We start from the raw sequence: 55,444 nt of genomic DNA on the forward strand, positions 1-55,444 counted from the left end.
CCCCCCCCCCCCCCCCCCCCCCCCCCCCCCCCCCCCCCCCCCCCCCCCCCCCCCCCCCCCCCCCCCCCCCCCCCCACAGGGGCCTGTGTTTCTTCAGTAAAGCCCGGGGATCAACCGCCAGGAGCGGGCGCAATAGGCGTCGTATTCGCTGCCGAACTGCGCCCTCAGCAAGGCCTCTTCCGAGTGAATGCGCGCAATCAGCGGGATCAGCGTCAGCGCCACCAATATCAGCCCGACACCAGAACGAAAGGCCAGTGCCCAACCGATGCCGATGACCATCATCCCCAGATAACTGGGGTTGCGCAGGTTGCGGTAGATTCCCTCGGTGACCAGTCGATGGCCCGGCTGAATGGCCACCAGCCCACTGAAGCGCTTGCCCAGCACAAACACCGGCCACAACCGCAGCGCGCCGCCGACGATGAACAACAGCGCCCCAAGCCAGCGCACGCCTTCACCGCCAAAGGTCCAGAAATCGATGCGGTCGGTATAGGCCGGCAGAAAGCCGCTCAGCAACCCGATCACCCCGAAGGCCGGAATGACCCAGCGGTTGGCCCGGTCTTCGCGTTCCCCCGAACTCAGGTTGACCTCGGTGAACAGAGACGCGACAGCCATGATCAGGGTGGCCAGGGCAATGACGAGCAGTGAACCGTGGCTAAAATAAGCCGCGAATCCACCGATTCCCCAGATCGCCAGGCCAAGGTAGGCGAGGGTGCTGACCACGGCGAAAAACGCCAGTCTGGCCGAGATTTTCATAAGTGCCTCACACGCGAAAGTGCCTCCCTTCATTGTAGGAGCTGGCTTGCCAGCGAAGGCGTTTGAAGACTCGACACCGGCTTCAGAGGATATGACCGGCGAGCCGGCGCCTACACAAACTCCTCCGCTCTCGCATTGCGCCGAATCACCTGTGGCGGTTGACCGAACACCCGCAGGAACGTTTCGCGCATGCGACGGCGGTCTGTGAACCCGGTTTCCTGGGCGATCTGGTCGAGGGTCAGGCGTCCGCGTTCAAGCATCTGTCGCGCCGCTTCCAGACGCAGGTTCTCGATGGCCTTGGCCGGGGACTGCCCGGTTTCGGCGCGAAATGCCCGGCTGAATTGCCGGGGGCTGAGGTTGGCCACTTGCGCCAGTTGCTCCACCGAAAGAGGCTGGGCGAGGTGTTCCCGGGCGTAGCCGAGCACGGTTTGAATACGATCGGATTTCGGCGCCAGCTCCAGCAGCGCCGAGTGCTGCGACTGGCCGCCAGCGCGGCGGTGGTACATCACCAGTTTCTGCGCCACGGCCCGGGCCAGCTCGGCGCCGTGGTCCTTTTCCACCATGGCCAGGGCGAGGTCGATGCCCGCCGTCATGCCGGCGGAGGTCCAGATCGAACCGTCGATCACATAGATGCGATCAGGCTCGACCTTGATCGCCGGAAACCGTGCCTGCAGTTCCCGGGCGTAGGCCCAGTGGGTGGTGGCCCGCCGTCCGTCGAGCAAGCCGGCCTGGGCCATGACGAACGCCCCGGAGCAGATCGACGCCGTGCGGCGTGCCGAATTGATACTGGCCCGCAGGTAATCCAGCACGGCTTCGGGCGCCTGTTCGATGATCGAGTCGCCGCCGACCACGATCACCGTGTCGAACACGCGCTCGTCGAATGCCTCGGTGCCGACGCTCAAACCGCCGGAGGCACGCAGGGTGTGACCGTTTTCGGACAGCACGCGCACGTCATACAGCGTCTCTGCGGCACTGAAATTGGCGTACTCGAACACCGGCATGGCGGCCAGCGCCATGGACTGGAAACCCTCGAAAACCACGAACGCCACGTTGATCATGGGGCTGCCCTCAAATGCTCATGTCCGAAAAACGTACTTTAAACGTCATTTGAGACAGTCGTAAGTCCCTTTATAACGGTCTGCACCCGGCGAATCTCTCGCCTCACCGTAGAGGAATTGCACCATGGCGCTCTCATCCAAAGGTACTGCACTGATCACCGGCGCTTCTTCGGGCATTGGCGCGGTGTATGCCGATCGTCTCGCCCGGCAGGGTTACGACCTGATTCTGGTGGCCCGCAGCCGGACCAGGCTCAATGCCCTGGCCAATCATTTGAGCGACCAGACCGGGCGCACCGTGGAAGTGGTTGTCGCCGAACTGAAGAACAAGGCGGATTCGCTGCGGGTCGAACAGATCCTGCGCGGCGATGCCAGCATCACCCTGTTGGTCAACAACGCCGGAGTCGGTGGCGTCATGTCGCTGCTTGGAAGTCCCGTGGACGACATGGAAGCGATGATCAACCTCAACGTGACAGCATTGATGCGCCTAGCGTATGCCGTGGTGCCGGGCTTCGTCGCCCGGGGCACTGGCACTGTGATCAATATCGCCTCCATCGTCGCCATCGCCCCGGAAATCCTCAACGGCGTGTACGGCGGTACCAAGGCGTTCGTCTTGAGCCTGAGCCAGTCGATGCAGCATGAACTGGCGGACAAAGGCGTGCGCATCCAGGCTGTGTTGCCGGGGGCAACCGCCACTGATTTCTGGAGCGAGGCCGGCAACCCGGTGGAAAACCTGCCGCAGGAAATCGTGATGTCGGCCGAAGACATGGTCGATGCCGCGCTCGTTGGCCTGGCGGCCGGTGAAGTGGTGACCATTCCCGGCCTGCACGATGCCAGTCAGTGGGACCGTTACGAAGCCCAGCGGCAGACGCTGTCCGGGTTGTTTGGCAACTCCGTGGCGGCGCCGCGCTATCGCTGAGGCGGTCGCCCCGAGGCCGGGTGAACTAAGCTTGGGAGAGAGGACCGTTCACCACCGGCTCGTGCAAGCTCGACGAGCCGGTGGCGTGTAACAGGAGCCCATATGCTTCACATCCGCACGCCTTTGATCCTGCACCCTGGCCTGTCGACCCCGACCCGCCGCATCTGGCTGAAACTGGAAAACCTGCAACCTGGCGGCTCGTTCAAAATACGCGGCATCGGGTTGCTGTGCAGCCGGGCGGCGCAGCAGGGCAAGCGCAAGGTGGTCTGTCCCTCCGGCGGTAACGCGGGACTGGCCACGGCCATGGCCGCTGCATGCCTGGGGCTCAAGGCATGCATCGTGGTGCCGCACACTACCCCGCAAAGCACCCGCGCGCGGATCAGCAATACCGGCGCCGAGGTGATCGTGCACGGCAAGGTCTGGGACGAAGCCAATCAACGGGCGCGGGAACTCGCCCAGGACCCGCGCACTGAATTCGTGCCGGCCTTCGACCACCCGGTGTTGTGGGAAGGGCACAGCACCATGGTCGATGAAATCCTCGAAGACTGCCCGCCAGTGGATGTGCTGGTGACATCGGTGGGCGGCGGTGGCTTGCTGGCGGGGCTGCTCACCGGCCTGATTCGTCATCGGCGCACCGATTGCCGCATCGTTGCCTGCGAAACCGAAGGCGCGGCATCATTCGCCGCGGCGGTGGCGGCCGGGCATCCGGTCAGACTGCCGAAAATCGACACTGTCGCCACGTCCCTGGGCGCCGCACAAGTGGCCACCTGGCCGGTCAAGCACATCGGCGAATTCCCCCATGAGTGCGTGGTGCTCAGTGATGATGAGGCGATCATGGGCGTGGTGCGTTACGCCAATGATTTGCGTCAGCTGGTCGAACCTGCGTGCGGGGTTTCATTGGCGATTGCCTACCTGGATCACCCGGCGATTGCCGACGCCAATGACGTGGTGATCGTGGTGTGCGGCGGGGTGAGTATCAACGCCCAAATCGTGGCCGGGTGGGCACGTTTGTCCACTGGCACGCAAGCCAGGTAGGGCTGGAAACGCTATCCCGGTGTCACAAGCCCCACCGCTGGCGATGACTATCTTCAGTGATCGGTGGCAACGCCGTCCTGGACGAGAATGGCGCGGGCCAGGTCTTCGTCGCTTGCATTGTTGAGGGCGGGATTGTCCTGGCGGACCTTTTTCAACAGTGCCTCCAGGTAAGCACCACGAATCGCACCGCCGCTGGCGACGAAGCTGGAAGCGTCATCCCGGGCGGGAATCATGAGTTTGTCGTCTTTGAACGTCGAGTACAGCGAGGCGGAAACCCCGGCGGAAGTGGCGACGTCACCCGCATCCACATCGGCCAGAGCCGAGCCGAAGGGTAAACAAAGTACCAGGGAAGAAATGATAAATATGCGGCGCATGACGGTGTCCTCCGACAGCATGAAGCATAAGGTAAGTACCACATAGTTTAGGATGCGTGACGGTCGCCGAGAGTTCCCTGGCATTAGCGAGGAACGGGGTGAGAGGGAGGCAAGGTCGTTGAACGTCGATATTCAAAGCGTGGTGATCGGGGCCGGCGTGGTCGGCCTGGCGGTGGCCAGGGCCCTGGCCAGGAGCGGGCGGGAAGTGCTGGTGGTCGAGGCGAGTGAGGGGATCGGCACGGGCATCAGTTCGCGTAATTCAGAAGTGATTCACGCCGGCATCTATTATCCGGACGGCAGCCTCAAGGCGCGGCTGTGCGTGGAGGGTAAGCAGCGTCTCTACGCCTATTGCGATGAGCACGGTGTCGATTACCGGCGCGTGGGCAAGCTGATAGTGGCCACCGACGAGCAGCAGCACGCGGCTTTGCAGCGCCTGTTGCAGCAGGGGCGTGCCAATGGTGTCGATGACCTGCAATGGCTGGATGGCCCGCAGGCCCGGGAGCTTGAACCGGCGTTGTCCTGCGTCGCGGCGCTGTGGTCGCCGTCTACCGGCATTGTCGACTCCCACGGGCTGATGCTGGCGCTCCAGGGCGATGCCCAGAGGTTCGGCGCCACGCTGGCCTTGCACACGCCGCTGCTGTCTGCCCGTTGCATCGAACAGGGTTTCGAGCTGCACATGGGCGGCAGTCAACCCATGACGCTGTGCTGCCGCGAACTGATCAACTGCGCGGGGCTGTCCGCTCCCGAGGTGGCGAGCAGCATCGTCGGACTGCCTGGGGCATTCATTCCCCGGGCGCATATGTGCAAGGGCAGTTATTTCAGTTTCAGCGGCCGGGCGCCGTTTCGCCACCTGGTGTATCCGGCCCCAGAGAGCGCCGGACTGGGTGTGCACATGACCCTGGACCTGGGCGGGCAGGCGCGCTTCGGGCCGGATGTTGAATGGGTCGAGCACATTGATTACCGCGTCGAGCCCAATCGGGCCGAGGGGTTCTATCAGGCGATCCGCCGCTATTGGCCGGGGTTGCCGGACAACAGCCTGCAACCGGCCTACAGCGGCATTCGCCCGAAAATCAGCGGGCCGACAGAGCCGAGCGCCGACTTTCTCATCAGTGCTCGCGCCGAACATCGCGTGCCGGGGCTGGTGAATCTGTTCGGCATCGAGTCACCGGGGCTGACCAGTTGCCTGGCGCTCGCCGAGTTGGTGGTGAAACACCTGGACGACCGATGATCAGGGCTGGCGCTGCTTTGTGGCCATCGGGTCTATGCTAGGGGATGCGCTTACTGCCATCGGAGAACTCTGATGATCACCGTACGCACTGCCTGCCTGCTGGCCGATTACAAGCGCTGGGCCAATCAGCGCCTCTTTGACAGCCTCGCGGCGCTCCCTCCGGGCGAAGTCAAAAAAGAACGGGTGTCGGTGTTCAAAAACATGATTGGCACCCTCAATCACGTGTACGTGGTCGATTGCATCTGGCAGGCGCACCTCGAAGGCCGGGGGCATGGCTTCAAGACTTCACACGACCTGCTGCATGCCGATCTGTCCGAACTGCGCATGGCGCAAAAAAACATCGATCGCTGGTACTGCGACTGGAGTGCCCGGCAAACCGATGCCTCCCTGGACAAGCCCCTGGAATTCACCTTTGTCTCAGGCGAAAGCGGCACCATGAGTGCCGGCGCGATGCTGATGCACGTGGTCAACCACGCCAGCTATCACCGTGGCTGGGTGGTGCAGATGTACTTCGAGATTCCGGCCATGCCACCGGTGACCGACATGCCGGTGTACCTGCGCGAGTCCGAGCCGGTGCTCCTGCAGTCGATCAATGCCCCGATAGTGGCGCCGCCATGTGCTGTGCAATTTTCGAGCGCAACCAGCGTTCTGCCGGATCGTTATCGTTGACCCCGTTCCAGACCATCGACAGTTCGGACAGGTTGATATCAAACGGTGCATCGTCCGCCCGTAACTGACTGCTGCCTTCGATCAACGCATTGGCCGCGTAATCCGGCACGGTGGCGAGCATGTCGGTGCCCGCCAGCAAGGCCCGCAACCCCGCGAACTGTGGCACCGCCAGCACCACCCGGCGCGAACGGCCGATCCGCGCCAGGTCATTGTCGATGGCACCGCTCAGGTCCCCGGAAAACGACACCAGCGCGTGAGGGCGTTCGCAGAACTCGTCCAGGGTCAACGGGCCGGGGCGGTCATCGCCACGCAGGATCTTCACGCTCAAGTCGCGCAATTTCTTGCGCTTGGCATTGGCCGGCAATTCCGTGGTGTAGCTGATGCCGACGGAAATCTCGCCGCTGGCCAGCATCGATGGCATCAGCAGAAAATTCACTCGGCGCACCACCACGACCACGTTCTGCGCTTCTTCACGAATCTGCTTGAGCAGTGGCGGAAACAGTCCGAATTCGGCGTCGTCGGACAGTCCGATACGAAACACATCGCGGCTGGTGGAGGGTTCGAAATCCTTGGCCCGGCTGACCGCCCCGGAAATGGTGTCCATCGCCGGCTGCAATTCCTTGAGAATCTGCAATGCCCGCAGCGTCGGCTCCAGGGCGCGTCCATTGCGCACCAGCAACGGATCGTCGAACAGATCGCGCAATTTTGCCAGCGATGCGCTGACGGCAGGCTGGCCGAGGAACAGCTTTTCCCCGGCCCGGGTCAGGTTCTTCTCGAACATCAGGGTTTCGAAAATCACCAGCAGGTTCATGTCCACGCGGCGCAGGTCGTTGCGGTTCATGGTGATGGCTCGGTGGGGGCTGGGATCTTTTCAGTAAAGCACCAAACCCTGTAGGAGCGAGCCTGCTCGCGATAGCGGTGTGTCAGTCACTTAAATGTTGGATGTGCTGCCGCCATCGCGAGCAAGCTCGCTCCTACAGGTACAGCGTTGTATCTCCAGTTTCTGCAGAGCATCGAACCCGTCGTTGTCCCAATTCCGGAAAAATGGCCCGTCCAGCGTGGCGCGTTAATAAATCAACCAATTGGTGAGTGGTGCATTTGTCATTCAGGTGGCTGCAAGGGTTAGTTTAAAAAGTGCGCTTCTCTAATGGACTGTATGCGAGCTGTTAATTCGTCATGGCGAGGGTTTTTTATATTATGAATTTCATGCCAGTATGCATTTGCGGATTCAGGAGTTGGTAGTTTGGAGCGCGGTATTGATGGGCTGAAGTTTCCTTTGCGAGCTTCAAGTAGGTTTTTCCAGTGGATGGGGCCGGGCTGGTCGATGGTTGCTCCGTACTTATTTATATCTATGTACTCAAGTAATTTGTGTCGTTCGCTTGTGGCGTCGATGTTCTTTAGGGAAGATTTTAAGCTGGGCGGAAGGGGGAGTTTGTCTATGGGGTATGATTTTGATTGAAGATGTTCAGTTGTGATTTTTTGTAGATTTAGTCTGTTGTTTCTAAGGGTTTTCAGTTCTTTTAGGTATTCCATGTTTTGGTAGACCGCATGCGAACGGGCAAACAATAATTCATCCATGTCATTGATGGCTTTAATTGCTTGTGCTGTCGAGATTCCCGGTTTTAATTTATATATGAGTTGAAAGTTGTCTGCTGTTTGAGTAGTTATGGCGCTGGCTGTCGAAAATAAGATTTTTATTGGCGTGAAATGGCCGGTAGGGTCGCTTCGATTTATCGGATTCCCCCCACAATACGCATATGCATTAAACCCACCTTTCCCAAAAGGACTCCAACTGTCCGGACTATTAAATCGCATCAACACCGGATTAAAAGCCCGATACCCGTTCCCCAATAAATAATGCCCGGTCACCGGGTCGGGTCGTTCACCATTGAACCCCAAAAGACTAAGCCATCCATTTTCAGGGTGGCGATGGCCGTAGGGCGAATAGGTGATGGGTTTTGAGTGAAGGTTCGCATCGAGTGTGTGTATAACTGAACGCTGTTGGTCAGTAGCCAGCAAGTGGGCTTTGCGTTCATTACCTTCGCGCTGTTGCTGTGCAAGCAGCAAGTCGCCGTGCTGAATGATGGAATGCTGTATCGCGCCCTGTATTTCGGTCGCAAGGCGGCTTTTACAGTAGAAGCGCTGAAGTTGTGGTGCTAGCTGTGGACTACATTCGATCAACCGGTCGAGGGCATCGTAGCGATACTGGCAGAGTACGGTTTTGTGTGGCGATAGCATGGGTGGGTGCTCCGAGGGACCGAAGTGCAGGCGTTCAGTATTGGCGGTTATGCAACCTGTTGGAACTATCAGAACTGATAGGTAGGCGTTGGTGGGGAGGGGACTAGTTGGCGGTAGTCTGCTTCAGTTCCGCGGCGCAGCAGCCGCAAGTCTGGCCCGAGAGATGACCAGGACAGTCAGGAAGTGCGCGCAACCTGTGGGAGCGAGCCTGCTCGCGATAGCGGTGTGTCAGTCACTTAAATGTTGGATGTGCTGCCGCCATCGCGAGCAAGCTCGCTCCCACACGTACGGAGCTTTACTCAGGCGGATCAAGTCGATCCAGCGCCCGGTTCACCGCCAATTCACCCAGCATGATGACCTGTGCAATACCCAGCAGCGTGTTGCGGTGCGAGCCCTCAAGAAAACCCGCCAGATCGTTGGTCATCACATTGGCTGAGGCCAGCGACTCGCAGGCGTGGGCCAGCAGGGTTTCGGTGTCGATGTCGGGGTTGATGGTGAACATTGTGCAAGGTTTGTGGGGCGTGGCCATGATGTTGGCGGCGGGGTTGAGGTAGTGATTGAGGGCGCGTTCGGCGGTTTCGTGGAATTGCTTTGAGTCGGGGCTTTCGTAGGGGGAGGCGGGATCTGTTACCGGGGGGTTGGGTGTTGGTTTGATCATCGATAGAACTCCAGTACTGTAAAAATTGGAGCCATCACTTTCGCTACCAAACGAAGGGCGGTGGCCATGCACAGGTTGGTAGACCGGAGTACTGGAACCGGCGCCCCCGAAGAGGCCCTGCGCATGACAACCATAAAAGCAGCAACTGCTTGAAGTGGCGCTACGCGCAGTACTCCGGGCTACCAAACCCGATCGCTGTTTTTCAGCGACCGGCTAACGATAATGCCCGGACTCAAGACGCGTAAGCCGGCGGATTCTGGCGTAACCGTAGGCAATGGCGCAAGGCGTTGTAGCTTTCATCAAGTTACGCTGACAGCCGTTAAACATGTGCTTTAAACAGGTACCGCCATCGCGAGCAGGCTCGCTCCCACACTGGATTCCAGTGAGCAAAAATGCTGCGTACGACATCAATCAACTGTGGGAGCGAGCTTGTTCGCGATAGCGTAGTGTCAGGCGAATCATCATTGCCTGACGGATCGCCATCGCGAGCAAGCTCGCTCCCACAGGTTTTGTGTCAGTTCAGGCAGATTTTTATCAGGCCGGGGGAATCAGACTCTCCTGACAATCAAGCACCAGCCGTGCGCCACCCAGTTCGCTGCTGCCCACTTCCAGGGTAAACCCGTGCAGACTGACAATCGCCGCGACGATGGACAGCCCCAGCCCGAAGCCGCTTTTATGATTGCCCGCCTCGGCGCGATAGAAGCGCTGGAACACCGCTTCACGTTCCGCTTCGGGAATGCCCGGGCCGGAGTCGAGTACTTCGATTCGCGTGTGCCCGCCATCATTGATCCCGCGCAGGATCACTGCGCCGCCGGGCGGGGTGAATTTGATCGAGTTGCTGAGCAGGTTCGCCACCGCCTCGAACATCAGCGCGCGGTCGCCATTAAGGGGCGGCAATGACGCGGGCAGGTGAAGTTGGAACACCAGGTCGTCGTCTTCCGCCAGGGGCAGGTAGAACTCATGCAGTTCTTGCAGCAACGCCACCGGGTCCACCTGGACGAAACCGGAGCGACGCTGGCGATCTTCCAGCTCGGAGATCCGCAGCAAGCCTCGGAAACGTGCCATCAGCGTATCGGCCTCGGCCAGCACCAGGTCCAGTTGCATGGCCTGCGGCGAGCCTTCGCCGGCTTGTTGCTGCATGCGGTAAAGCTGCGCGCGCAGACGGGTCAGGGGCGTGCGCAGGTCATGGGCGATGTTGTCGCACACGCCCTTGACCTCGTTCATCAAGCGCTCGATGCGTTCGAGCATGGCGTTGACGATGGCGGCGAGCATGTCCAGTTCGTCACGCCGATTGGACAGTGGCAAGCGTCGGCTCAGGTCGCCGGCGACGATGGCCTCGGCACTGGCCTGAATCCCGCGAATGCGCCGCAACGGGCGGCGGCGCAGCAAATACCAGCCGACGATGCCCGGCACGATAGTCAGGGTCACACCCCAGAACAAGGCGTGAAGGATGATCCGGGTCACGGCAAACAACGAACCGTTGTCGCGCACCAGCACCAGCCAGCGGCCGTCGAGGGTGCGGGTCGCCACGGCGTCACAACTGTCGGCGGGCAGCGTCTGTTCGTCGCTGTCGTCGGAGGCATCGCAATCGCGCAGCATGTGGATCTTGCCATCGAGTGGCAAGCCGTTCGGAATGTAGCGCAGGGCGCCGCTGAGGTAATGGTGCCGGGCGTCGAACAGGCCGTAGGCGTCGATGCCGCGGATGTCGAAGGTCATGCTGACGGCGAGGGCGTCGACCAGTTGCTCGCCAGAGAAGCGTGAAAACAGGTGCTGGCGTTGCATCAGCGAATGCTTGGCCAGATTGTCCAGGTAAGCGGAAACCTCGTAGTACATGACCCCCATGAGAATCCCGCTCCAGATCACGAACAGCGAGCTGTAGAGCGCCAGCAGACGGCTGCTGGAAGAGCGCCAGCCTTTAGACGGGTTCGGCAATGACATAACCCGAGCCTCGCACGGTCCGAATCAGTGGGGCATTGCCAGGCGGGTCGATCTTCTTGCGCAGACGGCCGATGTGTACGTCGATCAGGTTGGTGCCGGGATCGAAGTGGTAACCCCAGACCTCTTCGAAAATCATCATCCGCGAGAGGATTTGCCCGGTGTTGCGCATCAGGAATTCCAGCAGTTTGTACTCGGTGGGCAACAGCGTCAGCAGTTGACCGTCGCGACTGGCTTCGTGGCTGATCAGGTTCAGTTCCAGATCCGCCACCCGCAAAGTGGTGGCCTGGGCGGTCACGGTGTTCTGCCGGCGCAGCAGGACTTCAACCCGGGCGGCCATTTCATCGGTGGCGAAGGGTTTGGTCAGGTAGTCGTCGCCGCCGGCGCGCAGGCCGCGCACGCGCTCATCGACGTCGGACAGCGCGCTGATCATCAGGATCGGCGTGGCCACACCCATGGTCCGCAGCGTGGTGACGATCGCCAGGCCATCGAGCTCGGGCAACATGCGGTCGAGGGTGATCAGGTCGTAGTTGCCGCTGACCGCACGCTCCAGCCCTTCGCGGCCATTGTCGACCCAGTCGACGTCCAGGCCGTGGTTACTCAGTTCGGCGACAATCTCCCGGGCGGTCACGGCGTCGTCTTCGATGGTCAAGATGCGGGTCATAGGGCTGGCCTGATAAGCAGTTCAATACGAAGTTGCGAGCATTTTGCCAAGAATTGCCCGCGACTTAATAAATTAACTTTCATCTAGCTCGCGATAGCGGGCTGACAGGCAATTCATGTGTCGACTGACACGACGCCATCGCGAGCAAGCTCGCTCCCACAACGGATTGATGTCGAACACAAAGCCCGCGTACGACGAAAATTACTGTGGGAGCGAGCTTGCTCGCGATGACGGCAGATCAGGCAAAACGAATCTGTCAGTCAATCGGCGTACTGACAAACACCTCTAGTTCCTCGGCATACTTCGTGAACGCTGCGATCCGCGGAAACTGCGCCGCACTCACCTGGTCCGGCACCACCAGATTGGTGAAGCTCCAGGCCACCGCCAGCGTGATGCCGTCCTGCTCAATCGGACCGTCAGTCTTCAGCGGCTGCTTTTCCAGCTCCCGCTCCAGCGCCGAATAGGCTGCCGTCAGCTGTCCTTCGACCCGTTGCACCCAGGGTTCGAATTGAATCTCTGCCGGTCGCAGGTTGCGCTCGTAGTAAAGCTGCACGGACTTTTCGCTGGCGGCCAACGCCAGGCCGATCAGGCGCAGCGCGCGCAGGCGTTGACCCGGTTCGGCGGGCATCAGGCTTTTTTGGGCCAGGGTTTCCAGGTAGTCGATGATGAGTGTCGAGTCCATCAACACCTCACCGTCATCCAGTACCAGGGTGGGCGCCTTGACCACCGGGTTGATCTGCTGGAATTGTTCGAAGTGGCGGAACACCGAGACCGATTGATGTTCCAGCGTGATTCCCAGGCATTTGGCAGAAATGGCGGCGCGCCGTACGTAGGGCGAATCCAGCATACCGATCAGCTTCATGGTCCTTTCCTTTATATGGCCATTTCGGGAGGGACAACCTTAGCTGAGGTTCGCAGCCCTGCAAATGACAGTGAAAAATGCCCGGTCCAGGCCGTTTGTCATCTATATACAGCCGCTCGATTGAATTTCTTGCTATAAACGCACTCCGATTACCGCCTCAAAGCCTGCCGTAGAGCATTTTCAGGGCTTTGTCGGACAAATTCGCTGTCTTTTCAGTTGCTGAGGCCTCAAGTCGGCCTTAGACTGCCGCCCCTCGTAAATTGAGTGCCGGGTGGCGCTTGGAACAAACGGCGCCTTTCCGATGGCCTGCCCAGGCCTGCCGGAACGCTCCCTTATTCGCCTTAATGCACGTTTTTTTATAGAGATATCAATGACAAAGGACAAGTTGCTGGCCATGCCGGCGGATGACTACATGAATGCCGAGCAACATGCTTTTTTCTCCGAGCTGTTGCAGAACATGAAAGTCGAAACCCATGAGCGCATCGAACAGAACCGCATCGCCATCGAAAGCCTGGACACCCCGGCCGATCCGGCAGACGCGGCTTCGGTCGAAGAAGAGCGCACCTGGCTGGTGAATGCGATCGATCGCGATCAGCGCATGCTGCCTCAGTTGGAACAAGCCCTTGAGCGTATCAAGGAAGACAGCTTCGGCTGGTGCGACGACAGCGGCGAGCCGATTGGCCTCAAGCGCCTGCTGATCAGCCCGACCACCAAGTACTGCATCGAAGCTCAGGAACGTCACGAGCAAATCGACAAGCACCAGCGTCAGGCCTGATTCTGTGGGGCAGCCCCGTTAATCCGGGCTGCCTTGAAAAGATCGCAGCCTGCGGCAGCTCCTACGCAATTGAAGTAGGGCGCTGTTGCAGGCTGCGATCTTTGTTTTCTGCCGTCTTCGATTTCCCGGTTCTTCTATTGATCTGCTGCAACGTTCGCGACTAAAGGCTCATGGATAATGGCTTTATGGTGGCGTTTAATGCGAAGACAACAATTAGAAGCTTTACGGGGTGACGATGATGACGCAAGACGGGTCTCTGGTTGCGGCAGTGCCCGCACCGGTGCTGTTGCCGAAAAACCGCTGGCTGACGCCAACGCTGCAAAGCATCGCCCTGATGCTGTTGCTAAGTGGCATGACACTGGGCGATGGGTCGCTCTACCTTGGCCTGCCCCTGGCCATATTGATTATCTGGCTGCCTCGTTTGCGTTCGCGCGCGACCCCGCAGGCGGCTTGCCCCGACAACCCCGATGCCATCGGCGCGTTGACTCGCGATCTTTCCTGCACCACCAGCCATAACGCACTGTCGGCCGCCGGTGTGGCGTTTTCGGTTCGGCAACTGGCGGACAAACTGCAATCGCAGCTCACGTCGGCGGCACAGATCGTCAGCAATGCCGAGGTCATGATCACCACCGAACAGGCCACCTCGACCCTCAGTCGCCAGGCGCTCAGTGCCGCCAGCGAGGCTCATCAAAGCGGAGTGGTCGGGCGTACGGAATTGATCGAGTCCATTTCGCGTATGCATCAGCTCAGCCAGCGCGCCAGCAACAGCCGTGAACTGATCGAAGCCTTGAGCCTGCGCAGCGATGATATCCAGCGGGTGACCCTGGTGATTCAATCCATCGCCAGCCAGACCAATCTGCTGGCATTGAACGCTGCGATAGAAGCGGCGCGGGCAGGGGAGCACGGTCGCGGGTTTGCAGTGGTGGCCGACGAGGTTCGCGGGCTCGCCGCACGCACGGCAACCGCCACGGGGGAGGTGGGCGAGATGGTGGCCGACATCCAGCATCGCACGGCGCAGGTGGTGGAGCAGATCCGCCAGCTGTCCAGCGACCTTGACTCCGGTGTGGAGCAGGTAGAGCGGACGGGGCAACATCTGGAGAACATTGCCCGTCTCGCGGCCAGTGTCGAGTCCCAGGTCGGGGAGATCGCCCAAGGGGCAGACACCAACCGCGAACAACTCGACAGCCTGTTTCACGCCATCGAACAGATGCGCAGCGATCTGGTGGTCAGCGACCAGCAGACTCAGCGCCTGGCCCATGCGGCGGTGCAAATGGAAGGGCAAGCCGAAACCATCAGTGAGCGTCTTGCCGAAGTGGGGTTGGATGACTATCACCAGCGGATCTATGACCTGGCCCGAGACGCCGCGAGCCAGATTGCAGCGCGTTTCGAAGCGGATATCGATGCCGGTCGAATCAGTCTCGACGATCTGTTCGACCGTAATTACCAGGTCATCCCCGACACCAGCCCGGCCAAGTACCAGACGCGTTTCGACCGTTACACCGATCAGGTTTTGCCAGCGATTCAAGAACCGTTGTTACCGCGTCACGAAGGATTGGTGTTCGCCATCGCCTGCACCCAACAGGGTTATGTGCCGACCCATAACAAGGTGTTCAGCCAGCCGCTGACGGGGGACGCGCAGGTCGATGCCTTGCAGAACCGGACCAAACGAAAATTCGCTGACCGCACCGGGATCCGCTGCGGCAGCCATCAGAAGGCCGTGCTGCTGCAAACCTATACCCGTGATACCGGAGAGTTGATGCACGATCTTTCGGTGCCGATCATGCTCAAGGGCCGGCATTGGGGTGGTTTGCGCCTGGGTTACAAACCGGAAAAGGCGCGCTAGAAACGCCGTGCTGCCGGGTGATTGTTGCAAGTTCTGCAATTAACCTGTGCAGGGTTTTGCTGTTTCCTCGCTGAAAAACTAATTAACATACCTACTAATTAGGTTGCTAATTAAGTTCGGGGGCAGCATGCAAGGCAAAGTTGATGTCGCGGTCATGATCGGCAGCGGAGTACCTGCCAGTCTTCGTTCCATGGGACGCAAGGTTTGCTGGGTAGTGTTGCTCAATGGCGAGCGCCGGGGCACGGCGTTCTCCAGTCGCGACGAAGCGGAGGAGTGCAAGGCTGCCTGGCTGGCGCAATTGAGCGCCGAAAGTCCTGGCAGCCTGCATTGAAGTTGTCAGTGGGTCTGGTGCATGCGCAGGTTCAGGTCGTCGACCACCCGCGCCCAGTCAGCGTCTTCGCGCAATTGTTCCTTGAGGAAGCCGGCCTGTTGCGGTGACCAGAACTCGGCGTCGATGAGTTTCTTGTCGTCAGGCAGGGAATGGCCGGCAATGAAGTCGTCGATCGCTTTCTGGCTGGAGTCCAGGCCGAGTTGGTCGAACAGGCCTTTCAAGTCATGGGTCGGTGATTCCATCTTCATCTCCTTGCAGGTCATCGGTCGGGTCGAGGGACGAGGCGCACCCTGGATTCGAGGGCGCCGCACCGGTGGAGTTCGATCGCAATGTTCAAGTGCAACAATGAGCATAGACCGCCAACCCGACCATCAGGCTTTCAATGCGCCCGCATCGACCGCGGCCTTGAGTTCCCTGGCCGATTCCTGGGCCGCGATGGCGGCGACATCCGGGGTTTTGAACCAGCGATCCTTTTCGACCTGGTGATACGTCACGGTCTTGAGCGGTGGTTTGGCCCGCATGACAATCACGGCCTGGAATTCACCTTCGACTTCTCTGGCTTCACCCCGGATAAAAAACTCGCCGATATCAAATTCCGTCACGTTGCCGACTTCCCTTGGAAATACATTGTTGTTGTCAACGCATCCGATTTTTTGCGGATCCGTTTTATTGGGCGGGCAGTATGGCAGTAGTTGCCCGTCGACGGCTGAGATAAGTCGACGGGCAGACGAAACGTCGATGGAAGCGAGTGCGGTGGGCAAGTCAACCGTGTGATTCAAGAAACCGGGCGAGGGCACAGGCTTCGTTATGATTGGCTCGGAAACCTCTTACGCAGCCTGTAGAAATATCCTTGATGTGGAAGAAGGCAATGCCCGCCATTACCACCTGAAATCGCGGGCGGGTCGAGGCATCGGGAGCTGGTTCATGGAGGCAGAACCGTGTCGGGTGCGGGGTTGGTGCTGTTTTCGAGTCAGGCACCAAGGGATAGGCAAAGTGGGTCAGCGTGCACATATGAAGTCCTTTTCATTGTTTACCGACGTATGTACGTCGTTTTGGCTAGTCTCCAAGAGCATCGCTGCTCTAGAATCACCCTCACTGGTGGGTGAATGACGTTTATCTAAAGCAATTTTTTGCGGACGATATGTAGGAAAAGTTTTTTTCTTGATGAGATTTTTCCCCGAAGTTGATAGTCCATAATTTTCTGGCAGCAGGAAGGGTGTTTTCCTTCAACCTGTGACGAACGCCAGTCAGGACGACGTGAGTGACGTTCCAGTAGTCTTCTCAAGCTTCGTGATGAATGAGTGCACTGCTCATTCAGGACCTCAACCCGGGTTCTTTGGCTACACCTTCGGCATTGCCGCTTTTTTGGCTGTGCGTTCATTTTTCGCGCACGGCACCATTATTCAGATGTGGGGATGTTTCCTTGGCAGTAAGTAATCTCGATATGCATGCTTTGTTCGTGCTGGGTGATTTGCGTGCAAAGCTGGTCAAGCAGTTTCAGTCACGTTTCGTTTACATCACCGAACAGAACGCAGAAGGCATTTACATTGCCGAAATCGACACCGAGTCAGCCCTGGTTGTGGACGACAAGCCCGGACTCAAGCTCAAGGTCGGCGATCATTTCAGCGCGTCCGTGCTGCCCAGTCGCGAAGGCGGCAAGCTGGACATCAGGTTCCGCGACATCAAGCTGACGGTCTACGGAATAGGCGATTACGCCTTCGTGACCACGGCCGACGGTCAGGGGATCGTGTTCAAGGAAGGTCACAGCGTGGTGATGGTGTTCGCTGCCCATCAACAGTTGCAGGAAGGCCTGACCAAGACCCTCAAGGCCGTGACCGCCAAAGCGGCCAAGTGGCGCAAGGGCGAGCTGGTGACCTTCAAGGCCAGCGAGTGATGATCCTGACCCGCGCCGATTTCCACGAACAGAACCTGGCCAGTGCTCAAGACGAAGCACGGCGGCTGTTCGGGCAGAAGACCATTCTGCAGGGAGCCTGGCTGAATTGGGTGGCGTCACAGCTTTACCAACTGCAACCGGCGGAATACGCCAGCATGGTCAGGCGAGAGCTGATGCGTTTGCAGGAAATTTCCGAAAACTGATCCACGCACCTCGAAAACGGGAACCTCTACTACAGTCAATGAACTGAGTATTCAGAGGCTTCGCGGTCTGCTGCCAGGCCACCCTGCTATTGCTGTGAACAGCACGAGGTGCAAAAGCATGAACGGATTTCGACGGTTGCTGGCTGCGGTCCTGGCCACTTTCGGTTTGCTGGCGACGCCCGCCCCGGTGTCTGCCGCCCAGGCGCCAATCCACTTTGCCGACCTGAACTGGGAAAGCGGCAGCCTGATTACCGATGTCCTGCGCATCATTGTCGAGAAGGGCTACGGGCTGCCGACCGATACGTTGCCGGGCACCACCATCACTCTGGAAACCGCGCTGGCCAACAATGACATCCAGGTCATTGGCGAAGAGTGGGCCGGTCGCAGCCCGGTGTGGGTCAAGGCGGAAGCCGAAGGCAAGGTCGTCAGCCTCGGCGATACGGTCAAGGGGGCTACCGAAGGTTGGTGGGTGCCGGAATATGTGATCAAGGGCGACCCGGCCAAGGGCATCAAGCCGCTGGCGCCGGACCTGCGCAGTGTCAGCGACCTGCCGCGTTACAAAGACGTGTTCAAGGATCCGGAAGCCCCGACCAAGGGACGTTTCCTCAACAGCCCTATCGGCTGGACCTCGGAAGTGGTCAACAAGCAGAAACTCAAGGCGTATGGGCTGGACGACAGCTACGTGAATTTCCGCAGCGGTTCGGGCGCGGCACTGGATGCGGAGATCAGTTCGTCCATTCATCGTGGCAAGCCGGTGCTGTTTTACTACTGGTCGCCCACGCCGTTGCTCGGCCGCTTCAAGCTGATTCAACTCGAAGAGCCACCGTTCGACGCCGAAGCCTGGAAGACCCTGACCGACGCCGACAACCCCAATCCCAAGCCGACCCGTTCCCTGGCCTCCAAGCTGTCGATCGGTGTGTCCACCCCCTTCCAGAAGCAATATCCGCAGATTGCCGAGTTCTTTGCCAAGGTCGACTTTCCGATCGACCCGCTGAACAAGGCCCTGGCCGAGATGAGCGAGAAACATACACCGCCGCGCCAGGCGGCAGAGGCGTTCATGAAGGCCCATCCGGACGTCTGGCGGGCCTGGCTGCCCAAGGACGTGGCGGATAAAGTCTCCGCCGCCCTGTAGGCGCTGCCGCAGGTCGGGATCTTTTGATCTTTGTCATGGAAATGCAAAATCAAAACATCGCAGCCTGCGGTAGCTCCTACAATGTTCAGTTCATTTCCCTTTCAAGGATCTCTGAACCATGACCCTGGTGTTGGCTCAATCGCTGGTGACGATCTTCGCCGCGATCAGTCTGGTGCATGTGTATTGGGCGTTGGGTGGCGAGTGGGCGGCGGTGGCGGCGGTCCCGCAAGTACCGCAGGCGGGCAGCGCGCAACTGCGACCGGCATTTAAACCGCGAGGCTGGATCACGCTGGTGGTGGCCGGGCTGTTGCTGTTGATTGCCGTGTTGGTGTGCTTGCGGGTGGGTTGGTGCCTGCCACCCTTGCATCACTGGTCGTTGCAGTGGGTGCTCAGTGCGATTGCGATCTTGCTGTTTGCCCGGGCCATTGGCGATTCGGATCTGGTGGGTTTTTTCAAAGAGGTCAAAGGCTCGAAATTTGCCCGGCTCGACACCTGGGTTTACTCGCCGTTGTGTGTGGTGCTGGGGGCGGGGTTGTTGGCGGTGGCCTGGGTCTGATCAAGCGACGTTTCTGTAGTGAAAATACTGGCCTCATCGCGAGCAAGCTCGCTCCCACAGGGATTGCGCTGAACCCTGTGGGAGCGAGCTTGCTCGCGATGAGGCAACACAAATCTTTGCTCTAACTACCGCTCTCCGTCCGCCGGCTGCTCACCTCAGCCGGCACATCATCCCCGGCCATGCGTTTACGAAACAGCGCCGCCCGGGCCAACAGCAAGGTGGTCACCGGCACGGTAATCGCCAGCAGGATCGGAATCAGCCAGGCGTGCAATACCGGCGCGGACTTGAGCGCCGAAAAATAGATGATCGAAGCCAGCGCCACGCACCAGGTCCCGAGCGTCGAGGCCAGGGCCGGTGGGTGCATGCGCTGGAAGTAGTCCTTCATGCGCAGCAGGCCCGTGGCGCCGATCAAGGCAAACAGACTGCCGAGCACCAGCAGGATCGCCACCGGGATCTCCACCCACAACGACAATGGCGTATTCATTCGATCACCTCACCACGCAGCAGGAATTTCGCCAGGGCGAACGAGCCGACGAAACCGAACAGGGCGATCAGCAGCGCCGCCTCGAAGTAGGTGTCACTGGCATAACGTATACCCAGCGCCAGCATCATCAGCATCGCGACGATGTACAGGTAGTCCAGCGCCAGAACCCGATCCTGGGCCGACGGCCCCTTGAACAGGCGGATCAGGGTCAGGATCATCGCCAGGGAAAAGAAGAACAGGCTCAGCAGGATCGCGTTCGACAGCAAGGGGCTCATTCGAAGATCTCCATCAGCGGACGTTCGTAGGTCGCCTTGAAGTGCTGGATGAACAGCGCCTCATCGTCCAGGTCGAAGACGTGCAACAGCAGAATGCTGCGGTCCAGCGCCAGCTCCGACCAGACTGTACCGGGCACCACCGTGGTGATCATCGACAGCGCGGCCAGGCCGTTGGCGTCACGCAAATCCAGCGGCACCTTGATGAATTGCGAGCGAGGCGGGCGGCGACCGGCATTGAGCACGCTCCAGGCCACGGCGAGGTTGGACACCAGCACATCGCGCCCGACCACCAGGATCAGGCGCAGGATTACCCAGGGACGACGGATGCGCACCGGCAGCGGACGCAGCCTGCGCATCATCAATGGCGCACAGAATCCCAGCGCGGCACCCAGCAGCAGGTTGCCGGGGCTGATCGACAGGTTCAGCAACAGCCACAGCAGCCACAGGGCCAGCGATAGCAGCGGTGCCGGAAACAGGCGCTTCATGGCTGCACCTCCTGCGGGGCCGCTACGGCCGACGGGTTCGGTACGACACGTGTGTCGAGCACCGCCATCACGTATTGCTGGGGGTTGTACAGGGCATCGGCGGCGGCCTGGGTGTAGCGCAGCAGCGGATCGGCCTTGAAGGTCAGCGCAATGCTCAGGCCCAGCAGGGCGAAGATCGGTACGCATTCAAGGCGTCGCAACAGGGGCGATGGTCGTTCCGCAGGCGTCCAGAAACGCTGGATGCCCAGGCGCGAGAACGCGATCAGCGATGCCAGCCCAGACACGATCAACAACACCAACAGGCCCCACGCGGCGTTGGAAACCGGTGTGTCGCCGCTGTTGCCCAGGCCTAGCGGATTGAGCAGGGCGCCGATCAACCCGAGTTTGCCGATAAAGCCGGAGAGCGGCGGCATGCCGATGATCAGCAAGGCGCAGGCGATGAAGCTCAGGCCGAGAAACGCCATGGTCCAGGGAATCACCTGGCCGACCACGGCTTTCTGGTCGTCGTCGAGGTTGGTGCCTTTGGGCGGATACAGGGATTCCAGTGGCCGCGGCAGCAGTTCGGCTTCATCTTCGAGCAGGACTTCGTTGGCCGAGCGCGAGCGCTCGATCAGCTCGGCCAGCAGGAACAGGGCGCTCAACGCCAGGGTCGAGCTGAACAGATAGAACAGCGCAGCGCCGACCAGGTTCGGCTGGGCGAAGCCGATGGTCGACAACAGAATGCCCGCCGACACCAGGATGCTCAGGCTGGCCATGCGCTCCAGGCGTTGCGCGGCGAGGATCGCAATGGCAGCGCAGACGATGGTCGCCATCCCGCCGTAGATCAGCCAGTCGCCGCCAAAGAACGCCGATGCCCCGGCCTGGGCGGAGAACAGCAGCGTCCACAGGCGCAGCAAGGTGTACACGCCGACCTTGGTCATGATCGCGAACATCGCCGCCACCGGCGCGCTGGCCGAGGAGTAGGCCGGCACCAGCCAGAAGTTCAGCGGCCACATGCCGGCCTTGGCCAGGAACGCGATGGCCAGGATCCCCGCGCCAGCGTGTAGCAAACCGCGATCAGCTTCGGACACCAGCGGGATTTTCACCGCCAGGTCGGCCATGTTCAGCGTGCCGGTGACCCCATAGATCAGCGCCGCGCCAATCAGGAACAGCGACGAGGCCAGCAGGTTGATCGAGATGTAGTGCAGCCCCGACGACACCCGCGCCCGGCCCGAACCGTGGAGCATCAAGCCATAGGACGCGGCCAGCAGCACCTCGAAGAACACGAACAGGTTGAACAGGTCCGCGGTGAGGAACGCGCCGTAAAGGCCCATCAACTGGATCTGGAACAGCGCGTGAAAACTCGAACCGGCGCTGTCCCAGCGGGCCATGGCGAACAGCAGGGCACTGACGCCGATGATGCCGGTCAGCACCAGCATCAGCGCTGACAGGCGGTCGACCACCAATACCAGGCCGAACGGCACTTGCCAGTTGCTCGGCAGGTACACACCGATGGAGCCGGGCACGCCGGTGGTCTGTGTCCATTGCAACAACGCCACGGCAATGCCCAGCCCGAGCAGGCTGGAGAACAGATTGATCCTGGCCTTGAGCGGCCGGTGCTTCTCGCCGAGCATCAGCATGATCGCGGCGGTCAGCAGCGGCAGCAGAATGGGTGCGACGATCAGGTGAGTCATCGCCATCATTCTTTGGGCTCCCGGCCATCCACATGGTCGGTGCCGGTCAGGCCCCGGGAAGCCAGCAGCACCACCAGGAACAGCGCGGTCATGGCAAAGCTGATGACGATCGCCGTCAACACCAGTGCCTGCGGCAGCGGGTCGGTGTAGTGCAGCAGGTCCTGCGGCACGCCGTCCTTGATGATCGGTTCCTTGCCGATGAACAGGCTGCCCATGCTGAAGATGAACAGATTGACCCCGTAGGACAGCAGGCACAGGCCCATGACCACCTGGAACGTCCGTGGGCGCAGGATCAGCCAGACGCCGGACGCGGCCAGTACGCCGATGGCGATTGCGATGACTTCTTCCATCAGACGGCTCCTTTGGCGGCAACGGATCTGGGCTGGGCGGCGGTTTTGTGGCCGCGCACCGATTGGTGGGCGAGGGCGGTGAGGATCAACAGGGTCGAGCCGACCACCACGCCGTACACACCGATGTCGAAGAACAGCGCGCTGGCCAGGTGAATGTCACCCAGCAGCGGCAACGAGAAATGCCAGGTGTGGGTGGTCAGGAACGGATAGCCGACGACCATCGCGCCCAGGCCCGTGGTCGTGGCAATCATCAGTCCCGTGCCCATCCAGCGCAGTGGTCGCAGGCTCATTTGCGCCTCGACCCACTGCGTGCCGGCGACCATGTATTGCAGGATGAACGCCACCGACATCACCAGCCCGGCGACAAAACCGCCGCCCGGTTGATTGTGCCCGCGCATGAACAGGTAGAACGAGACCACCAGCGCCACCGGCAACAGCAGGCGCACCAGCACCGCCGGCACCATCATGAAACCGAGCGCGGTGTCGCTGGCGTGACGCGGGTTGACCAGGTCGGTCACCACATCCGGCGCGAGCAGGCGTTGCTGGGCCGGCAGTTGCAGGCTTTCTTTCGGCGGACGGAAGCGACGCAGCAGGGCGTACACGGTCAGCGCCACGGCCACCAGCACGGTGATTTCACCGAGGGTGTCGAAACCACGGAAGTCCACCAGCATCACGTTGACCACGTTGCTGCCGCCGCCTTCGGGCAAGGCGCGACTGAGATAGAACGAGGAAATATCGTTGGGGGTCTGGCGCGTCAGCATGGCGTAGGCCAGCAACGCCATGCCGACACCGACCGAGGTCGACAGCAGCAAGTCGCGGATACGCCGCACTCGCGCCCGGCGCAGGCTGCCCGGCAACGGCGAGACCTCCTCGATCCGTCGTGGCAGCCAGCGCAGGCCCAGCAGGATCAGCACCGTGGTCACCACTTCGACCGCCAGTTGGGTCAGGGCCAGGTCCGGCGCGGAAAACCAGACAAAGGTGACGCAGGTCATCAGGCCGCAGACGCTGACCATGGTCAGGGCCGCGAGACGGTGGTACTTGGCCTGATAGGCCGCGCCAAGGGCGCAGGCGATGGCCAGCAACCACAAGGTGACGAAGACGATCGACCCCGGGATTTTCGGCCGGTCACCCCAGTGAAGGCTGCTGTGGAGCATGGGAATCAACCCGGCCAGTACGGCGGCGAGCACCACCAGGAACAACTGCATTTGCAGGCGCCTGGTGCCAATCCGGGGCTCCAGGCGACGGGCCAGGCGCATGATGGCGACCAGCGTGTATTCGAACAGGTGCTTGCCGTCCAGGCGACCGATGACGGGCGGACGATCGAAACGTCCGCGCTTGAATTGATTGCGCAGCAGCAGATAGAGCAGGGTGCCGCAGGACAATGCGATCAGGCTCATGATCATCGGTGCGTTCAGGCCGTGCCAGATGGCCAGGCTGTACTCGGGCAGCGTGCCGCCGACCACCGGTTGCGCCGCCGCCGCGAGCAGCGGGCCGACTATCTGGGCCGGGAAAATTCCCACCAGCAGGCAGGCGAACACCAGCAACTCGACCGGCGCGCGCATCCAGCGTGGTGGCTCGTGGGGTGTGTGTGGCAGGTCGGTCGCGGGCGGGCCGAAAAACACGTCCACGGTGAAACGCAGGGAGTAAGCCACGCTGAAGGTACCGGCAATGGTTGCCACGATCGGCAAGCTCAGTTCGATCCAGCGCGTGGCATTGATGAACACGGTTTCGGCGAAGAACATTTCCTTGGACAGGAAGCCATTGAGCAACGGCACGCCGGCCATCGAGGCGCTGGCGACCATGGCCAGGGTGGCGGTAAACGGCATCAGCTTGTAGAGGCCGCTGAGTTTGCGGATATCGCGGGTACCGCTTTCGTGGTCGATGATGCCGGCGGCCATGAACAACGAGGCCTTGAAAGTCGCATGGTTGAGGATGTGGAACACCGCGGCGACGGCGGCCAGCGGGCTGTTCAAGCCAAGCAACAGAGTGATCAGGCCCAGGTGGCTGATGGTCGAGTAGGCCAGCAATCCCTTGAGGTCGTTCTGGAACATCGCGCAATACGCCCCGAGCAGCAGGGTGCAGGCGCCGGCGCCACTGACGATGTAGAACCATTCTTCACTGCCCGATAGCGAGGGCCATAGCCGCGCGAGCAGGAAAACCCCGGCCTTGACCATGGTCGCCGAGTGCAGGTACGCCGACACGGGCGTCGGCGCTGCCATGGCGTGGGGCAGCCAGAAATGGAAGGGGAACTGGGCGCTTTTGCTCAAGGCGCCGATCAGGATCAGGGGTAATAGAATCGGGTAGAGGGCATGGGCGCGAATCAGGTCGCCGGCGGCCAGGACCTTGTTCAGGTCATAGCTGCCAACCACATGGCCGAGCAGCATGACCCCCGCCAGCAGGCACAAACCGCCCGCACCGGTCACCATCAGTGCCATGTAGGCGCCGCGCCGGGCATCGGCGCGATGGTGCCAGTAGCCAATCAACAGGAACGAGAAGAGGCTGGTCAGCTCCCAGAAAAACACGATCTGGATCAGGTTGCCGGAGATCACCAGCCCGAGCATGGCGCCCATGAAGGCCAGGAAAAACGCGAAGAATCGCGGCACCGGATCGTTCGGCGACATGTAGTAGCGCGCGTACAGCGAAACCAGGGTGCCGATGCCCAGCACCAGCATGGAGAACAGCCAGGCGAAACCGTCCATGCGCAGGACGAAGTTCAGGCCCAGGCTGGGCAGCCATGAAAACTCTTCGCGAATGACGCCGCCATCGGCGATCTGCGGGTACAGGAAGGCGACCTGAACGGTGCCGATCAGGGCGATCAGGCCAGCCAGCAGGGATTCGGCGTTACGGGCATTGTGCGGCAACACGGCCGCCAAACAGCTGCCTATGAAAGGCAGAAGCAGTAGAACTATCAGGGACATAGGCTTCTAATCTGCGGAAGTTTGTGAAGCATCATACGTGCCAGCTCCCGGATCACCAAACGCCAAGCTGTCGCAGAATCCTACACGGTAGACGGAAACGCCCTGATTCACATTGTTTCAGAGAGAGGTCGGGGAGCCAGTTCCGGCCTCTCGCGAGCAAGCTCGCTCCCACAGGGTATGAAGGTGTACACACAATCTTGTGTTCAACCCAAGACACTGTGGGAGCGAGCTTGCTCGCGATGGCGGCCTATCTGGCAATGCAAAGTTTGCGACTTATCACTGTGTTTCCCGCTCCAGCTCTTCCTCAGCCGGCGCAGCCTTAGCCTTGGTCTTCAACTCACTGACAATCACCGCCACCACAATCAACCCGGCCCCGACCAGGGCAATCGCCGGCAAGCGCTCCCCGGCAATGCGCCCGACAATCCCGGCCCATACCGGCTCACCGGCATAGATCAGCGTGGCGCGGGTCGGTGACACGCTTTTCTGTGCCCAGTTCATGGCCACCTGAATCGCCGCGCTCGCCGCCCCGAGCCCCAGCGCGCTGCACAACAGCAACCAGGAGAAGTCCGGAATCGTCTCGTTGGTCGGCACCACCATCAGGAACGACAGCACCGAAGTGACCGCCAGTTGCACCACCGTCACCCGGCGCACATCGACCTGGCCGGCATAGGTGCTGATCAGGATGATCTCGGCCGCAATGGCCACGGCGCTGATCAAGGTGGCGATTTCACCGGGGCTGAAATTGAACGACGCACCTGACGGCCCGGACAGCAGCATCAACCCGGTAAAGGCCAGCATGATGCCGATGCTCGGCATCAAACCCGGGCGCCGCCCCAGCACCAGCCATTGCAGCAACGGCACAAACGGGACGTACAGCGCGGTAATGAATGCCGATTGGCTGCTGGGAATGCTCTGCAACCCGACCGTCTGCAAGCAGTAGCCGAGCATGATCGCCACGCCGATAAACGACCCGGCCTTGAGTTCGAACAGGGTCAGGTCGCGCAGGTGACGCCAGGAAAACAGGGCGACGATGCTCGCGGCGGCGGCAAAGCGCAGGCCGACGAAAAACATCGGGCCGCTGACGGTCATCGCATGCTGTACCAGCAGGAAGGTACCGCCCCAGACCATCGTGATCAGTACCAGCACGCATTCGGCCTTGCTGAACCTTGTAAAACGGGAGGAAGCCTTTGGGGAATTCACCGACGTCATGACCTTGCACGCTACTGGAGGGGGACGCACAATGCGTCGAATGTTGCGCAGTATACTGCCCAACCCCACTCAGTGAGCAATATAGTGCACAAAGATTCTACCCAGCGGGCTTCGGTCCTCCAGCACGTCAGTCAAAACGTCCGTCGTTTACGTCATGCCGCCGACCTGAGCCAGACCGCGCTGGCCGAAAAGTCCGGTGTCAGCCGTCGAATGCTGGTGGCGATCGAGGCAGGGGAAAAGAACGTCAGCCTGACCACCCTCGACCGGGTGGCCGAAGCCCTGGACGTTGCCTTCAGTGATTTGATCCAGGCCCCCGACGCCCGCGATCCCAGCCGTATCAATGAGCTGGCCTGGACCGGCACGATCCCCGGCAGCAGGGCGGTGTTGCTTTCCAAGGCCCAGGCCAGCCGCGAAGTCGAGCAGTGGGAATGGTGCCTGCAACCGGGCGAGGTGTATCCGTCGGAGCCGGACGCCGATGGCTGGAGCGAGCAGATTTATGTCTTCGAAGGGTGCCTGACCGTTATGCTCGGCGACCAGCCACAGCATATCGCGGCGGGTGAATTCTTTATGTTTGCCAGCAACCAGCCACACTGTTATCGCAACGACGGGGTGGTAGCGGCGAAGTTTGTACGTAATGTGGTGATCTGAACAGGGAGTGCATGGATGGGCCAGACCTTGAACAATGACGCCGACATCCTGATTGTCGGTGGCGGCCTCAGTGGCGCGATGTTGGCGGCGCAGTTGATGCGTTTGCCGGGCCGGCGCCGGGTGCTGGTGATCGAGCCCCGGGCCGGGTTGGGGCGGGGTGAAGCCTATAGCGCGGTGGAACTGGGTCATACGCTCAACGGCAATGCGGCGCGGATGAGTGTTGACCCGGACAACGCCGACGACCTGACCCAATGGCTGACCGAGTACATCAAGGCGGGCGGCTGGCCGGAATCGGATCAGCAGCATGTGCCGATCAGCGAGTTGTTTCCGCCTCGGGGCGTTTTCGGCCTGTACGCCCGGCAGCGCCTGGCAGAAGCGCAGGCGGAGGGCGCCTTGGTCGGTTCGACGGTCGAGCATGTGCAGGCCGAAGTGGTCGATTTGCAAATCGATGCAGACGCCGTGCGCTTGACCTTGAGCGACGGCCGATGCTTGCAGGGCGCTTTTGCGGTGCTGGCCACCGGGATGTTTCCCGCCGCGCGCACCCCGCAAACCCGGTCCAGCGGCTTGAACGCAGCAGCCCTCGATCCGTGGGATGTGGCGGCCATGCGGCAACTCGATCCGCAAGCGACGGTCATGATCATCGGCTCGGGCCTGACCATGGTCGATGCTGTGGTGTCGCTGGAACAGGCCGGGCATCGTGGGCCGATCGAAGTGTTTTCCCGCCATGGGCTGCTGCCCCATGTGCGTCGCCAGCCACCGGCCTGGGTGGATTTTCTCGCGCAGGATCAGAGCATCCGCACACCTCGCCAGTTGATGCGCGAACTGCGTCGGCACTGCCGGGACGCCATCGCCCAAGGTATCGACTGGCAGGCGCCGCTGGACACGGTGCGGGCACACATCGGCCGCTTGTGGCATCAGGCGACCGACGTGCAGCGTCGGCAGTTCGTGCGGCATGTGCGGCCGTGGTGGGAAAGCCATCATCACCGCTCGCCACCCTTGAGTGCCGAGCTGGTTGAGCGCTTGTATAAAGAAGGGCGGTTACGTATTCACGCAGCCTCTTACCAGGGCCTCGAGCCATCGCTGAATGGCGAGGTGAGTATTCGCCTTCGACGGCGGGGAGAGGCGCAGACCTGTGTGGTCAGCGGTGTCGCCCTGATCAACTCCAGCGGTATCGAATACGACTGGCGCCGGGTCGCGCGACCGCTGCCCCGGCAACTGCTCGCCCGAGGCCTGGTCCGGCCCGGGCCGCTGGCCTTGGGCATCGCCGCAGAGGTCGATGGTGCGGTTCTGAACGCCGAGGGTCAGCCCGCCAGCCGGTTGTTTGCCATGGGTCCGCCGTTGCGCGGTATGTGGTGGGAAAGTACCGCCGTCACCGATGTGGCGAGCCAGGCCAAGGCGTTGGCCGAGCGGCTGTCGATCAGGTTGGGGGTCTGAGTACATATCCGTTGCTGCGGTAACGGCGGCTTATGGTTTCGCCCTTACGGCGAGTCCCTTTTGTCAAACGACACAAAAGGAACCAAAAAGTCTCGCCCCTTACGTACGGCCCCTCGCTGAGGCTCGGGGTTCCTTCGCTCCGGCATTCCTCCGGGGGCATCGCCCTCCGGTTGGCTTCGCTGGCACCTACATGCGATGTGTTCGACTGCGTCGAACGGCGCTGCGCGCCAATCCCCGGATAAACACCTCCACTCAGCCTGCCGAGGGGGCGGGTGGATCAAGATCAAAAGCTGCAGGCGAGCTAACGCTCGGCCTGATGAGTGGTGAAGAGCGTTTGTGTACGCCGATCTGCTTTTGCTCTTCTGTGGGAGCGAGCTTGCTCGCGATGGCGGCCTGCCAGCCGACCGAAATCTTTCAGATGTACTGAATACCTGTGGGAGTGAGCCTGGTCCGGGCACCGCTCCAGTGATGGCAGCCAGACCACCGCTGGATTGCTTCCATCAATGCACCCGGCAAAAAACCGTGGCCCCCACCCGAGGCCGCGGTTTTCCATAGGGTTGAAACCGGCTCCATCAACCTGCGTGGCTAATGGGGCGCGGGCTCAGTTGGCGATCACCGGCACCGTGCGCACGGAGCCTTGGGACGAGGTGATCGTGGCGGTCGGGTTCGTCGACGGAACGACCGTGGTGGTGTTGTTCACGGTCAACCGCCAGCGTCCATTCGCCGGTACGGCGGTGGTGCCCAGGGTGACCAGCCCGGTCGGAGTGGTGACCTTGATGGTGATGGTGTTGCCGGTGGTCACCGATGAGGTGCCGGCAAAGTCCCAGGTGAAGCGGTTGTTGGAGCGGGCTCTCACCGTTGCGGTGGTCACGGCGAAGGTTTCCGCAGCAGGCCGTGGCGCGACCTGCACCGTGACCGTGGCTGGCGACGTCGATTGGGCGCCGAAACTGTCCCGGGCAAAGTAGGTGAAGGTCGTGGTGAAGGCCGTGGTGACGGTGGCCGGTGGGGTGTAGGTGAGCACCGTGCCGTTTCTGCTGACGGTGCCGCGACCTGCCAGCGGTTGAGTGAAGTCGGCGACGGCTAGCGGCACATTGCCTTCTGGATCGGTGTCGTTGGCCAGCACGTTGATTGGAATCGCCACACCCAGTGTCGTGACGGCATCGGCGACGGCCACCGGAGGCCGGTTAGGTGCCACGGTCATGCTCACGGTTGCCGCTGTCGTCGAGGCCAGGCCTTTGACGTCCTGGGCCTTGTAAGTGAAGGTCGTGGTCAACGGCGCGTTGACGACAGCAGGAGGGGTGTAGACCACCGCCGTAGTGCCGCTCAATGCCACCGTGCCCTGGCTGGCGGCCGGTTGGGTCAGCGCGGTAATGCTCAGCGGCGTATTGCCGTCCGGGTCCCTGTCGTTGGCCAGCAGGTTGAGGGTGATCGGCACGCCGAAGCTGGTGCTGCCGGTATCGGCGACGGAGATCGGTGCCTGGTTCGCGCCGGTGTCCGGTGCAGTGCCGACGACTACGACCGGCTCGATGTCACTGCCGCCGGCAGCGGATTTGACCGTCACGGTTGCAGGGGGTTGGGTCAAGTCAGCCACCGTCAGGCGTTGCAGGATTCCGGTTTTCGATAGCCGCCCGTAACCCTGGGCGACCATGTCCGGTACCACCACTTCGTCTGTGGAAGTGGCCTCGATCAGCAGGCTGTGGTTGCTCCAGCTGTAACGGGCGGTCTGGATTTTCACCACGTCCGAGAGCTTGCTCGACACCGCAGTCGGGCGGGTGGTCCCGGCGGGGTTGGTGGCGGTGACCACCACGACCGGCGGCACCGTTGCGTTGGCCAGCAGATTCTGGGCGAAGTACACGCCATTGTTATCGCTCACCATGCTGGTCTGGCAAGGTGACACAGGCGGGCCGGGGACCAGGGCGATGCTTTCGCGAAAGCACAGGGTCGAACCGTTGGCGGCTTTGGCAAACACTTCGACCCGGGTGGTGTTGCCGCCCGTGCCGGCTATGCGGCGGTAAGTGGCACGGGTCATGTCCACCGCGGTCTGCGCGCGGTTGTCGAGCACCTTGCCGGACAGGGTGAAGAGGTTGGTCTGGATGGTCCCGGCCGGACCCTGGATGCGCACGAAGTTGGTGTTGTTGGGGCTGCCGGTCACCGCTTCGGTGAGGTTGGGGTCGCCGACGAAGGTTTCGATGGCGCCGGTGTCCGGGTTCACCTCGGTGTAGGGACCGTTGACGCTGCGCAGGAACGGCCCGATCGCACCGTTGACCGCACCGCTGAAAACCCCCGGCGCACCGATGCCGACGTCCCTGGTGATGTTGATCGCCCGGCGCCCGGTGGTGGTGACGTTGACCGTTTCCACGCCATAGGGGTGGGTAATGGTGTAGGTCCCGGCAACGGGAATGTTCACCCGCAGACGAATCCGCGCGAAGCTGATCTGGTCGCCATCGAGCGGGTTGCCACCGGCAAATGCAGCCTCGATCCCGGCGACATAGACGTCCATGCCATAGCCGGCGGTGTTGTTGGGGATGCTGGTCTCGGCAAGGAACCAGAAGGCTTCGTCTGGCCAGTTATCCGGGAACACCATTGGCAGGGTGTCGTCGAAAATGCCCGGTGTCGGCAGCAGGGTGCACATGTAGGCCGGTGGCACGCTGGCTGCCACCCGCGAACTGGCGGCGCGGGACTGGCACAGCTCCATCGACAGTTGATTGTTGTCCTGATACCAGATCGGGAATTTCCCGGTGGCAAAGGTGTAAGGACCGGGATCGACGGCGGCGAGTTGCGCGAAAGCACTGCCGGTCAGCGATAGAGTCAGTCCCAGGGCGTTGAGCGCCAGGCGTGGCCATTTGTTCATGATGCCTCCTGATGAGGATCCGGGCATGTGGGCGTTCATTGCACGATGACCACTTCTTCGGTATCGCTGCCGCCATTGGCGGACGACACACGAACCTGGGCTGGCGGAATCGGCGAGATGCCGGTGGCCAGGCTTTTCACGGCGCCGTCACCACTCAGGGCGCCGATGGCGATACCGGTGCCGGAGGTGGCGGTGAGCACCGGTGGCGACGTTTCATCGCTGGTCGAAGCCACGATGGTGATTTGCCCGGTGCTCAGGCTGTACTCGGCGCGTGAGATCGTCACCAGGTCGGTCAACGGCATGGGCAATATGGTCGGCGCGCTGCTGGCGATGGCCAGGTGGTTGTCGGCGGTCACCTGCAAGGTGCTCGGCAACGTCGGATTGTTCGGCGACTGTGCATACCAGTGGCCGGTGGTATTGGCTTCGGTGAAGTTCAGCAGCGGATTGTTGCTGTCCAGGGTCACGGTGGCGGGTGGCGGCGGGGCCATCACGAACACGTCCTGCTGGGCCACCGGGGCGCTGGTGCCGGCCTGTCGCGAGTAGGTGCTGCGCTCGGCGATCACCGGGGTCGGACGGACCACCTTCGACAACTTGCCGGAAACAGCGAAGAGGTTGGTGCGCAAGTCCAGGCCATTGGGGCCCTCGATGCGCACGTAGTTGGTGTTGAACGGGCTGCCGGTGACGGCTTCGGTGAGGTTCGGATCGCCGACGAATTGTTCGGCCTGGCCCGTGCTCGGGTTGGTCTCGGTGTAGGGGCCATTGACACTGCGCAGGAACGGCCCGACGTCGCCCTTGAGCGCGCCGTTGTAGGTTTTTGGCGCGCCGATGCCAATGTCCCGAGTCATGTTGATCGCCCGACGGCCGGGAGTCTCGACGTTGAACACTTCGACGCCGTAAGGGTGGGTGATGACATAAGTGCCGGCGGTGGGCACGTCGATGCGAACACGGATCCGGGCGAAGCTGATCTGGTCGCCCTCCAATGGATCCCCACCACTGAAGGCTGCTTCGAGCGCCGAGACATAGGTCAGGTCGATGCCTCGGGCGGCATCGACGATAGTTGTTTCGCCTGTTGCCCAGAACGCTTCGTCGGGGAAATTGGTCGGGAAGACCAACGGTTGCGTGTCATCGAAAATGCCGGGATTAGGGATCAGCGAGCACATGTAAGTCGGGGCGCCCGGCGCACTGGAAACCCTGGAACTGACAGCCTTTGATAAACACAGGTCAAGGGTTCGGCCGTGGCTGTCTTGATACCAGGCGGCGAAATTGCCATTGGCTGGCAGGTAGGGGCCGGGGTCTACGGCAAACAGCGCGGCCTGGGCAATACCTTGGGCTAGAGCAGTCACAACCAGGGCGGACGCGGTTTTGCACAGTAACGGGTGCATGAGTGTTCCCTCTGTCGAAGTACCTGCCCCTTGGGGATGGGGCAGTTGGCAGGGAGTTCGGCAACTTCCATACCAATCGGCGAAAACGCCCGTGAGACGCCCGCAGTAAAGGTGTTGGCGCGGTCGCAGGCGGCAGGCCGGGAAGTTATGGCACGGGCAGCTATCCCCGACTTTGGGGGTGACGGGGTCGCGGGGCGGGTGGGGTATCGCAGTCCCCAGGCTCGGCCAAACGGCCATGGCTGGGCTATAAACCTATAGGGGGTTTCCGGGAACCGTGTCCATGACCACAATCGCCAAAGTACTTGCGACCGACAGCGAAGTTCGCTTGAACACGCGCAAGGAGCCCTTCAATCTGCTGCGCTGGTTTTCACTGGTCAGCATGCTGGTGATCGGCACGGTGGCGGTGGCGCTGGGGGCGGTATCCACGCGCTTCGTGATTACCGAAAGCGTGCAACGCGATGCGCTATTGACCTCACAATTCATTCAGGCGATTGCCTCGGCCGAGGTGCACCATGTGTCGATTCCCAACGTCAGGACCATGGGCGAGTTGCTCGACCCACGAAAAGACATGGACTTTCCTGACGTCGACCCACTGTCCCGTGTCAGTGCCCGTGGTGAATTCCTCGACCATATCGCAAACTTGCCGGACGTGATTCTGGTCAACATCTACGCCCCCGACCGCATGGTGATCTGGTCGACCAACCCGGTCTTGATGGGCATTACGATCCATGGCAATGAAGACCTCGATCGGGCATTCAACTCGAAAATTTCCGTGTCGACCGCTTACCACGGTGTGGATAGATCCCGCATGGAGCAGAAGTTCCTGGAACCACCCAAATACGCCTTCATCGAAAACTACATTCCCTTGTTCGACGCCGATGGCAGCACCGTCACGGCGATGGTCGAAATCTACAAGGAACCCCAGGACCTGATCAACCGCATGGAGCGCGGCCTGGTGCTGATCTGGCTGGCAACCGCCCTGGGCGGCGGTCTCATTTACCTGGGGCTGTACTGGATCGTGCGGCGGGCGGCGATCCTGCTGGCGACGCAGCAGAAGCAATTGATCACCAACGAAACCTTTGTGGCTCTGGGGGAGGTGTCCTCGGCGGTCGCCCACAGTCTGCGCAATCCGTTGGCGAACATCCGTTCAAGCGCCGAGCTGGCGATAGAGTTCGACAGCGGTCCGGCACACGGGAACATCAACGACATCATTGGTCAGGTCGATCGCATGTCGAAATGGGTACGGGAGTTGCTCCAGTCCCTGCGACCGCTCAATGACGAGGCCGAACCTGTGAACCTGGTGGCGGCCCTGCATGACAGCCTGATGGCTTACGAGCATCAGATCAACAAGGCCAAGGTCAACGTGGTGTTCGAGCCGGACCAGACGCCCATGGTGCTGAGCCAGCACGTACAACTGACCCAGCTCCTCAGCAGCCTGCTGTCCAATGCGGTGGAAGCCATGGACGGCGGCGGCACCCTGACCATCCAGATCGAACCGCGCGATGCCCAGCACGTCAGTGTGAGGGTGAGCGATACCGGCAAAGGCATGAGCGAAGAAGAGCGCACTATGGCCTTCCGGCCGTTCTTCACCACCAAACAGGGCGGGCTGGGGGTCGGGCTGGTGCTGGTCGAGCGGATCATGGAGCGATTTGGCGGTGCGGTGACCCTCGACAGCAGTGAAGGCGAGGGCACCACTGTGCGCCTGTCCTTTGTTCTGGCCCCCTGAAAACGGGGATGATCTACCCCCAATAACGGGTATTAATCCCCGGTCATTTGCCCGGTCGTTGCACATTGATTTTGATAAATCACTGTTTTGTCGAGTGTTAGTACGTTTTTATAAAAAAACACATGATTGGCGAGGTCCTTGCAAAACCACCATAACCCCCCTTCACCACATCGAGGCGGCTGGTGATGGAAAAAAAAGAGATGCATTCACCACGCTCGCGAGCCCTGGGCATGCACCTGGTGCTGATGCTGGTGACCGGTTTGCTGGCCAGCCAGTTGCTGGTCGCCAGCCAGCCGACGTCGACGCCTGCACCTGCTCCGGCATCCACTGCCGAACCCGCTGTCGTTGAAGCCGTCACCCCGTGGGGTGCAGACTATTTCCCCAACACCCTGCTGACCGACCAAGACGGACAACAGCTGCGTTTTTTCGATGACTTGATCAAAGACAAGGTGGTGGTGATCAACTTCATCTTCACCTCGTGCAGTGACTCCTGCCCCCTGGAAACCGCGCGCATGCGCCAGGTGCAGAAACTGCTGGGGGATCGGGTCGGCAAGGACATCTTCTTCTACTCCATCAGCATCGACCCCTTGAGTGATACCCCCGAGGTGCTCAAGGCCTATGCGCAACGCTTCCAGGTCGGGCCCGGGTGGAAATTCCTCACCGGGGAATTCGCCGACGTCACCGACCTGCGCAAAAAACTGGGGCTGTTCATCGAAGGCGTCGATAACGGGCGCAACAAGGACCACAACCTGAGCCTGATCGTCGGCAACCAGGCAACGGGCCGCTGGATGAAAGCCTCGCCGTTCGAAAACCCGTGGATTCTGGCCGACCAACTGGCCAATACCCTGCATAACTGGAAACAGCCCAGTGTGGAGGAAAGCTACGTCGACGCCCCCGAAATCCGTCCGCCGAGCAATGGCGAAGAGCTGTTTCGCACCCGCTGCGCGTCTTGCCACAGCCTCGGTCCGCTGGACGGGCAGGGCATCGGCCTGCGCAGCATCGGCCCGGACCTGATCGGCGTGACCTATCAGCGCGATCCGGCCTGGCTCAACCGCTGGATCCGCGAACCTGACCGCATGCTCGCGGAAAAGGACCCGATCGCGATGGAACTGTTCGAGCGCTACAACAGGATCTCGATGCCCAACTTGCGACTGGATGCGCGTTCCGCCCAGTCCCTCATCGATTTCCTGAAAGAAGAAACCGACCGTCAACATCCGCCAGCGGCGCCATTGGCCAGTGGTAACGAAGAGCCTGAACAACATCATTCGGTCGCGCACCCCGAGACACCCCGGGTGCAATAGTGTCAAAAAAATTACGCGGGCCAGTCGGTGGCTATCAATGCCACCTACACTGATCCTGAAAGCGGCTGAACAGGCTCGATTTCAAGCATCCAGGACACAGCCATGCAGATACTCGAACAACAAAAAGTAGCTGCGCCGCAGACCCCGGCAGGACAACGCAAGGGTTGGCGGCCGCAGTTCAATTTGCTGCGCTGGTTCTCCCTGGCAAGCTTTCTGATCATCGCTGTGGTGGCGCTGGGGCTGGGTTACATCTCCACGCGCTTTGTTGTCGATGAAAGTATCGAGCGCGATTCGATGCTGACCGCGCAGTTCATCCAGTCCATTGGCGAGGCCGAAATCCGGCATGCCGGCATTGCCCCGGGGCGAACCATGGGTGAAATGCTCGACCCGCGCATGGACGATGCCTACCCCGACGTCAACCCCGTATCCCGGGCCGCCGCGCGCGTTGAGTTTCTTGACCATGTGAAGCATCTGCCGGACATCCTGCTGGCGACGGTGTACTCCCTGGACCGCACCGTGGTCTGGTCGACCAACCCCGAGTTGATCGGCGTGCGTATCGAAGGCGACTTTGAGCTGGACGAATCCTTCGAAATGAAATCGCCGGTGTCCACCAGTTACCACGAAATCGATGAGGAGCGTCCCGAGCAGCGCTTGCTGCGCGAACCGGAGTACCTGTTCGTCGAGAACTATATTCCGATGTTCAACGCCGACAGAAGCAAAGTGATTGCCATGGTGGAAATCTACAAGGAGCCGGTGGATCTGGTGGCGCGTATCCAGCGTGGCTTCAAGGCAATCTGGCTGGCCACGCTGATCGGTGGGGCAGCCATTTACCTGGGGCTGTTCTGGATCGTGCGACGCGCGGCGACGCTGTTGCAGAGCCAGCAGAAACAACTGATCGCCAACGAGACCTTTGTCGCCCTTGGCGAGATGTCCTCGGCGGTCGCCCACAGCTTGCGCAACCCGCTGGCCAATATCCGTTCCAGCGCCGAACTGGCCCAGGACATCGCCAGCCAGACCGCACAGAAAAACATCGGCGATATCATCAGTCAGGTCGACCGCATGTCGCGCTGGGTCCGTGAATTGCTGGTGTCGTTGCGGCCGATGAATGACGACTGTGAAACGGTCGACCTGGTGCTGGCTCTCGAAGACACCCTGAGTGCCTTTGAGTCCCTGATCAAGCGTTCGGACGTTGAAGTGCGTTTCTCCCCTGTCAGCGTGCCACCGGTCGTCAGCCAGCAGGTGCTGCTCACGCAAATACTCAATAGCCTGTTTGCTAATGCACTGGAAGCCATGCCCAAGGGTGGCGTGCTGACGATCGAGATCGATTCCTCGGTGTCCGGCGACGTGAGAATGACATTGACCGACACCGGCAAGGGCATGTCCAAACAACAGCAGCAAATGGTCTTCAAGCCGTTTTTTACCACCAAACAAGGTGGGTTGGGTGTGGGCCTGGCCCTGGTCAAACGAATAATGGAGCGTTTTGACGGCTCGGTCGAACTGACCAGCCGGGAGCAGGAAGGAACCCGTGTTTGTCTCAATTTCAAAGTGGCAACGGGAGGGGTATATGGAGCACAGCATTCTGCTGGTCGAGGATGACGAAATCCTCGCCGAGAATATTCAGACTTACCTGGAGCGCAAGGACTTCGAGGTGACCGTCTGCCACTCGGCTGAAGATGCACTGGAGCAATTGGGTTCTTTCGCGCCTGACGTGGTACTGACCGACAACTCGTTGCCGGGCATGAGTGGTCACGACCTGATCCAGAAGCTGCGCATCAGCGCGCCGGATCTGAAAGTGATCATGATGACCGGCTACGGCAATGTCGAAGACGCCGTGGTGGCGATGAAAGAGGGCGCCTTTCACTACGTCACCAAACCGGTGGCCCTGCCAGAGCTCAAGTTGCTGCTGGACAAGGCCCTGGCCACCGACCGCATGGAGCGTACGCTGTCGTTTTACCAGGAGCGCGAGGCCCAGAAGTCGGGAGTGCAGGCTCTGATTGGCGAGTCGGCACCGATGGCGTACCTCAAGGGCACCATCACCCAGTTGCTCGACGCCGAACGGCGCATGGCCAACAGCGATCTGCCGCCGGTGCTGGTGGAAGGCGAGACGGGCACCGGCAAGGAACTGGTGGCCCGGGCCTTGCACTTCGATGGCCCGCGCGCCAAAGGCCCATTCATTGAATTCAACTGTGCTTCGATCCCGTCCAATCTGGTGGAGTCGGAACTGTTCGGCCACGAGAAGGGCGCCTTCACCGACGCTAAGGATCGTCGCATGGGGCTGGTGGAAGCGGCCGATGGCGGCACGCTGTTCCTCGATGAAATCGGTGAGATGGACTTGCTGCTGCAAGCCAAGCTGCTGAAACTACTGGAAGACCGGACCATTCGCCGGGTCGGTTCAGTGAAGGAGCGCAAGGTCGACCTGAGGGTGATCAGCGCCACCAACTGCAATCTCGAACAGATGGTCCAGCAAGGCAAATTCCGTCGTGACCTGTTCTTCCGCCTGCGCATCATTTCCATCAAGGTGCCGCGACTGTATACCCGTGGCGCCGATATCCTGCTGCTGGCCCGGCACTTCCTGGGGCTACATGGCAAACGCTACGGCAAGCCGAACCTGCATTTCAGCAACCAGGCCGAAGAATTGCTGCTCAGCTATAGCTGGCCGGGCAACGTGCGCGAATTGCGCAACATGCTGGAGCAAACCGTGTTGCTGGCGCAAAGCGACACTATCGCCGCCCATCAGTTGAACGTCTGCCTGAGCCTGATGGATGAGCCACCGATGTTTCATCACGAGCCGTCACACTTCAGCGAACCGCGTCCGTCCTTCAGCGGCAGCGACTCCATGAACCTGCCGGAAGTGGAGCGCGACATGGTGCGCAAGATGCTCGACAAGACCGACTGGAACGTCACCAAATCGGCCCGCCTGCTGGGTCTGAGCCGTGACATGTTGCGCTACCGGATCGAAAAACTCGGCCTCGCCCGTCCGGACAAGCGCCAGTGGTAAGGCTCACTGCAACACCGGGCCCTGCCTCAGACAGGACAGCATGCAGCTGGGGTTCTCGACTTCCTGGTTCACGTACACACCACGCTCCGGATCGTAGGAGCGGATAAACACCCGAACCGTGGCGTCGGCCACTGTCGGCAGGCGCGAATCGGAAAACACGTGCTCACTTGAAACCGGAATGAATTCCCTGGGCGCGGTCGGGATGTACGAACCCGGCGGCACAATGTTCATCGACGGTGGTACGGGGTGCGCGAAGGGTTGGTCAGCACCGTAATAGTTGAATTCGCTGCTGTAGTTGGTGGTGGGCATGTCGTCCGCGAGGACGACAGCGGTTGCGCCCAGGCAGACGGCGAGCAAAAGCGTCAGGTAGGTCTTTTTCATGGCAACACCTGCTAAATCGGTTTAACCACACTTCCCCCAAGGTCTTTAACTATAGCTGGCGCCGTGCACAGCCGTCGCTGCCGCGCGGATTACAAGTTCGCAACACCTGCCAGGATGGGGTTGATCTAGACTTCGCCGGTCAAATCGACGACCCGGACCCTGGAGCGTGCAATGGAACTGCCGACAAAAGAACAAGCCATCGCCAGTAACCGCGAGGCCTGGAATGACTCCGCCCGTCACCACAAGGACTCCAGCGAATGGCAAGCCTTGTTGAAAGGCGTGGAAGACGCGGATTTTTCCTGCCTGGACGACACCCTGACCGCTTTGCTGACCCAGACAGGTATCGACGGCAAGGACGTGGTGCAACTAGGCTGCAACAACGGTCGTGAAAGCCTGTCGCTGTTCGCCATGGGCGCGCGCAGCGTGGTGGGCGTCGACCAGTCTGAAGCCTTTCTCGGGCAGGCACGGGAACTGGCGTCCCGATCGCCCCACGCGCCGCAATTCATCGAAGCGGACATTCACCACTTGCCGGCCGGACTGCAGGAGCGCTTTGACCTGGCGCTGATCACCATCGGGGTCTTGAACTGGATGCCGGACATCGGCGAATTCTTCCGCCATGTGGCGCGCACGCTGAAGCCGGGTGGGGCGCTGGTGGTGTACGAAACCCATCCGTTCCTGGAAATGTTCGACCCCGAGGCAGCCGATCCTTTTCGCCCGGCCAGCTCATACTTCCGCCGCGAACCGTTCGTGCAGCACGAACCGATCGTCTACGAAGGCAGGATCGAACAGCCGGCCGCGCCGTCCTACTGGTTCGCCCACACCCTGGGCGACCTCTTCAGCGCCGCCATTGCGGCAGGGCTGCAGATCCGTCACTTCAGGGAATACCCACACTCCAACCGCGAAGAGCTCTATGACCGCTATCAGCAGCAGGCAGCGCAGTTGCCGTTGTGTTTTACGTGGGTGGTGGTGAAACCAGCCACATGACGCGGAAAATCAGTTATAGATTTGAGTGATTGACGGTGTGTCCTGGTTGCGCGCAGAGATCTATGCCCAGGGCATGAATGACCTTCAGGACCGTATCGAAACGAGGTTTTGCTCCCGGCGCGAAGGCCTTGTAGAGGCTTTCGCGACCCATTCCAGAGTCTTTGGCTATCTGTGTCATGCCACGGGCATTCACCACATAGCCGATAGCGCGCAGAAACTCCTCATTGTCACCGTCTGCCAGTACCTGAGAGAGATACTCGCTAATGGCTTCATCACTGTCGAGCAGCGCCGCCATGTCGAAAGTCGTCAAAGTCTGGCTCATGGTTAAACCTCCTTTGCCATTTTTTTTGCGCGTTTGATATCGGCGGTTTGAGATGACTTGTCACCTCCGGCCAGCAGGACAATGACGGCACCGCCTCGCATCGTAAAGTAAACCCGGTATCCGGCACCTACGTCCACGCGCATTTCAGAAACGCCATCACCGACAGGCTTGTTGTCGCCAAGATTACCCGCAGATGCGCGGTCAATGCGACGAGCGATAGCTAGCCTGGCTCGCAAGTCGCGAACCGAGGCGTGCCATGCTGCGAAAGTAGCGGTTTGCTGGACAAGATAATTCATTGCTCGAATGTATCCAAATGGATACGGATGAGCAGTCAGACATTTCCGCGATCAGAGGGTTTTTTTCCGAGGAAGATGTAGGCAACCCCATCGCGAGCAGGCTCGCTCCAACAAGTGCGGGGTGAGCTATTCCAGAACGGCCTGCGCACGGCGAGGTGCGGCGTCTCCCGCAGCGGTATAGGCCACCCGCGGCACACCCGGCAAACGCTGTTCCAGCAACGCGCTCAATGACTCTCCCGGTTCCAGGTAGGCATCGCCGAAGTCGGCGCCGAGCTGGTTCGGGTGGGCGACGATTTCCAGCAATCCATCGGGTGGCGGCTCGGCGTTGCGCAGATCCACCGGGGTGCACACGTAGTCGGCGGTGGCACCGGCCAGATTGCTCAGGCGACGGTTGAGCAGGTCCTTGAACACGCGCTTGGGCAGGCTGAGGTTTTGCCCCAGATTGCGCGCCAGACGCACCGGCACCCCCTGGCGGGCGGCGAAGCGCGCGACGATCTCGCCGATCGGCCAGATATTGTGCACGTGTTGATGGGAGTCCAGGTGGGTGGGGCGCAGGCCGTTGTCCAGGCAGCGCTGCCACTGGGCTTCGAGTTCTTCCAGTACGGCGTTGCGATCCCGGCGCCCGAGCCAGAGGTGGGTGCGGGGCAGGTTGAGGTCGAACACGCCGGCCCCGTCGCAAAACGTCGGGCGCTGCGCAATGCTCTGGCTCAACGGACGGCCATAGGTCAGGTTGAAGTGCAGGCCGATTCGGCCTTCGAGCAATGGATGCCGGGCCAGGACGCAGGCCGCTTCGAACGCCGGCATGTTGGCCATGGCGGTGGCGGAGCTGATGAGCCCGGCCTGGAACGCGCCAAGGATCACCGCGTTTTCGCAGGCACTGAGGCCGAAATCGTCAGCGTTGACTATCACTTGCCGAGGCATGTGCACCCTCCTTGAGTTTTTCCGTAGGCGCAGGCGTGTGGACCGCGGGTGTTGCGACTGCGGCCGCCGCGCGTCGGGTGCGCCATTGCTGCAATCGGGGTTTGAAGCGTTGCCAGACCCGCAAGGCCAGCCCCAGCACCAGACCGCCTGGACGCCAGGAGTAAAAACTCCAGCGCCAGTGTTCCAGTTGCCCGGTCATGCGTTCGTGCAGTTGATGGCTGGAGTTTTCCAGGCTGACCCGCGACGCATCGATCCAGCACCAGTTGTCTTCCAGGCCCCAGCGAATCCACTCTTCGAGCAGCACCCGGCCGCTGCCCAGGTCGGCATATTGCGGCAGGAACGCCAGATTGTAGTCGTACAGTCGACCCTGTTCCAGCAAGCCAAGGCGATAGCTGATGCAGCGCCCCTCCAGCTCCAGCACCACCACGCGCACCAGGCCTCGGGCCGCCAGGGCGGTGAAGGCGCGGTCCATCCACTGGCGATGGCGCGCATCGGAAAAGATCCCGACGCCTTCATCGCCTTTCCAGCTCACCGCTTCGACCTCACTGATTTCTTGCAACAGCGGCCCCATGGTCAGGGCGTCGGGAGTAATCCGCCGCACCTGGGCACCGCACGCGGCGATGCGTTTGCGTGCGCGGCGCAGTTTGTAGCGCGGGTCGCCGGAGACCTCCTGATGGTCGGCCTCGCTGATCAGGTGCACCGGTACTCGACAGCTCAGGCGATGTTCGGCGGTCGAACTCAGCGCCTGCCACGGTGCCAGGGCCTGTACCTGGGCCGTGGAACCGGCCAGTTCGTTGAGTTGCAGCACGGCATGGGGCAGGCGTTGACGGATCAGCGTCAGCGCCTGGCGTAAATTGTCGTCGTCCAGCCTCGTCAGCAGTGCGAGGCGGTCGGCGAGGGGATAGCCCAAATGATGCAGGACCCGAAACGGCAAACGCGCAAAGCGCTCCATGGACGCCACCAGCGGCAGGCACAGCGCCAGTTCGTCACCCTGCCAGCCGAGCAGCACGTGCAACTGCTCGCCGGGTTTGAGTGCCAGTTCCGAGGCGTATAGCCAGGCCAGGGTGTTGAACGGCGTGTGGTCCGTTACGCGCTGGCGCAACGCTTCGTAAGCCTCTACCGGAAAGTCGTGGGTGCACAGCGAAGTGCGCCATTCGAATCGTGCAGACATAAGATCAGCTCGCCTCGGCTGGAACAGGAGAGGGTGCCGGTTTGCGCAAGGCATCCAGGCGTGAACCGCTGTAGCGGGTTTCGCGAAAGAAGCGCCAGCCGAACAGGTGGTAGATGTTCATGATCCGTCCCTGCTCGCGATACCCCATGCGGATGTGCAGCTTGAGCGCGGGAATGTTGTGGGACTCGCAGATATCCACCACTTTGTTGCAGCCCTGATCAGCCATGGCTTTCCACAGGTTCAGCTGGAAATCGACCGACAGCATGGTGCCCCGGTAGGCAGGAATCTGCTCGAGAGCGAACTCGAAGAACTCGCCTGGCTTCACCGGAAACATGCAGCCGTAGTAATGACGGTCGAGATAATCGCGTGTGCTGCCCCAGATAAAGGCCACGGTATCGCCGTTTTCATCCAGGTACATGTGCCCGGTGTACCCTTCGGACGCCAACTCGGCCATGGTGCCCACGCGATCACCGAAGTGCCTGGCGAACGCTACGGCGTTTTGTGGGGTGATGGTTTCCAGTCGCAGCGGTGAATAGGGCCGAAGCTTGTGTGGCGGTACCGGGCTCACCAGGTCGCGTTCCATCCACAACAGTTCTTCGTGGAAAAACACGTAGTGTTTCCACAACTTGCCGACGGTGGCGCGCAGGCCTTTTTGCTTGATGTGATCGCTGAGCTTTTTCAGAGCATTCATGTTTTTGACTCCCGACGGTGTTGGCCGTGAGTGGCGTGACTCAATGCGCGACGAATCGTCCACGCGGTAAAAAATCAATGGCGTTCATGAGGTGCTCCAGCTGAGGGAAAACAGGGTTTCTCCTGGTAAATCGAAGCTGATGCGACCCTCCAGGCATTTGAAGGATGCGTCGCGACTGCGGTTGTCGGCGCCGAAATAGCGCAATGATCCATGGGGCAATGGACATTGCGCGCCAGCCAGGCTCACACGCTGCAAGCGTGAGCCTTTATTGACGCCCAGCAGGTTGCGTTGGTGCCCGGCAGACATGGCCAGCACGTCAACCTCGAAGGCGTCGTTCTCCAGGCGCATGACATCGCGTAGCCAATGCTGGCGGATAAATTGCTGCGCCAGGCCCACGGGCTTGAGCTCGAACTCATCCTTGCCGAGCACGCGCAACATACCCTTGGGATACTCAGGTTCGTCGGCAGCCTGGAACCAGCCGAGCATATCGAGCAAGCCGTCCTGGGAAGCATTGATGATGACCGAGGCCCACCATAACGAGGCGTAGTGGGTTTCCTGATCGTAAGGGCTGAGGCTGGCCCCGCTGGACATGTTGGTCTGGTCCAGCAACAAGGCTTTGCGCGGTCGTCCCTGGGCGTCGAACCCCACCAGCTCTGCCGCTTTGCGTACGCTATCGCGGTAGACACGGGTCGCCAGCAGGTCGCGGACCATCCATTCGTGCCAGGCCAGTGCATCGATCTTGTCGCCGGACTCGGCCAGCAGGCGTCGGGCCCAGTCGATGCCGCGCTTGTCGGCGGCATTGTCGACGAACGGGCCATTGACGAACCGGGAGCTGGCCGGCATGGCGATGCGTACGCCGGCTTTGGCGTTGTCCGGGTTGCTGCGCACTTGCCAGGCCATGCTGTTGAAGATGCGCTTGTAGCTGGCGTAGTCCGGGTAGTTGAGGTTCGGTTCGTCGGCAAAACCGATGTAGTGTGTGCCCTTGCCGCCGAGTGCGCGTGTGGCGGCGAGCCAGGCGTCGAGGCCGGCGTTGCTGGTGGTGTCGGCGCGCAGGTAGGCAAGGCGCTGTCTGCCGGCCAGCAGGGTGATGTCCTGAGTGATGCCCAAGCGATCCTGATACAGCCGGCGGAACACGTCTTCGTAATGCGGCCGCGTCGCCATGATGTCGACCAGACTGTAATAGGTTCCAGCCTGTGGTTGCAGGGCATCGAGCACGGCGAAACCGGAATCCGGCAGTTGCGCATAGGGCAGGGCGATACCCAGGTTCGGGGTCTTGCCGAGCACGTCGTTGTGCAGCGTCAGCCGGGTCTGGCCTTCGTCTTCGCGCAAGGGCTTGAGCTGTTGCGGGTTCTGGGCGAACAGGTTGGCCGTGCCATCGAGCCAGAATGCGACCTTGCCACTACCGCGCAGGTGCAGGCGCCAGACTTGATCGGTAGTTGCAACGGGCAACTCGACTTTGTCGAACTGCCAATAGATGGGGTACGGCTTTAGAGAAAGTGAAAGTTGTTGGCCGTCACTCACGCGTTGCGCTTGCAACGCGCCGACGCCGCCGTGGAATTTACCGGCCAGCACCGCGTGCTCACCGGCCGCGACCTTGAAATACAACTCGTCACCGTCCCGGGGCTCGGCGCTGAAATGCACCTTGGCCGGGGCGAACAGTGCGACGGTGTGGTCGTCGTGCTCAACCGTATAACGGCGGAAGCTGTAGCCAGGAATTTCCAGTCGATAACTGGCGGCGTCCGGCGCCAGGTTCCAGCGTTGACTACCGCGGGGCTCATTGGCGGCAATCAGTCGTTCGCTCTGGAGTTTGCCCTGGCCGTCGAGCAAGTAGAGGTGTTCTTCGTTGGCTTCAGCCTGCCACACCGGGGTCCAGAGCACGGTCAGGGTGTCGGGGCGGTCCGTTTGCAGGTACAGGCTGCCGTCGCGGATATCGGCCCAACGCATGGGCGCAGCTTCGGCGCTCAGCCCGAGTCCAAGACTCACCAGCAATAACAGGTGTTTCATGCCGATTTCCGTTGCAGCATCAGCAGCATCGGCGCGATGTCGCCGGGCAGGACGATGAGCGTTTGCCAGACCGGCACGTGGCTCAACCGGCAATACACCACCAACAGCGCCAGGGTCACGGCCAGGTACGCGATAGAGGACGCCGCTGCTGCGCCGACGATGCCGTAGGTCGGGATCAGCAGCACATTGAGCGCCAGGTTGAGCAGGGCGCTGAGGCCCATCAACAACGAAATCGTGCCGGGCCGGTTTTTGCCCAGCAGGTCCAGGCGCAGAATGCTCGCATAGCACAGGCCCAACAGGCCTGGCAGCAGCGCCAGCAACGCCGGGTATGCAGGCTGGTAGGCCTCGCCAAACAGCGTCACGATCAACCATTCACCCACCACAGCCATGCTCAGGCAAGCGCCGATCATCACCGTAGCGGTCAAGCGCAAGGCCAGTGGCGTGACTTTTTCGATGCCTTCTTCCTGTTGCAGCAGGCGCTTCATCAGCGGCGTGGTCACTGCTTCCGGAACGATCAGCAGCAACTCGGCGGCCGCGCTGGCCATGGCGTAGTGACCCAGTGCCGTGGTGCCGAGCAGGGCGCCGATGATCAGGAAGTCGGAGCGCAGGATCATTTGCTGGAACAGCAGGTCCGGATGGCTACGGGCGCTGTAGCGCAGCAATTCGTTTTGACTGGCGCGGTCCCATTGCAGGCTCAACGGATGCTCACGCTTGAGCCAGACCCAACCGGCCAGCACCACCAGGCTGATCCCCGCCAGCCAACTGATCAACGCCGCTTCCAGGGCCGCGCTTTTCCACATCCAGAACAGGGCAAGGAACACCAGCAGCGGCGCCAGCGACTCGATCAGGCGCAAGGCATTGAAGGCGACCACGCCGCCCGAGGCGTTGTGCAGGGTCAGCAAACCGCTTTTGAGCACGGTCAGCGGCACCGCCAGCAGCAACAGCCAGGCGAGCAGGCCCAATTGCGTGGTGATCTCCAGTTTACTGCCGAACTCGCGGGTCAGCGCCACCACCGCCAAGGTCAGCAACGCTGCCAGCAGACAACCGAACAGCAGCACCTGGCTGAGCAGCAAACCCATCGGTCGTTGCTTGGCCGCCTGATAGCCTACCGCTGAATTCAAGCCGCCGCTGGTGGCCGCGCTGATCAGGTCGGGCAGGGCGCTGAGCAAGGCAAACAAACCCCGTTCGCTGGGGCCGAGAATTCGCGCCAGCAACACGTTGCGCAGCAAGCGCAGGGCGATCATCGCCAGTTTGGTGCCCATGCTCAGGGCCAGGTGCTTGAGGTAGTTGTTGCCGCTCATGGGCGTACACCACGGTAGATGCGCCAGGACAGCAACCCGGGATTGCGCGCGGTACGCTGGCTGACGCCGAAGCGTGGCAGGGCCAGTGGATCTTCGGCCCCTCGATAAATGCCGGTGCCGGTACCCAGGGCAAACGGGAAGTCATGCCTGGCCACCTGTTGGCGCACCCGCGCATCGTTGTCGCCATTGGGGTAGCAGTAAACCGGCAATGGCTGGTTGCAGCCGTGGAGCAGCGCCTGGCGACTGCGGCTCAGCTCTTCATCCAGGCGTTGATCGTCGAGACCGGTGAGGATGGCGTGGCTGGCACCGTGGGGGCCGAAGCGCACCAGGCCGGACGCTTCCAGGTGGCGCACTTGCTGCCAGTCCAGCGCCTGGGGCAACGACTCGTGCGGGCAGTCGTCGGTCAGGCGATTGAGGTCCAGCGGCGACAGGGTTTTCAGGCTCTGCAAAAAGTTCAGCAACGCTAGGCTGCGGCGTTGCCGATCCGGGTCATCGCACCGTGTCGGCAACGGGCGCCCCAGGTGCTGCAAGCGTTCGATCAGTTTCTGCCGTGCCTGTTCGCCATGGCTGTTCCACAGGGTTTCGCCGATGCTTTCCCACCAGAACCGCTGGCGGCTACCGATGAAGTCGGTGGACAGAAAGATGCTCGCCGGCACCTGGTGTTTTTGCAGCAGCGGGAAGGCATTCAGCGCGTTGTCGCGCCAGCCGTCGTCGAAGGTCAGCGCCACTTTCGGTCGCTCCGAGCGCGCACCCGGTTGCAGAATGTCCATCAGCGGCACGCAGTCGAAGTGTTTTTTCAACCACACCAGCAAATGTTCAAACGCTTTTGGCCCGACGCACAGTTCATTGCGGTGGGGCAGTTCGGCGGCCTGGTCGCTGGCCAGCACTCGGTGCAACATCAGGATCACACCGGCGCCGTGCAGTTGCTTGCGCCCCACCGGGGAGTTGAGGTACAGCCAGCCACTGGTGCGTTTCAACAGTTGTTTGATCGCCACGGCACGCGCCTCTCATCGATTTTGCTCGGGGTTCCATTGGGCGTAACGCTGACCGCGCAGGAACTGCCACAGGCCGATGCTCATCCCGGCAAGGGTCACCAGGAGGAACGCGGCCAGGCGAAAGGGTTTGGGCAAGCGGTGTTGCGAATCCAGCAGGCCGGCAATGGCCATCGTGTAACCGAGCAGTTGTGCGATCAGGCTCAGACGATAAAAGCCGTGATCCTCCCACAGCCAGAAATTGCTCAGCAGCAACGGCAACAACAGGATCGGCGCCAGCCGCCGGATCAGCTTGTGGCTGATCAAGGCAATCGCATACAGGCCGTGGGTCAGCGGATTCAGCAACTCCCGGCGTTGGGCCAGGCTTTGCAGGCCACCCACCGTGACCCGCTGACGGCGACGGAATTGCTTGTCGGCTTCGTCCACACCCTGGTCGATTACCCGGGCCTGGGGCACGTAGACAATCCGCTTGAACGCGACCGGCGCGCAGGTGCTGATAAAAAAATCGTCGTTGACCTCCGCCGGAACGTTCTGGAACAACTCGCGGCGCAAGGCGAGCAATGCGCCGTCGGCGGAGACCATGCAGCCGGTGCGATTTTCCACGTAGCGCAGCCAACCTTCATAGTGCCGATACAGGCTGTCGCCAACGCTCAACCCCTTTCCTGTCACCGGGATCACCATGTGCCCGGCGCAGCCACCGACCTGCGGGTCGTTGAGCGGCGCAAGCAAATGGCCGAGGGTGTCGGTGGACCACTGGTTGTCGGCGTCGGTGAACACCAGGATTGCGCCGCTGCTGATCGCGACCCCGGCATTGAGCGTCGCCGCCTTGCCCTGGCGGGGCAGATCGAGCACGGTGATGCGCGGGTCCTCGACCCGGTGAGCGCAGGCCACGGTGTCATCGGTCGAGCCGTCACTGGCGAGGATGATTTGCAGTGAGCGGGCCTGATAATCCTGGGCCAGCACGGTGCGCAGTTTTTCTTCGATATGCCGCGCTTCGTTGTGCGCGGCAATCACGATGCTCACGTCCATCGGTTGTGCCGGTCCTTGGCGCGGTGCCGGGTAAAACGGTGCCAGCAACGTCAATAACAGGGGATAACCGAGGTAGGCGTAAACCGGTAGCAACAGGCACAACCAGAAAATGAATTCAGCCACGGGCGGGCCTCCTGGCATTCCAATGACAAAGGCTGAGGATGAGCCCGGCGCCCGCCAGGTGCAGGCGTACCCAGTGCAGGCCCCAGAGTTGCAGGGTCAGGAGCGTGTCGCGGTGCCTGGCGCTCTGACGCAGGCTCAGTGCCAGGGCGGGCAGGACGGTCAGCAGCAGCATCAGCAGCGAATGATGGGGGAACCCGTCGAACAGGGCGGAAATGGCCATGAAATCGATCAACCAGGCGGCAATCGACAGCAACGGAAAACGCAGCAAGCGCAGGCTCGGGCCATGGGTGCGCAGCAGTTGCAGATGACTGCCCTGGCGCCATAATTCCTTGCCCATCCATTCCCGCCAACTGCCTTCGTAGCCCCAATGCAGCGCCACGCTTTGGTTGACTGCGAGCAGTTTCGCGCCCGCGTCGACCAGGCGCATGGTCAGTTCCTTGTCCTCGCCGGTGCGCAGTTGTTCATTGAAACCACCGACCTTGTCGAACCAGCGACGGCGCATCAGCAGGTTGCAAGTGGGCAGCCATTGCACGACATGCAGCGGCTGCGTATCGGGACGCAAGGTGCGACGCTGCCAGGCGTCGGCGTACCACGGCGCTTCGGCCGGGGTGTGCAGGTCAATGCCGATGACATCGGCCTGGCCGCCGGACTCGAGGTCGAACAACAGCTTGAGCCAGTTCTCGGGCATCTCGACGTCGGCATCGATAAAGGCCAGCCATTCGCCGCTGGTGATCGCCGCTCCGCGATTGCGCAATGCACCGATGAGCAGGCCGGGCAGGACCAGCACCTGGGCGCCGAACTGTCGGGCAATGTCCGGGCCCTGGTCATCGGAGCCGTTGTCCACCACGATCAACTCGCATTCGACGTTGGCCGCCTCGGCGGCATGTCGTGCCGCTTGCAGGGTCCGGGCGATGTGCCGGGCCTCGTTGTACATCGGGATGATGATGCTGATGCGGTTCATGCCCTGACCTCCGTCGGCGGGGGTTCTTCGGCTTTAGTGCGCAGCACGCTGGTCAACGCGAGCATGATCCACAGGTACTTGTGATTCGGTGCGCTGAGGAACATCAGGAACAACGTCAACGACAGAAAACTCATGCTCAGGTGGGTCATCAGATCAGCCTGATGCCCAGTTCCTCGCAATAGCCAGGCGCGGCGGGCGCGGATCAGGTTGTACAAACCCAGGGCGAGCATGCCGACGAACATCAGGCCGGCGGGAATCCCCAGTTCACTGAAGATCTCCAGGTAGGTGTTGTGGGCGCGACGGTACAGGTCATCGGTCTTGCCGGTCATGGCAAAGGTCTTGGCATAACCGGTGGTAGCGTAGTGCAGCGGGAACGTGCCGGGGCCGGTGCCAAGCAAGGGGTTCTCGGCGATCATGGCGCTGCCGACCACAATGTAGGAGGCACGACGGCCCAGTGACGGGTCCTGACTCTTGGCCCCGGAGCTGAGGATGCTCAGCGACTGGATGCGTTCCACGTAACCGGCCGGCATCGCATAGAGCCCCAGCGAAATCACAATCGCCAGGCCGAACATGGCAAAGCCCAGGTGGCGTGGACGAATATGTGGCAACTGCGCGCGGTAGTGCCACGCGCCGATCAACAGGCTGAGGAGCAACACCACCAGTCCCGAACGGGATTCGGTCTTGGTCATGCCGCCCAGCAGCAAGAGGGTACAGCCCCCCCAGAACAACCGGTGCAACCGGTTCGGGCTGCGGACCACCAGCAACAGCGCCATGGGTACGGCGAAGGCGATCATCAGGGCAAAGTCGTTCGGGTCATTGAGCATCCCGGACGCACGGCCGTCGTCCTGGTATTTGGCAGAGAACATCGCCATGGCGCAGGTCGCCGCGACACTGATGGCAACCAGTTTGGCGAACATGTCGAGGTTCAACTCACGCCCGACCAGCAGGGTGATGACAAACAGAATCAGGCCGACGCTCAATTCGCGCAGGTGGCCCAGGGAGAAGCCCATGTCGTCGGTGTTCAACAGGCTCAGCAGGTACAGCACCATGAACCCGACCAGGAAACGCCAGATATTGCTGCGCAGGCGCTCGCTCGGCAGTTGGTGAGTCGCCAGTTGCAGCGTCAGGATCAGCGCCAGCGAAGCCCCGAGGAATTTGGAGCCCGACAGTGAGCTGTCTTTGAACAGACCTTCGAAAGGCAGGATGGCGACAATGCCCAACAGGCCCCAGGCCGGCTTGCGGTACAGCACCGCGACACCCACCAGGCCCAGTACCGCTCCCGGCGCCAGATACGGATAAGGGCTGGCCAGCAAACCGAGGCAGACCAGGCCGAGCAAACTGACGATCGAGAGCGGAACAATCACGGGTGTGCCTCTCGTGCAGTCCGGATGTAAAGCTGCGACCAGCGTTCGGCCAGGACCTTGAGGTCGTAGCGATCCCGTTGCGTACGTTTTGCGTTGTCGATCAACTCCCCGGCCAGGGCCGGGTCACCCAGCAGCGTGCCGATCTGGCGGGCGAGGGCGGTACTGTCGGTGGGCGTGGCCAGCAGGCCGTTGTGGCGGTCCTGCAAGACATCGGGAATCCCGCCGACGCCGAAGGCCACCACCGGCACTCCGGCCTGCATCGCTTCGAGCAGAATCATGGGCGTGCCTTCGGTGCGCGAGCTGATCACCAACGCATCGAGTTGCCGCCACCAGGCGCCCATGTCGGTCTGGTAGCCCGCCAGTGTGATGCGCGCCTGCAAGCCTGCCTCGTCGATCCGCGTCTGCAGGCTTTCGCGCTCCGGCCCGTCACCGAGCATCACAGCGTCCAGTTGCGGGTACTGCTGACACAACGGGATCAGCGCATCGAGAAACAGGTCAGGGCCTTTTTCGCTACTCAGGCGCCCGACGTAACCAGCCAGCCAGCGTTGACGCTCGCCACTGTGCGGCAGCAAGTCGTGGGCCGCCGGCAGGCCATTGGGGATCACCTGCAGTTTGTCCGTGCGCACATTGGCCTGACGGTGCAGCGCGGCAATGCTTTCGGCGACACACACCACCCGGTTCACCGAGGCCGTGCGGCACAGTTGCAGGCTCAGCCAGGTGTAGAACTTCTGCTTGCGACTGCGTGGGGTGAAGCCGTGCTGGGTGATCACCAGTGGCAGGCGCAACAGCGTAGCGCCGATCCAGCCGAACAACAGACCCTTGAAGTTGTGCGTATTGATCAGTGGCCGCTGGTTCCGTCGCTGGCGCAAATGCCCCAGCAACGCGACCAGGCCTGCACAGCCGAGGCAATCGACACCGGCCTCGCGAAATCGCGCGATCAGTTCTGGCGGCGCATCGAGAAACAGCACCTGGTGCTGCCCCGGCGTCGCCAGGCAATGATCCAGCAGCATCCGCTCGGCCCCATAGAAGCCGCCGCTGCTGAGCAAATGAATGATCGGCAGGTCGTGGGTGGTGCCGAGCGGCGCGTTCAATTGCGCACCCAATGTACGAGGGCCGGTACGCTCCAGCTCTTGTGCGGATTGTTTGGCAGGGTGCTTTGATCATTGATCACCAGCAGCACCGGCAAGCCCAGTTCATGGGTGATTTGCGCAGGGTGCTTGAAGCGGTGGTCGAAGAACTCACGCACATAGACCAGGGCAATCGCCAGCAGCAAACCGGTGAACACTCCGAACGGAATGATCAGCATCGGCTTTGGGAACGCCGCTTCGGTCGGTTCGAACGGCGGGCTGAGTACCCGTGCGTTGGACAGGTCGTTGTCCAGTGCGCGCGCGGTGCTGCTTTCGGCGAAGCGCTGGGCATAGGTGGCGAACGCCTTGTGCAGCGCGTTGATTTCGGTGTCCATCTGCCGCAGCTTGCTCCGGGTTTCCTGCAACTGGTGGATACGATTCTTGAACTCGGCAATGCGCGCGGTTTTCTGCTCGATGACCGAGCTGATCGTCGCCAGGTCGCTGGTGCGCTCCTGAATCCGGTTGCTGACAATCTTCAGGAATTGCCCACGGGCCCGGATGATTTGCTCGCGGGTCATTTGCATCGGCTCACTGCCGGGCTGAAAGACCGCCAGGTCGTCCATATAGCGGCTGACCAGGGTCGTCAGTTGCTCACCCAGTTGCTTGATCTCGCGGTCTTCGAAAGCGACGCTGTCGACCGTGGTGGTGAAGGTGTAGGGGAAGGTGTAGTCGGTGAATCTGGCGTTGTTGGCGGTCGCCAGGCTGGTTTTCAGGTAATCGAGCCAGCGCTGGCTTTGCAGCAGTCGGTCCTGATACAGGTTGAGCGCCTGCTCCTCGGTGTTGATCGCGTTGAGGCGGAACGTGATTTCTTCCTTGGGGTCGGACGAACCGATGCTTTCGAGCAAGGCCAGGCGATTGGCTTCCAGGCCATCGAGACGCACCTGGTACTGCAACTTCTTGGTTTCGTAGAAGCTCTGCGGCAGGTCGATCGATTGCATTTCCTGGCGGCTGACCAGGTAGTTCTGCAGCAGGGCGGTGACGAACCGGGTGCCCTGGGCCGGGTCAGGGAAGCGGTAGACGATCGAGATCACGTTGGAGCCCGGCAAGGTTTCCACCTTCAGGGCAGAGGACGCTTGCTGCGTGAGGGCATCGAGCACGGTGTCGCGTACCGGATCGGTCTGCAGTCCGAGCAGGTTGCGAACCGGGTTGGTCACGTGTTCGCGAACGGGATTGGTGACAAACCGTTTGAACGGCTGCACCAGCAGTTTGTTGAAGGCGCTCACGGGTAGCGTGTACTCACCCTTTTCGCGCAACTCGCTGATGGTCTGGCGGATCAAGGCCGGCGAACGCAGGATGTTGCTCTCGGTCTCCATGTCCGCCAGCGACGGTGGAATGAAGGAAGCGTTTTCCTGATTGAGGGTGCTGGTGGCATCCCCCTGGGAGATTTTCTTGGACTGCACGATCACCTGGGCGGTGATATCGAAACTCTGCTTGAGCAACAGCGGCAAGACCACGGCGATCACGGCAAAGACCAGGAAAACTCGCTTCACCAGCTGCTTGTTGGCGAAGAAGATCCTGAAGAACTCATGCAGGTAGTTTTCCTTTGGATTCATTGGCCACCTGAGAGTTAGTTGCTGTTGTCGTCTTTGTTGTCGACGCGGTAGCTGAAGCTGAGGCCCATGCCCTGGAACAACACGACGTCCGCCAGTTGCCGCGCGAGCTCACCGGCGCTGGCCAGTTTGGTCTTGGGCACGTACAGCATGTCGTCCGCTTGCAGGTAGGCGATCTGGGTGGCGTCGCCGGACAAGGCTTTTTCCACGTCGTAACGATGCGCGACCACCTGGTTGCCGTTGCGCCGCATGATCATCACCGAGTCCAGGCGTGCCTTGACGTTGGAACCGCGGGCCAAGGTCAGGGCTTCGAGCACCGACACCGGGCGGCGGATCGGGTAGGAGCCCGGCTGGCCGACTTCACCCAGTACATAGATTTCGTTGCCGGCGGTGGACTTGAGCAGCACGTCCACTGTCATGCGCCCCGGCAGGGTGGCGTAGCGTTTATTGAGGTAGGCCTCCAGCTGGTTGATGGTCATGCCTTGCAGCGGTACGGCACCGATTTCCGGGAAGCTGGCGTAGCCGTCGGTGCCCACGGTGATTTCCCGACTCATGCCGGTGCCGGGGTGGTTGAGCACGGACTTGAGGTTCCACTCATTGGCCAGCGGGCTCACTACCATCACTGACAGCTGATTGCGGTTGGGCTGGAACAGCTGTTTGCGATCGTAGGCGCGCTGAATCGCGTCCCGTGCTTCATCGCGGGTCAGGCCCTCGATTTTCACCGTGGTGTGGGCCCCCGGCAGTTCGATGGTGCCATCGGGCAGCACCAACTGGTTGCCGTTGAACTGGCTGGCGGCGGTGAAGTTCAGCGCGATCGTGTCCCCGGACTGCACGCGATAGGCGGCCGAGCCACTGGTGCTGATGTGGAAGATCACGTCCAGCACATCCTGTGGGCGCAGGGTCTGCTCGACCTTGGGCACGTCAGTGGCCTGGGCGTTCGCCGGTGGGGCCGTGAGGATTTGCACCGGCATGCCTTGGGATTCGTCGGAGGAAGTGCTGGAGCAACCTGCAAGGGGCAGCAAAAGCAGGACAAGCATCTTGGCGTTCATGGCGTCATCCTTGTCTGACTGCTCACAGGTTTCTGTACAGCCATTCGGGCATGTAGTACTTGCGTCGGTTGAACACGCTGCCGACCAGCTTCGCTCCCGCCTGGCTCAAGCGCTGGGCCGCGGCCTGGGCCACCTCCCAGCGGGTGTCTTCCGAGCGCACGACCAGGACCACGCCGTCCACCTGGGTGCTGATGACCAGGGTGTCGGAGGCCGAATACACCGCGTCGCCGTCGATCACCACGAAGCGGTACCGGATGCCGAGTTGATCGAGCAGCGGGCTCAGGCGCTCGGGTGTCAGGTGTTCGTTGCCACGGGAGTAG

At 61.3% G+C, this 55,444-nt stretch carries 55 protein-coding genes (1 of these 55 cut by a window edge); 18 read left to right on the plus strand and 37 right to left on the minus strand.

Translation table 11 applies throughout. The features are described 5' to 3' along the window. Positions 1-93: 93 nt before the first annotated feature. Positions 94-753 carry a methyltransferase family protein gene (locus AC1RS8_RS09440; protein ID WP_493162527.1) on the minus strand — a complete coding sequence of 220 codons (660 nt, stop codon included), beginning with the start codon at positions 751-753 and terminating at the stop codon, positions 94-96. Positions 754-863: 110 nt separating this feature from the next. Then, the gene (locus tag AC1RS8_RS09445) at positions 864-1,811 is read right to left on the minus strand and encodes a GlxA family transcriptional regulator (RefSeq protein ID WP_090456464.1); all 948 of its coding nucleotides are present in this window, start codon (positions 1,809-1,811) and stop codon (positions 864-866) included. 124 nt (positions 1,812-1,935) lie between these two features. On the opposite strand from AC1RS8_RS09445, the gene AC1RS8_RS09450 reads away from it, so the two are divergent. Both AC1RS8_RS09450 and AC1RS8_RS09455 read left to right on the plus strand, forming a co-directional pair. Continuing rightward, entirely contained in the window at positions 1,936-2,727 is a 792-nt protein-coding gene (locus AC1RS8_RS09450) for an SDR family NAD(P)-dependent oxidoreductase (RefSeq protein ID WP_489338777.1), read from the plus strand. 102 nt (positions 2,728-2,829) lie between these two features. Further along, positions 2,830-3,762, plus strand: a complete 933-nt coding sequence (locus AC1RS8_RS09455) for a pyridoxal-phosphate dependent enzyme (protein ID WP_489338776.1) — start codon at positions 2,830-2,832, stop codon at positions 3,760-3,762. Between the two features lie 53 nt (positions 3,763-3,815). Here the strand turns inward: AC1RS8_RS09455 and AC1RS8_RS09460 are convergent, their stop codons facing one another. Beyond that, a complete protein-coding gene (locus AC1RS8_RS09460) occupies positions 3,816-4,136 on the minus strand; it encodes a DUF2388 domain-containing protein (protein WP_090456459.1) in 321 nt (106 codons plus the stop codon). Positions 4,137-4,254: 118 nt separating this feature from the next. Between AC1RS8_RS09460 and AC1RS8_RS09465 the strand changes: the two genes are divergently transcribed. Then, the gene (locus AC1RS8_RS09465) at positions 4,255-5,364 is read left to right on the plus strand and encodes an NAD(P)/FAD-dependent oxidoreductase (RefSeq protein ID WP_489338775.1); all 1,110 of its coding nucleotides are present in this window, start codon (positions 4,255-4,257) and stop codon (positions 5,362-5,364) included. 72 nt (positions 5,365-5,436) lie between these two features. Beyond that, entirely contained in the window at positions 5,437-6,033 is a 597-nt protein-coding gene (locus AC1RS8_RS09470) for a DinB family protein (RefSeq protein WP_090456455.1), read from the plus strand. On the opposite strand, the gene AC1RS8_RS09475 is transcribed toward AC1RS8_RS09470, so the two are convergent. The 6 genes from AC1RS8_RS09475 to AC1RS8_RS09500 form a co-directional block, all read right to left on the minus strand. Further along, complete coding sequence (locus tag AC1RS8_RS09475) at positions 5,954-6,874, minus strand: LysR substrate-binding domain-containing protein (protein WP_349736976.1); 921 nt, start codon at positions 6,872-6,874, stop codon at positions 5,954-5,956. The two genes, AC1RS8_RS09470 and AC1RS8_RS09475, sit on opposite strands and share 80 nt — an antisense overlap. 281 nt (positions 6,875-7,155) lie before the next feature. Next, positions 7,156-8,271: an RHS repeat-associated core domain-containing protein gene (locus AC1RS8_RS09480; RefSeq protein ID WP_489338774.1), complete on the minus strand. Its 1,116-nt coding sequence runs from the start codon at positions 8,269-8,271 to the stop codon at positions 7,156-7,158. A gap of 295 nt (positions 8,272-8,566) precedes the next feature. Further along, a complete protein-coding gene (locus tag AC1RS8_RS09485) occupies positions 8,567-8,929 on the minus strand; it encodes a DUF6124 family protein (RefSeq protein WP_489338773.1) in 363 nt (120 codons plus the stop codon). Between the two features lie 534 nt (positions 8,930-9,463). Continuing rightward, positions 9,464-10,867, minus strand: coding sequence for a sensor histidine kinase (locus tag AC1RS8_RS09490; protein ID WP_489338772.1), 1,404 nt, complete (start codon positions 10,865-10,867; stop codon positions 9,464-9,466). Beyond that, the gene (locus AC1RS8_RS09495) at positions 10,845-11,528 is read right to left on the minus strand and encodes a response regulator transcription factor (RefSeq protein ID WP_253560006.1); all 684 of its coding nucleotides are present in this window, start codon (positions 11,526-11,528) and stop codon (positions 10,845-10,847) included. The genes AC1RS8_RS09490 and AC1RS8_RS09495 overlap by 23 nt, the downstream gene beginning before the upstream one ends. A gap of 256 nt (positions 11,529-11,784) precedes the next feature. After that, positions 11,785-12,390 carry a glutathione S-transferase gene (locus AC1RS8_RS09500; protein WP_489338771.1) on the minus strand — a complete coding sequence of 202 codons (606 nt, stop codon included), beginning with the start codon at positions 12,388-12,390 and terminating at the stop codon, positions 11,785-11,787. A gap of 370 nt (positions 12,391-12,760) precedes the next feature. Between AC1RS8_RS09500 and AC1RS8_RS09505 the strand changes: the two genes are divergently transcribed. From AC1RS8_RS09505 to AC1RS8_RS09515, 3 genes are all read left to right on the plus strand, one after another. After that, positions 12,761-13,165 carry a TraR/DksA family transcriptional regulator gene (locus AC1RS8_RS09505; RefSeq protein WP_007935965.1) on the plus strand — a complete coding sequence of 135 codons (405 nt, stop codon included), beginning with the start codon at positions 12,761-12,763 and terminating at the stop codon, positions 13,163-13,165. Between the two features lie 619 nt (positions 13,166-13,784). After that, positions 13,785-15,008, plus strand: coding sequence for a methyl-accepting chemotaxis protein (locus tag AC1RS8_RS09510; RefSeq protein ID WP_493162600.1), 1,224 nt, complete (start codon positions 13,785-13,787; stop codon positions 15,006-15,008). A gap of 127 nt (positions 15,009-15,135) precedes the next feature. Beyond that, on the plus strand, positions 15,136-15,339 hold the full coding sequence (locus AC1RS8_RS09515) for a hypothetical protein (RefSeq protein ID WP_150815150.1): 204 nt from the start codon (positions 15,136-15,138) through the stop codon (positions 15,337-15,339). 5 nt (positions 15,340-15,344) lie between these two features. On the opposite strand, the gene AC1RS8_RS09520 is transcribed toward AC1RS8_RS09515, so the two are convergent. From AC1RS8_RS09520 to AC1RS8_RS09530, 3 genes are all read right to left on the minus strand, one after another. Then, positions 15,345-15,581, minus strand: a complete 237-nt coding sequence (locus AC1RS8_RS09520; RefSeq protein WP_007973758.1) for a DUF2789 domain-containing protein — start codon at positions 15,579-15,581, stop codon at positions 15,345-15,347. Between the two features lie 129 nt (positions 15,582-15,710). Continuing rightward, positions 15,711-15,941, minus strand: a complete 231-nt coding sequence (locus AC1RS8_RS09525; protein WP_007973761.1) for a hypothetical protein — start codon at positions 15,939-15,941, stop codon at positions 15,711-15,713. 160 nt (positions 15,942-16,101) lie between these two features. Beyond that, positions 16,102-16,350 carry a hypothetical protein gene (locus AC1RS8_RS09530; protein WP_090456444.1) on the minus strand — a complete coding sequence of 83 codons (249 nt, stop codon included), beginning with the start codon at positions 16,348-16,350 and terminating at the stop codon, positions 16,102-16,104. Between the two features lie 433 nt (positions 16,351-16,783). Between AC1RS8_RS09530 and AC1RS8_RS09535 the strand changes: the two genes are divergently transcribed. From AC1RS8_RS09535 to AC1RS8_RS09550, 4 genes are all read left to right on the plus strand, one after another. Next, complete coding sequence (locus AC1RS8_RS09535; protein WP_172435400.1) at positions 16,784-17,233, plus strand: hypothetical protein; 450 nt, start codon at positions 16,784-16,786, stop codon at positions 17,231-17,233. Further along, positions 17,233-17,436: a hypothetical protein gene (locus tag AC1RS8_RS09540; protein ID WP_218496362.1), complete on the plus strand. Its 204-nt coding sequence runs from the start codon at positions 17,233-17,235 to the stop codon at positions 17,434-17,436. Before AC1RS8_RS09535 ends, AC1RS8_RS09540 begins: the two co-directional genes overlap by 1 nt. A gap of 118 nt (positions 17,437-17,554) precedes the next feature. Further along, positions 17,555-18,568, plus strand: coding sequence for an ABC transporter substrate-binding protein (locus tag AC1RS8_RS09545; protein WP_090456440.1), 1,014 nt, complete (start codon positions 17,555-17,557; stop codon positions 18,566-18,568). Between the two features lie 118 nt (positions 18,569-18,686). Continuing rightward, entirely contained in the window at positions 18,687-19,124 is a 438-nt protein-coding gene (locus AC1RS8_RS09550; protein WP_090456439.1) for a DUF3995 domain-containing protein, read from the plus strand. A gap of 121 nt (positions 19,125-19,245) precedes the next feature. On the opposite strand, the gene AC1RS8_RS09555 is transcribed toward AC1RS8_RS09550, so the two are convergent. The 7 genes from AC1RS8_RS09555 to AC1RS8_RS09585 form a co-directional block, all read right to left on the minus strand. Beyond that, a complete protein-coding gene (locus tag AC1RS8_RS09555) occupies positions 19,246-19,608 on the minus strand; it encodes a Na+/H+ antiporter subunit G (RefSeq protein WP_090456437.1) in 363 nt (120 codons plus the stop codon). Then, entirely contained in the window at positions 19,605-19,883 is a 279-nt protein-coding gene (locus tag AC1RS8_RS09560; RefSeq protein WP_007986253.1) for a K+/H+ antiporter subunit F, read from the minus strand. The genes AC1RS8_RS09555 and AC1RS8_RS09560 overlap by 4 nt, the downstream gene beginning before the upstream one ends. Beyond that, positions 19,880-20,368, minus strand: coding sequence for a Na+/H+ antiporter subunit E (locus AC1RS8_RS09565; RefSeq protein WP_154910597.1), 489 nt, complete (start codon positions 20,366-20,368; stop codon positions 19,880-19,882). Before AC1RS8_RS09565 ends, AC1RS8_RS09560 begins: the two co-directional genes overlap by 4 nt. Further along, a complete protein-coding gene (locus tag AC1RS8_RS09570; protein ID WP_154947660.1) occupies positions 20,365-22,050 on the minus strand; it encodes a monovalent cation/H+ antiporter subunit D in 1,686 nt (561 codons plus the stop codon). Before AC1RS8_RS09570 ends, AC1RS8_RS09565 begins: the two co-directional genes overlap by 4 nt. Next, a complete protein-coding gene (locus tag AC1RS8_RS09575; protein ID WP_007986256.1) occupies positions 22,047-22,391 on the minus strand; it encodes a Na+/H+ antiporter subunit C in 345 nt (114 codons plus the stop codon). The genes AC1RS8_RS09570 and AC1RS8_RS09575 overlap by 4 nt, the downstream gene beginning before the upstream one ends. Next, entirely contained in the window at positions 22,391-25,309 is a 2,919-nt protein-coding gene (locus AC1RS8_RS09580) for a monovalent cation/H+ antiporter subunit A (protein WP_489338769.1), read from the minus strand. The genes AC1RS8_RS09575 and AC1RS8_RS09580 overlap by 1 nt, the downstream gene beginning before the upstream one ends. Positions 25,310-25,585: 276 nt before the next feature. After that, on the minus strand, positions 25,586-26,518 hold the full coding sequence (locus AC1RS8_RS09585; protein WP_489338768.1) for a DMT family transporter: 933 nt from the start codon (positions 26,516-26,518) through the stop codon (positions 25,586-25,588). Between the two features lie 84 nt (positions 26,519-26,602). On the opposite strand from AC1RS8_RS09585, the gene AC1RS8_RS09590 reads away from it, so the two are divergent. Beyond that, positions 26,603-27,166, plus strand: a complete 564-nt coding sequence (locus AC1RS8_RS09590) for a helix-turn-helix domain-containing protein (protein ID WP_090456428.1) — start codon at positions 26,603-26,605, stop codon at positions 27,164-27,166. Positions 27,167-27,181: 15 nt separating this feature from the next. Beyond that, on the plus strand, positions 27,182-28,600 hold the full coding sequence (locus AC1RS8_RS09595; RefSeq protein WP_489338767.1) for an FAD/NAD(P)-binding protein: 1,419 nt from the start codon (positions 27,182-27,184) through the stop codon (positions 28,598-28,600). A gap of 601 nt (positions 28,601-29,201) precedes the next feature. On the opposite strand, the gene AC1RS8_RS09600 is transcribed toward AC1RS8_RS09595, so the two are convergent. Together AC1RS8_RS09600 and AC1RS8_RS09605 are read right to left on the minus strand one after the other, a co-directional pair. Beyond that, a complete protein-coding gene (locus tag AC1RS8_RS09600; protein ID WP_489338766.1) occupies positions 29,202-31,451 on the minus strand; it encodes an Ig-like domain-containing protein in 2,250 nt (749 codons plus the stop codon). 35 nt (positions 31,452-31,486) lie between these two features. Next, positions 31,487-32,833 carry a hypothetical protein gene (locus AC1RS8_RS09605; RefSeq protein WP_493162528.1) on the minus strand — a complete coding sequence of 449 codons (1,347 nt, stop codon included), beginning with the start codon at positions 32,831-32,833 and terminating at the stop codon, positions 31,487-31,489. Between the two features lie 280 nt (positions 32,834-33,113). Here AC1RS8_RS09605 and AC1RS8_RS09610 point away from each other — a divergent pair, with 280 nt between their 5' ends. The 4 genes from AC1RS8_RS09610 (at position 33,114) to AC1RS8_RS09625 (ending at position 38,858) form a co-directional block, all read left to right on the plus strand. After that, a complete protein-coding gene (locus AC1RS8_RS09610) occupies positions 33,114-34,559 on the plus strand; it encodes a sensor histidine kinase (protein WP_349736961.1) in 1,446 nt (481 codons plus the stop codon). 200 nt (positions 34,560-34,759) lie between these two features. Beyond that, positions 34,760-35,860: an SCO family protein gene (locus tag AC1RS8_RS09615; RefSeq protein WP_407516523.1), complete on the plus strand. Its 1,101-nt coding sequence runs from the start codon at positions 34,760-34,762 to the stop codon at positions 35,858-35,860. A 102-nt stretch (positions 35,861-35,962) separates the two neighbouring features. Further along, positions 35,963-37,456: a sensor histidine kinase gene (locus tag AC1RS8_RS09620; RefSeq protein ID WP_489338764.1), complete on the plus strand. Its 1,494-nt coding sequence runs from the start codon at positions 35,963-35,965 to the stop codon at positions 37,454-37,456. Beyond that, on the plus strand, positions 37,425-38,858 hold the full coding sequence (locus AC1RS8_RS09625; protein ID WP_090456413.1) for a sigma-54-dependent transcriptional regulator: 1,434 nt from the start codon (positions 37,425-37,427) through the stop codon (positions 38,856-38,858). The genes AC1RS8_RS09620 and AC1RS8_RS09625 overlap by 32 nt, the downstream gene beginning before the upstream one ends. Before the next feature lie 3 nt (positions 38,859-38,861). Here AC1RS8_RS09625 and AC1RS8_RS09630 read toward each other — a convergent pair whose 3' ends face one another. After that, positions 38,862-39,239: a hypothetical protein gene (locus AC1RS8_RS09630; RefSeq protein ID WP_489338763.1), complete on the minus strand. Its 378-nt coding sequence runs from the start codon at positions 39,237-39,239 to the stop codon at positions 38,862-38,864. A 171-nt stretch (positions 39,240-39,410) separates the two neighbouring features. Between AC1RS8_RS09630 and AC1RS8_RS09635 the strand changes: the two genes are divergently transcribed. Then, on the plus strand, positions 39,411-40,223 hold the full coding sequence (locus tag AC1RS8_RS09635) for a class I SAM-dependent methyltransferase (RefSeq protein WP_489338762.1): 813 nt from the start codon (positions 39,411-39,413) through the stop codon (positions 40,221-40,223). Between the two features lie 13 nt (positions 40,224-40,236). Here AC1RS8_RS09635 and AC1RS8_RS09640 read toward each other — a convergent pair whose 3' ends face one another. The 15 genes from AC1RS8_RS09640 to AC1RS8_RS09710 form a co-directional block, all read right to left on the minus strand. Continuing rightward, entirely contained in the window at positions 40,237-40,545 is a 309-nt protein-coding gene (locus AC1RS8_RS09640; protein ID WP_489338761.1) for an addiction module antidote protein, read from the minus strand. A 2-nt stretch (positions 40,546-40,547) separates the two neighbouring features. Beyond that, positions 40,548-40,841, minus strand: coding sequence for a type II toxin-antitoxin system RelE/ParE family toxin (locus tag AC1RS8_RS09645; RefSeq protein WP_057397259.1), 294 nt, complete (start codon positions 40,839-40,841; stop codon positions 40,548-40,550). A gap of 126 nt (positions 40,842-40,967) precedes the next feature. After that, positions 40,968-41,762 (minus strand): ChbG/HpnK family deacetylase, encoded by a 795-nt coding sequence (locus AC1RS8_RS09650; RefSeq protein ID WP_218496388.1) that lies wholly within the window; start codon positions 41,760-41,762, stop codon positions 40,968-40,970. Then, on the minus strand, positions 41,734-42,933 hold the full coding sequence (locus tag AC1RS8_RS09655) for a GNAT family N-acetyltransferase (RefSeq protein ID WP_429521541.1): 1,200 nt from the start codon (positions 42,931-42,933) through the stop codon (positions 41,734-41,736). Before AC1RS8_RS09655 ends, AC1RS8_RS09650 begins: the two co-directional genes overlap by 29 nt. A 4-nt stretch (positions 42,934-42,937) precedes the next feature. Further along, positions 42,938-43,624 (minus strand): N-acetyltransferase, encoded by a 687-nt coding sequence (locus AC1RS8_RS09660; RefSeq protein WP_489338760.1) that lies wholly within the window; start codon positions 43,622-43,624, stop codon positions 42,938-42,940. 84 nt (positions 43,625-43,708) lie between these two features. Next, positions 43,709-45,628, minus strand: coding sequence for a hypothetical protein (locus AC1RS8_RS09665; protein WP_340313823.1), 1,920 nt, complete (start codon positions 45,626-45,628; stop codon positions 43,709-43,711). Continuing rightward, on the minus strand, positions 45,625-46,929 hold the full coding sequence (locus AC1RS8_RS09670) for a lipopolysaccharide biosynthesis protein (protein WP_489338759.1): 1,305 nt from the start codon (positions 46,927-46,929) through the stop codon (positions 45,625-45,627). Before AC1RS8_RS09670 ends, AC1RS8_RS09665 begins: the two co-directional genes overlap by 4 nt. Continuing rightward, positions 46,926-47,924 (minus strand): polysaccharide deacetylase family protein, encoded by a 999-nt coding sequence (locus AC1RS8_RS09675; protein WP_489338758.1) that lies wholly within the window; start codon positions 47,922-47,924, stop codon positions 46,926-46,928. The genes AC1RS8_RS09670 and AC1RS8_RS09675 overlap by 4 nt, the downstream gene beginning before the upstream one ends. 12 nt (positions 47,925-47,936) lie before the next feature. Beyond that, positions 47,937-49,073 (minus strand): glycosyltransferase, encoded by a 1,137-nt coding sequence (locus tag AC1RS8_RS09680; protein WP_090456401.1) that lies wholly within the window; start codon positions 49,071-49,073, stop codon positions 47,937-47,939. Further along, positions 49,066-50,034 (minus strand): glycosyltransferase, encoded by a 969-nt coding sequence (locus tag AC1RS8_RS09685; RefSeq protein WP_489338757.1) that lies wholly within the window; start codon positions 50,032-50,034, stop codon positions 49,066-49,068. Before AC1RS8_RS09685 ends, AC1RS8_RS09680 begins: the two co-directional genes overlap by 8 nt. Next, positions 50,031-51,398 (minus strand): O-antigen ligase family protein, encoded by a 1,368-nt coding sequence (locus AC1RS8_RS09690; protein WP_489338756.1) that lies wholly within the window; start codon positions 51,396-51,398, stop codon positions 50,031-50,033. Before AC1RS8_RS09690 ends, AC1RS8_RS09685 begins: the two co-directional genes overlap by 4 nt. Further along, complete coding sequence (locus AC1RS8_RS09695; protein WP_090457944.1) at positions 51,395-52,489, minus strand: glycosyltransferase family 4 protein; 1,095 nt, start codon at positions 52,487-52,489, stop codon at positions 51,395-51,397. The genes AC1RS8_RS09690 and AC1RS8_RS09695 overlap by 4 nt, the downstream gene beginning before the upstream one ends. Further along, positions 52,486-54,078: a GumC family protein gene (locus AC1RS8_RS09700; RefSeq protein WP_349736949.1), complete on the minus strand. Its 1,593-nt coding sequence runs from the start codon at positions 54,076-54,078 to the stop codon at positions 52,486-52,488. The genes AC1RS8_RS09695 and AC1RS8_RS09700 overlap by 4 nt, the downstream gene beginning before the upstream one ends. Before the next feature lie 14 nt (positions 54,079-54,092). Beyond that, positions 54,093-55,124 (minus strand): polysaccharide biosynthesis/export family protein, encoded by a 1,032-nt coding sequence (locus AC1RS8_RS09705; protein ID WP_090456394.1) that lies wholly within the window; start codon positions 55,122-55,124, stop codon positions 54,093-54,095. Positions 55,125-55,146: 22 nt separating this feature from the next. After that, on the minus strand, positions 55,147-55,444 hold the 3' end of the coding sequence (locus AC1RS8_RS09710; protein WP_090456392.1) for a CpsD/CapB family tyrosine-protein kinase. Its footprint extends 350 nt past the window's final position; only the last 298 of its 648 coding nucleotides appear in the window; the start codon falls outside the window, past its right edge — the gene reads right to left on this strand; it ends in the stop codon at positions 55,147-55,149.

This window comes from Pseudomonas sp. GW821-FHT12A04, from assembly GCF_058807755.1.

What these genes read in the sequence shown, in the direction of transcription:
- AC1RS8_RS09440 (WP_493162527.1), bottom strand. Translation starts at nt 753, where the DNA reads ATGAAAATCTCGGCCAGACTGGCGTTTTTCGCCGTGGTCAGCACCCTC.
- AC1RS8_RS09445 (WP_090456464.1), bottom strand. Translation starts at nt 1,811, where the DNA reads ATGATCAACGTGGCGTTCGTGGTTTTCGAGGGTTTCCAGTCCATGGCG.
- AC1RS8_RS09450 (WP_489338777.1), top strand. Translation starts at nt 1,936, where the DNA reads ATGGCGCTCTCATCCAAAGGTACTGCACTGATCACCGGCGCTTCTTCG.
- AC1RS8_RS09455 (WP_489338776.1), top strand. Translation starts at nt 2,830, where the DNA reads ATGCTTCACATCCGCACGCCTTTGATCCTGCACCCTGGCCTGTCGACC.
- AC1RS8_RS09460 (WP_090456459.1), bottom strand. Translation starts at nt 4,136, where the DNA reads ATGCGCCGCATATTTATCATTTCTTCCCTGGTACTTTGTTTACCCTTC.
- AC1RS8_RS09470 (WP_090456455.1), top strand. Translation starts at nt 5,437, where the DNA reads ATGATCACCGTACGCACTGCCTGCCTGCTGGCCGATTACAAGCGCTGG.
- AC1RS8_RS09475 (WP_349736976.1), bottom strand. Translation starts at nt 6,874, where the DNA reads ATGAACCGCAACGACCTGCGCCGCGTGGACATGAACCTGCTGGTGATT.
- AC1RS8_RS09480 (WP_489338774.1), bottom strand. Translation starts at nt 8,271, where the DNA reads ATGCTATCGCCACACAAAACCGTACTCTGCCAGTATCGCTACGATGCC.
- AC1RS8_RS09485 (WP_489338773.1), bottom strand. Translation starts at nt 8,929, where the DNA reads ATGATCAAACCAACACCCAACCCCCCGGTAACAGATCCCGCCTCCCCC.
- AC1RS8_RS09490 (WP_489338772.1), bottom strand. Translation starts at nt 10,867, where the DNA reads ATGTCATTGCCGAACCCGTCTAAAGGCTGGCGCTCTTCCAGCAGCCGT.
- AC1RS8_RS09495 (WP_253560006.1), bottom strand. Translation starts at nt 11,528, where the DNA reads ATGACCCGCATCTTGACCATCGAAGACGACGCCGTGACCGCCCGGGAG.
- AC1RS8_RS09500 (WP_489338771.1), bottom strand. Translation starts at nt 12,390, where the DNA reads ATGAAGCTGATCGGTATGCTGGATTCGCCCTACGTACGGCGCGCCGCC.
- AC1RS8_RS09505 (WP_007935965.1), top strand. Translation starts at nt 12,761, where the DNA reads ATGACAAAGGACAAGTTGCTGGCCATGCCGGCGGATGACTACATGAAT.
- AC1RS8_RS09510 (WP_493162600.1), top strand. Translation starts at nt 13,785, where the DNA reads ATGATCACCACCGAACAGGCCACCTCGACCCTCAGTCGCCAGGCGCTC.
- AC1RS8_RS09515 (WP_150815150.1), top strand. Translation starts at nt 15,136, where the DNA reads ATGCAAGGCAAAGTTGATGTCGCGGTCATGATCGGCAGCGGAGTACCT.
- AC1RS8_RS09520 (WP_007973758.1), bottom strand. Translation starts at nt 15,581, where the DNA reads ATGGAATCACCGACCCATGACTTGAAAGGCCTGTTCGACCAACTCGGC.
- AC1RS8_RS09530 (WP_090456444.1), bottom strand. Translation starts at nt 16,350, where the DNA reads ATGTGCACGCTGACCCACTTTGCCTATCCCTTGGTGCCTGACTCGAAA.
- AC1RS8_RS09535 (WP_172435400.1), top strand. Translation starts at nt 16,784, where the DNA reads ATGCATGCTTTGTTCGTGCTGGGTGATTTGCGTGCAAAGCTGGTCAAG.
- AC1RS8_RS09540 (WP_218496362.1), top strand. Translation starts at nt 17,233, where the DNA reads ATGATCCTGACCCGCGCCGATTTCCACGAACAGAACCTGGCCAGTGCT.
- AC1RS8_RS09545 (WP_090456440.1), top strand. Translation starts at nt 17,555, where the DNA reads ATGAACGGATTTCGACGGTTGCTGGCTGCGGTCCTGGCCACTTTCGGT.
- AC1RS8_RS09550 (WP_090456439.1), top strand. Translation starts at nt 18,687, where the DNA reads ATGACCCTGGTGTTGGCTCAATCGCTGGTGACGATCTTCGCCGCGATC.
- AC1RS8_RS09555 (WP_090456437.1), bottom strand. Translation starts at nt 19,608, where the DNA reads ATGAATACGCCATTGTCGTTGTGGGTGGAGATCCCGGTGGCGATCCTG.
- AC1RS8_RS09560 (WP_007986253.1), bottom strand. Translation starts at nt 19,883, where the DNA reads ATGAGCCCCTTGCTGTCGAACGCGATCCTGCTGAGCCTGTTCTTCTTT.
- AC1RS8_RS09565 (WP_154910597.1), bottom strand. Translation starts at nt 20,368, where the DNA reads ATGAAGCGCCTGTTTCCGGCACCGCTGCTATCGCTGGCCCTGTGGCTG.
- AC1RS8_RS09570 (WP_154947660.1), bottom strand. Translation starts at nt 22,050, where the DNA reads ATGATGGCGATGACTCACCTGATCGTCGCACCCATTCTGCTGCCGCTG.
- AC1RS8_RS09575 (WP_007986256.1), bottom strand. Translation starts at nt 22,391, where the DNA reads ATGGAAGAAGTCATCGCAATCGCCATCGGCGTACTGGCCGCGTCCGGC.
- AC1RS8_RS09580 (WP_489338769.1), bottom strand. Translation starts at nt 25,309, where the DNA reads ATGTCCCTGATAGTTCTACTGCTTCTGCCTTTCATAGGCAGCTGTTTG.
- AC1RS8_RS09585 (WP_489338768.1), bottom strand. Translation starts at nt 26,518, where the DNA reads ATGACGTCGGTGAATTCCCCAAAGGCTTCCTCCCGTTTTACAAGGTTC.
- AC1RS8_RS09595 (WP_489338767.1), top strand. Translation starts at nt 27,182, where the DNA reads ATGGGCCAGACCTTGAACAATGACGCCGACATCCTGATTGTCGGTGGC.
- AC1RS8_RS09600 (WP_489338766.1), bottom strand. Translation starts at nt 31,451, where the DNA reads ATGAACAAATGGCCACGCCTGGCGCTCAACGCCCTGGGACTGACTCTA.
- AC1RS8_RS09605 (WP_493162528.1), bottom strand. Translation starts at nt 32,833, where the DNA reads ATGCACCCGTTACTGTGCAAAACCGCGTCCGCCCTGGTTGTGACTGCT.
- AC1RS8_RS09610 (WP_349736961.1), top strand. Translation starts at nt 33,114, where the DNA reads ATGACCACAATCGCCAAAGTACTTGCGACCGACAGCGAAGTTCGCTTG.
- AC1RS8_RS09615 (WP_407516523.1), top strand. Translation starts at nt 34,760, where the DNA reads ATGCATTCACCACGCTCGCGAGCCCTGGGCATGCACCTGGTGCTGATG.
- AC1RS8_RS09620 (WP_489338764.1), top strand. Translation starts at nt 35,963, where the DNA reads ATGCAGATACTCGAACAACAAAAAGTAGCTGCGCCGCAGACCCCGGCA.
- AC1RS8_RS09625 (WP_090456413.1), top strand. Translation starts at nt 37,425, where the DNA reads ATGGAGCACAGCATTCTGCTGGTCGAGGATGACGAAATCCTCGCCGAG.
- AC1RS8_RS09630 (WP_489338763.1), bottom strand. Translation starts at nt 39,239, where the DNA reads ATGAAAAAGACCTACCTGACGCTTTTGCTCGCCGTCTGCCTGGGCGCA.
- AC1RS8_RS09635 (WP_489338762.1), top strand. Translation starts at nt 39,411, where the DNA reads ATGGAACTGCCGACAAAAGAACAAGCCATCGCCAGTAACCGCGAGGCC.
- AC1RS8_RS09640 (WP_489338761.1), bottom strand. Translation starts at nt 40,545, where the DNA reads ATGAGCCAGACTTTGACGACTTTCGACATGGCGGCGCTGCTCGACAGT.
- AC1RS8_RS09645 (WP_057397259.1), bottom strand. Translation starts at nt 40,841, where the DNA reads ATGAATTATCTTGTCCAGCAAACCGCTACTTTCGCAGCATGGCACGCC.
- AC1RS8_RS09650 (WP_218496388.1), bottom strand. Translation starts at nt 41,762, where the DNA reads ATGCCTCGGCAAGTGATAGTCAACGCTGACGATTTCGGCCTCAGTGCC.
- AC1RS8_RS09655 (WP_429521541.1), bottom strand. Translation starts at nt 42,933, where the DNA reads ATGTCTGCACGATTCGAATGGCGCACTTCGCTGTGCACCCACGACTTT.
- AC1RS8_RS09660 (WP_489338760.1), bottom strand. Translation starts at nt 43,624, where the DNA reads ATGAATGCTCTGAAAAAGCTCAGCGATCACATCAAGCAAAAAGGCCTG.
- AC1RS8_RS09665 (WP_340313823.1), bottom strand. Translation starts at nt 45,628, where the DNA reads ATGAAACACCTGTTATTGCTGGTGAGTCTTGGACTCGGGCTGAGCGCC.
- AC1RS8_RS09670 (WP_489338759.1), bottom strand. Translation starts at nt 46,929, where the DNA reads ATGAGCGGCAACAACTACCTCAAGCACCTGGCCCTGAGCATGGGCACC.
- AC1RS8_RS09685 (WP_489338757.1), bottom strand. Translation starts at nt 50,034, where the DNA reads ATGAACCGCATCAGCATCATCATCCCGATGTACAACGAGGCCCGGCAC.
- AC1RS8_RS09700 (WP_349736949.1), bottom strand. Translation starts at nt 54,078, where the DNA reads ATGAATCCAAAGGAAAACTACCTGCATGAGTTCTTCAGGATCTTCTTC.
- AC1RS8_RS09705 (WP_090456394.1), bottom strand. Translation starts at nt 55,124, where the DNA reads ATGAACGCCAAGATGCTTGTCCTGCTTTTGCTGCCCCTTGCAGGTTGC.